The 56,278-nt window shown below is 65.9% G+C and carries 55 protein-coding genes and 4 tRNA genes (3 of these 59 running past the window's edge); 14 read left to right on the top strand and 45 right to left on the bottom strand.

Features of this window, described 5'->3' with window-relative positions:
• Window positions 1–6, bottom strand: the beginning of a protein-coding gene (pyrF, locus tag CZ674_RS06055) for an orotidine-5'-phosphate decarboxylase (protein ID WP_086991626.1). 807 nt of this gene lie to the left of the window's left edge; the window shows 6 of its 813 coding nt (coding positions 1–6); the start codon lies at window positions 4–6; its stop codon lies beyond the left edge, outside the window.
• On the bottom strand, window positions 1–3,286 hold the 5' portion of the coding sequence (carB, locus tag CZ674_RS06050) for a carbamoyl-phosphate synthase large subunit (protein ID WP_086991625.1). It extends 11 nt beyond the left edge of the window; 3,286 of the gene's 3,297 nt are visible here — the first part of the coding sequence; the start codon lies at window positions 3,284–3,286; its stop codon lies beyond the left edge, outside the window. The genes pyrF and carB overlap by 17 nt, the downstream gene beginning before the upstream one ends.
• The gene (gene carA / locus CZ674_RS06045) at window positions 3,279–4,412 is read right to left on the bottom strand and encodes a glutamine-hydrolyzing carbamoyl-phosphate synthase small subunit (RefSeq protein ID WP_234988459.1); all 1,134 of its coding nucleotides are present in this window, start codon (window positions 4,410–4,412) and stop codon (window positions 3,279–3,281) included. Before carA ends, carB begins: the two co-directional genes overlap by 8 nt.
• Entirely contained in the window at window positions 4,405–4,896 is a 492-nt protein-coding gene (locus tag CZ674_RS06040; RefSeq protein ID WP_086991623.1) for a PH-like domain-containing protein, read from the bottom strand. The genes carA and CZ674_RS06040 overlap by 8 nt, the downstream gene beginning before the upstream one ends.
• Window positions 4,889–6,172, bottom strand: coding sequence for a dihydroorotase (locus CZ674_RS06035; protein WP_086991622.1), 1,284 nt, complete (start codon window positions 6,170–6,172; stop codon window positions 4,889–4,891). Before CZ674_RS06035 ends, CZ674_RS06040 begins: the two co-directional genes overlap by 8 nt.
• A complete protein-coding gene (locus tag CZ674_RS06030) occupies window positions 6,169–7,122 on the bottom strand; it encodes an aspartate carbamoyltransferase catalytic subunit (protein ID WP_086991621.1) in 954 nt (317 codons plus the stop codon). Before CZ674_RS06030 ends, CZ674_RS06035 begins: the two co-directional genes overlap by 4 nt.
• Window positions 7,119–7,676 carry a bifunctional pyr operon transcriptional regulator/uracil phosphoribosyltransferase PyrR gene (gene pyrR, locus CZ674_RS06025; protein WP_086991620.1) on the bottom strand — a complete coding sequence of 186 codons (558 nt, stop codon included), beginning with the start codon at window positions 7,674–7,676 and terminating at the stop codon, window positions 7,119–7,121. Before pyrR ends, CZ674_RS06030 begins: the two co-directional genes overlap by 4 nt.
• 98 nt (window positions 7,677–7,774) lie before the next feature.
• The gene (locus CZ674_RS06020) at window positions 7,775–8,734 is read right to left on the bottom strand and encodes an ArsA family ATPase (RefSeq protein ID WP_086991619.1); all 960 of its coding nucleotides are present in this window, start codon (window positions 8,732–8,734) and stop codon (window positions 7,775–7,777) included.
• Window positions 8,725–8,973: a cory-CC-star protein gene (locus CZ674_RS06015; protein WP_086991618.1), complete on the bottom strand. Its 249-nt coding sequence runs from the start codon at window positions 8,971–8,973 to the stop codon at window positions 8,725–8,727. Before CZ674_RS06015 ends, CZ674_RS06020 begins: the two co-directional genes overlap by 10 nt.
• A 1-nt stretch (window position 8,974) precedes the next feature.
• On the bottom strand, window positions 8,975–10,702 hold the full coding sequence (locus tag CZ674_RS06010; protein ID WP_086991617.1) for a carbon starvation CstA family protein: 1,728 nt from the start codon (window positions 10,700–10,702) through the stop codon (window positions 8,975–8,977).
• A gap of 57 nt (window positions 10,703–10,759) precedes the next feature.
• Window positions 10,760–11,218, bottom strand: coding sequence for a transcription antitermination factor NusB (gene nusB, locus CZ674_RS06005; RefSeq protein WP_086991616.1), 459 nt, complete (start codon window positions 11,216–11,218; stop codon window positions 10,760–10,762).
• Window positions 11,218–11,781 carry an elongation factor P gene (gene efp, locus CZ674_RS06000; RefSeq protein WP_086991615.1) on the bottom strand — a complete coding sequence of 188 codons (564 nt, stop codon included), beginning with the start codon at window positions 11,779–11,781 and terminating at the stop codon, window positions 11,218–11,220. The genes nusB and efp overlap by 1 nt, the downstream gene beginning before the upstream one ends.
• Window positions 11,782–11,823: 42 nt before the next feature.
• A complete protein-coding gene (locus CZ674_RS05995) occupies window positions 11,824–12,249 on the bottom strand; it encodes a type II 3-dehydroquinate dehydratase (protein ID WP_086991614.1) in 426 nt (141 codons plus the stop codon).
• A 9-nt stretch (window positions 12,250–12,258) separates the two neighbouring features.
• Window positions 12,259–13,350, bottom strand: a complete 1,092-nt coding sequence (aroB, locus tag CZ674_RS05990; protein ID WP_086991613.1) for a 3-dehydroquinate synthase — start codon at window positions 13,348–13,350, stop codon at window positions 12,259–12,261.
• Window positions 13,343–13,927 carry a shikimate kinase gene (locus tag CZ674_RS05985; RefSeq protein ID WP_086991612.1) on the bottom strand — a complete coding sequence of 195 codons (585 nt, stop codon included), beginning with the start codon at window positions 13,925–13,927 and terminating at the stop codon, window positions 13,343–13,345. The genes aroB and CZ674_RS05985 overlap by 8 nt, the downstream gene beginning before the upstream one ends.
• The gene (gene aroC, locus CZ674_RS05980; protein WP_086991611.1) at window positions 13,924–15,120 is read right to left on the bottom strand and encodes a chorismate synthase; all 1,197 of its coding nucleotides are present in this window, start codon (window positions 15,118–15,120) and stop codon (window positions 13,924–13,926) included. The genes CZ674_RS05985 and aroC overlap by 4 nt, the downstream gene beginning before the upstream one ends.
• A gap of 36 nt (window positions 15,121–15,156) precedes the next feature.
• Window positions 15,157–15,948, bottom strand: coding sequence for a shikimate dehydrogenase family protein (locus CZ674_RS05975; protein ID WP_086991610.1), 792 nt, complete (start codon window positions 15,946–15,948; stop codon window positions 15,157–15,159).
• A complete protein-coding gene (gene mltG / locus CZ674_RS05970) occupies window positions 15,945–17,039 on the bottom strand; it encodes an endolytic transglycosylase MltG (protein WP_086991609.1) in 1,095 nt (364 codons plus the stop codon). Before mltG ends, CZ674_RS05975 begins: the two co-directional genes overlap by 4 nt.
• Before the next feature lie 17 nt (window positions 17,040–17,056).
• Complete coding sequence (ruvX, locus tag CZ674_RS05965) at window positions 17,057–17,533, bottom strand: Holliday junction resolvase RuvX (RefSeq protein WP_086991608.1); 477 nt, start codon at window positions 17,531–17,533, stop codon at window positions 17,057–17,059.
• On the bottom strand, window positions 17,533–20,199 hold the full coding sequence (alaS, locus tag CZ674_RS05960) for an alanine--tRNA ligase (RefSeq protein WP_086991607.1): 2,667 nt from the start codon (window positions 20,197–20,199) through the stop codon (window positions 17,533–17,535). Before alaS ends, ruvX begins: the two co-directional genes overlap by 1 nt.
• Before the next feature lie 47 nt (window positions 20,200–20,246).
• A complete protein-coding gene (locus CZ674_RS05955) occupies window positions 20,247–20,426 on the bottom strand; it encodes a hypothetical protein (protein ID WP_086991606.1) in 180 nt (59 codons plus the stop codon).
• Window positions 20,427–20,545: 119 nt separating this feature from the next.
• Window positions 20,546–21,175, bottom strand: a complete 630-nt coding sequence (rpsD, locus tag CZ674_RS05950) for a 30S ribosomal protein S4 (RefSeq protein ID WP_086991605.1) — start codon at window positions 21,173–21,175, stop codon at window positions 20,546–20,548.
• A gap of 122 nt (window positions 21,176–21,297) precedes the next feature.
• The gene (locus CZ674_RS05945) at window positions 21,298–22,617 is read right to left on the bottom strand and encodes a replication-associated recombination protein A (RefSeq protein ID WP_086991604.1); all 1,320 of its coding nucleotides are present in this window, start codon (window positions 22,615–22,617) and stop codon (window positions 21,298–21,300) included.
• An 84-nt stretch (window positions 22,618–22,701) separates the two neighbouring features.
• Between CZ674_RS05945 and CZ674_RS05940 the strand changes: the two genes are divergently transcribed.
• From CZ674_RS05940 to CZ674_RS05930, 3 genes are all read left to right on the top strand, one after another.
• Window positions 22,702–23,496 (top strand): peptidylprolyl isomerase, encoded by a 795-nt coding sequence (locus tag CZ674_RS05940; protein WP_086991603.1) that lies wholly within the window; start codon window positions 22,702–22,704, stop codon window positions 23,494–23,496.
• A gap of 47 nt (window positions 23,497–23,543) precedes the next feature.
• Entirely contained in the window at window positions 23,544–24,767 is a 1,224-nt protein-coding gene (locus CZ674_RS05935; RefSeq protein ID WP_086991602.1) for a DUF349 domain-containing protein, read from the top strand.
• Window positions 24,768–24,864: 97 nt separating this feature from the next.
• Entirely contained in the window at window positions 24,865–25,299 is a 435-nt protein-coding gene (locus tag CZ674_RS05930) for a hypothetical protein (protein ID WP_086991601.1), read from the top strand.
• Window positions 25,300–25,308: 9 nt separating this feature from the next.
• Here the strand turns inward: CZ674_RS05930 and CZ674_RS05925 are convergent, their stop codons facing one another.
• Genes CZ674_RS05925 through CZ674_RS05885 form a run of 9 tightly spaced genes read right to left on the bottom strand, consistent with a single transcriptional unit; the run spans window position 25,309 to window position 34,424 of the window.
• Entirely contained in the window at window positions 25,309–27,537 is a 2,229-nt protein-coding gene (locus CZ674_RS05925; RefSeq protein WP_327078616.1) for a RelA/SpoT family protein, read from the bottom strand.
• Window positions 27,538–27,580: 43 nt separating this feature from the next.
• Window positions 27,581–28,558: a protein translocase subunit SecF gene (secF, locus tag CZ674_RS05920; protein ID WP_086991599.1), complete on the bottom strand. Its 978-nt coding sequence runs from the start codon at window positions 28,556–28,558 to the stop codon at window positions 27,581–27,583.
• Between the two features lie 2 nt (window positions 28,559–28,560).
• The gene (gene secD / locus CZ674_RS05915) at window positions 28,561–30,369 is read right to left on the bottom strand and encodes a protein translocase subunit SecD (protein WP_086991598.1); all 1,809 of its coding nucleotides are present in this window, start codon (window positions 30,367–30,369) and stop codon (window positions 28,561–28,563) included.
• Window positions 30,370–30,372: 3 nt separating this feature from the next.
• Window positions 30,373–30,741: a preprotein translocase subunit YajC gene (locus CZ674_RS05910; protein ID WP_086991597.1), complete on the bottom strand. Its 369-nt coding sequence runs from the start codon at window positions 30,739–30,741 to the stop codon at window positions 30,373–30,375.
• Window positions 30,742–30,798: 57 nt separating this feature from the next.
• Window positions 30,799–31,818, bottom strand: coding sequence for a Holliday junction branch migration DNA helicase RuvB (ruvB, locus tag CZ674_RS05905; RefSeq protein WP_086991596.1), 1,020 nt, complete (start codon window positions 31,816–31,818; stop codon window positions 30,799–30,801).
• Window positions 31,815–32,393: a Holliday junction branch migration protein RuvA gene (ruvA, locus tag CZ674_RS05900; protein ID WP_086991595.1), complete on the bottom strand. Its 579-nt coding sequence runs from the start codon at window positions 32,391–32,393 to the stop codon at window positions 31,815–31,817. Before ruvA ends, ruvB begins: the two co-directional genes overlap by 4 nt.
• Before the next feature lie 56 nt (window positions 32,394–32,449).
• The gene (gene ruvC / locus CZ674_RS05895; RefSeq protein WP_086991594.1) at window positions 32,450–33,016 is read right to left on the bottom strand and encodes a crossover junction endodeoxyribonuclease RuvC; all 567 of its coding nucleotides are present in this window, start codon (window positions 33,014–33,016) and stop codon (window positions 32,450–32,452) included.
• 4 nt (window positions 33,017–33,020) lie between these two features.
• Window positions 33,021–33,785: a YebC/PmpR family DNA-binding transcriptional regulator gene (locus CZ674_RS05890; RefSeq protein ID WP_086991593.1), complete on the bottom strand. Its 765-nt coding sequence runs from the start codon at window positions 33,783–33,785 to the stop codon at window positions 33,021–33,023.
• 27 nt (window positions 33,786–33,812) lie between these two features.
• Window positions 33,813–34,424 carry a hypothetical protein gene (locus tag CZ674_RS05885; RefSeq protein ID WP_086991592.1) on the bottom strand — a complete coding sequence of 204 codons (612 nt, stop codon included), beginning with the start codon at window positions 34,422–34,424 and terminating at the stop codon, window positions 33,813–33,815.
• 51 nt (window positions 34,425–34,475) lie between these two features.
• Between CZ674_RS05885 and CZ674_RS05880 the strand changes: the two genes are divergently transcribed.
• Window positions 34,476–35,072, top strand: coding sequence for a hypothetical protein (locus CZ674_RS05880; protein WP_086991591.1), 597 nt, complete (start codon window positions 34,476–34,478; stop codon window positions 35,070–35,072).
• Here CZ674_RS05880 and CZ674_RS05875 read toward each other — a convergent pair.
• The 3 genes from CZ674_RS05875 to CZ674_RS05865 form a co-directional block, all read right to left on the bottom strand.
• Window positions 35,069–35,590 (bottom strand): HIT family protein, encoded by a 522-nt coding sequence (locus CZ674_RS05875; RefSeq protein WP_086991787.1) that lies wholly within the window; start codon window positions 35,588–35,590, stop codon window positions 35,069–35,071. The genes CZ674_RS05880 and CZ674_RS05875 overlap by 4 nt on opposite strands.
• An 89-nt stretch (window positions 35,591–35,679) precedes the next feature.
• Window positions 35,680–37,593 carry a threonine--tRNA ligase gene (gene thrS / locus CZ674_RS05870; protein ID WP_234988473.1) on the bottom strand — a complete coding sequence of 638 codons (1,914 nt, stop codon included), beginning with the start codon at window positions 37,591–37,593 and terminating at the stop codon, window positions 35,680–35,682.
• A gap of 41 nt (window positions 37,594–37,634) precedes the next feature.
• Window positions 37,635–38,033, bottom strand: coding sequence for a DUF2127 domain-containing protein (locus CZ674_RS05865; protein WP_086991589.1), 399 nt, complete (start codon window positions 38,031–38,033; stop codon window positions 37,635–37,637).
• A gap of 150 nt (window positions 38,034–38,183) precedes the next feature.
• On the opposite strand from CZ674_RS05865, the gene CZ674_RS05860 reads away from it, so the two are divergent.
• A complete protein-coding gene (locus tag CZ674_RS05860; RefSeq protein ID WP_086991588.1) occupies window positions 38,184–38,480 on the top strand; it encodes a hypothetical protein in 297 nt (98 codons plus the stop codon).
• Window positions 38,481–38,494: 14 nt separating this feature from the next.
• Here CZ674_RS05860 and CZ674_RS05855 read toward each other — a convergent pair whose 3' ends face one another.
• The 4 genes from CZ674_RS05855 to CZ674_RS05840 form a co-directional block, all read right to left on the bottom strand.
• Window positions 38,495–38,770, bottom strand: coding sequence for a hypothetical protein (locus tag CZ674_RS05855; RefSeq protein ID WP_086991587.1), 276 nt, complete (start codon window positions 38,768–38,770; stop codon window positions 38,495–38,497).
• A gap of 116 nt (window positions 38,771–38,886) precedes the next feature.
• Window positions 38,887–38,961 (bottom strand) — tRNA-Val (locus tag CZ674_RS05850).
• 32 nt (window positions 38,962–38,993) lie between these two features.
• Window positions 38,994–39,064 (bottom strand) — tRNA-Cys (locus tag CZ674_RS05845).
• Between the two features lie 57 nt (window positions 39,065–39,121).
• Window positions 39,122–39,193 (bottom strand) — tRNA-Gly (locus tag CZ674_RS05840).
• Between CZ674_RS05840 and CZ674_RS14155 the strand changes: the two genes are divergently transcribed.
• Both CZ674_RS14155 and CZ674_RS05835 read left to right on the top strand, forming a co-directional pair.
• The gene (locus tag CZ674_RS14155; protein WP_159456914.1) at window positions 39,165–39,341 is read left to right on the top strand and encodes a hypothetical protein; all 177 of its coding nucleotides are present in this window, start codon (window positions 39,165–39,167) and stop codon (window positions 39,339–39,341) included. The genes CZ674_RS05840 and CZ674_RS14155 overlap by 29 nt on opposite strands.
• Window positions 39,342–39,351: 10 nt before the next feature.
• Window positions 39,352–39,424 (top strand) — tRNA-Val (locus CZ674_RS05835).
• Between the two features lie 158 nt (window positions 39,425–39,582).
• Here CZ674_RS05835 and CZ674_RS05830 read toward each other — a convergent pair.
• Both CZ674_RS05830 and zapE read right to left on the bottom strand, forming a co-directional pair.
• Window positions 39,583–40,818 carry an ammonium transporter gene (locus CZ674_RS05830; protein ID WP_086991586.1) on the bottom strand — a complete coding sequence of 412 codons (1,236 nt, stop codon included), beginning with the start codon at window positions 40,816–40,818 and terminating at the stop codon, window positions 39,583–39,585.
• Between the two features lie 204 nt (window positions 40,819–41,022).
• Window positions 41,023–42,027 carry a cell division protein ZapE gene (gene zapE, locus CZ674_RS05825; RefSeq protein ID WP_086991585.1) on the bottom strand — a complete coding sequence of 335 codons (1,005 nt, stop codon included), beginning with the start codon at window positions 42,025–42,027 and terminating at the stop codon, window positions 41,023–41,025.
• Window positions 42,028–42,053: 26 nt separating this feature from the next.
• Here zapE and CZ674_RS05820 point away from each other — a divergent pair, with 26 nt between their 5' ends.
• Both CZ674_RS05820 and CZ674_RS05815 read left to right on the top strand, forming a co-directional pair.
• Window positions 42,054–42,992 carry a sulfurtransferase gene (locus CZ674_RS05820; protein WP_086991584.1) on the top strand — a complete coding sequence of 313 codons (939 nt, stop codon included), beginning with the start codon at window positions 42,054–42,056 and terminating at the stop codon, window positions 42,990–42,992.
• Window positions 42,989–43,411, top strand: coding sequence for a SufE family protein (locus tag CZ674_RS05815; RefSeq protein WP_086991583.1), 423 nt, complete (start codon window positions 42,989–42,991; stop codon window positions 43,409–43,411). Before CZ674_RS05820 ends, CZ674_RS05815 begins: the two co-directional genes overlap by 4 nt.
• 4 nt (window positions 43,412–43,415) lie before the next feature.
• Here the strand turns inward: CZ674_RS05815 and CZ674_RS05810 are convergent, their stop codons facing one another.
• Window positions 43,416–44,573: an alpha/beta hydrolase gene (locus tag CZ674_RS05810; RefSeq protein ID WP_234988457.1), complete on the bottom strand. Its 1,158-nt coding sequence runs from the start codon at window positions 44,571–44,573 to the stop codon at window positions 43,416–43,418.
• Between the two features lie 22 nt (window positions 44,574–44,595).
• On the opposite strand from CZ674_RS05810, the gene CZ674_RS05805 reads away from it, so the two are divergent.
• From CZ674_RS05805 to CZ674_RS05785, 5 genes are all read left to right on the top strand, one after another.
• Window positions 44,596–45,159 carry a DUF3000 domain-containing protein gene (locus tag CZ674_RS05805; RefSeq protein WP_234988456.1) on the top strand — a complete coding sequence of 188 codons (564 nt, stop codon included), beginning with the start codon at window positions 44,596–44,598 and terminating at the stop codon, window positions 45,157–45,159.
• Window positions 45,156–46,400, top strand: coding sequence for an HRDC domain-containing protein (locus tag CZ674_RS05800; protein WP_086991580.1), 1,245 nt, complete (start codon window positions 45,156–45,158; stop codon window positions 46,398–46,400). The genes CZ674_RS05805 and CZ674_RS05800 overlap by 4 nt, the downstream gene beginning before the upstream one ends.
• A gap of 71 nt (window positions 46,401–46,471) precedes the next feature.
• Window positions 46,472–47,671 carry a thiolase family protein gene (locus CZ674_RS05795; RefSeq protein ID WP_086991579.1) on the top strand — a complete coding sequence of 400 codons (1,200 nt, stop codon included), beginning with the start codon at window positions 46,472–46,474 and terminating at the stop codon, window positions 47,669–47,671.
• A gap of 38 nt (window positions 47,672–47,709) precedes the next feature.
• Window positions 47,710–49,812, top strand: coding sequence for a 3-hydroxyacyl-CoA dehydrogenase NAD-binding domain-containing protein (locus CZ674_RS05790; protein ID WP_086991786.1), 2,103 nt, complete (start codon window positions 47,710–47,712; stop codon window positions 49,810–49,812).
• The gene (locus CZ674_RS05785) at window positions 49,812–51,296 is read left to right on the top strand and encodes a DUF7059 domain-containing protein (protein WP_159456913.1); all 1,485 of its coding nucleotides are present in this window, start codon (window positions 49,812–49,814) and stop codon (window positions 51,294–51,296) included. Before CZ674_RS05790 ends, CZ674_RS05785 begins: the two co-directional genes overlap by 1 nt.
• Here the strand turns inward: CZ674_RS05785 and CZ674_RS05780 are convergent.
• The 3 genes in view from CZ674_RS05780 to CZ674_RS05770 are tightly spaced (at most 7 nt apart) and all read right to left on the bottom strand, a layout consistent with a single transcriptional unit that may run on beyond the window.
• Window positions 51,293–52,111, bottom strand: coding sequence for an ADP-dependent NAD(P)H-hydrate dehydratase (locus CZ674_RS05780; protein ID WP_234988455.1), 819 nt, complete (start codon window positions 52,109–52,111; stop codon window positions 51,293–51,295). The genes CZ674_RS05785 and CZ674_RS05780 overlap by 4 nt on opposite strands.
• 5 nt (window positions 52,112–52,116) lie before the next feature.
• Window positions 52,117–54,024 carry a 1-deoxy-D-xylulose-5-phosphate synthase gene (dxs, locus tag CZ674_RS05775; RefSeq protein ID WP_086991576.1) on the bottom strand — a complete coding sequence of 636 codons (1,908 nt, stop codon included), beginning with the start codon at window positions 54,022–54,024 and terminating at the stop codon, window positions 52,117–52,119.
• Window positions 54,025–54,031: 7 nt separating this feature from the next.
• Window positions 54,032–56,278: the 3' portion of an aconitate hydratase gene (locus tag CZ674_RS05770; RefSeq protein ID WP_086991575.1), read on the bottom strand. Its footprint extends 582 nt past the window's final position; the window shows 2,247 of its 2,829 coding nt (coding positions 583–2,829); the start codon falls outside the window, past its right edge; its stop codon occupies window positions 54,032–54,034.

Raw genomic sequence — 56,278 nt, 5'->3', positions numbered from 1 at the left:
CTGCACTGAGGGACTCGGATCGTGCAGTCGCGTACTCCTGCAGGCTCGTGACGGTGAACGGCTCGCGCGCCGCCTCGATCGCCATGACCGCTGCGCCCAGCTGCGAGATCGTCGTGAAGATCGGCTTGTCGGCACCTGCGGTCGCCGCGCGGATCTCGTAGCCGTCGTGCCGCGACTCGCCCGTTGACGGGGTGTTCACGACCAGATCGACCTCGCCGCGGTGGATCGCACCGACGATCGAATCCTCGAACCCTGCGACCGAGAGCTTCTCGACGACGTCGACCTCGATACCGTTCCTGCGCATGACCTGCGCCGTTCCTGAGGTGGCGAGGATGCGGAACCCGAGCTGCTGCAGGCGGTGCACGGGGATGACAGCAGAGCGCTTGTCGTCGTCCGCCAGCGAGATGAAGGCGGTTCCGCTGGTCGGAAGCCCGCCCGTGGTCGCCTCCTGGCTCTTCGCGAACGCCCTCGGCAGGTTGATGTCGATGCCCATGACCTCGCCGGTCGAGCGCATCTCGGGGCCGAGCAGGCTGTCGACCAGCTTGCCGTCGCGGGTGCGGAACCTGCGGAACGGCAGCACGGCCTCCTTGACTGCGACGGGCGAGTCGTCAGGCACGAATGTTCCGTCCAGCTCGGGCAGGACGCCATCGCGCTTCAGCTGCTCGATCGACCAGCCCGCCATGACCAGGGCGTTCGCCTTGGCGATGGGCATGCCCTGCGCCTTGGCGACGAACGGAATCGTGCGGCTGGCACGAGGGTTCGCCTCGATCACGTAGAGCACGTCGGCCGCGATCGCGAACTGCACGTTGATCGGCCCGACGACGCCGAGTCCGGCTGCGATGCGCTCGGTTGCCTCGCGGATGCGGCTGATCTGCGCGTCGCCGAGTCCGAACGGCGGAAGCGTGCAGCTCGAGTCGCCCGAGTGGATGCCTGCCTCCTCGATGTGCTCGAGGATGCCGCCCACGTAGAGCTCGGTGCCGTCGTAGATCGCGTCGACGTCGATCTCCACTGCGTCGTCAAGGAAGTGGTCGACGAGCACAGGACGATCGGGTCCGATGATGCCGAACTCCGCGATGCGGTCGAAGTAGTCGCGCAGCCCGTCGGTCGTGTAGACGATCTCCATGCCGCGTCCGCCGAGCACGAACGAAGGACGCACGAGCACCGGATAGACGATGGACTCGGCGATGCGAACCGCCTCCTCCTCGCTGGTCGCGGTGCCGTTCTTCGGCGCGAGGAGGCCGTTGTCGTCGAGGATGCGCTGGAAGAGTCCGCGCTCCTCGGCGAGGTCGATCGCGTCGGGGCTCGTGCCGATGATGGGCACGCCCGCCGCTTCGAGTCCGCGCGCCAGCGAGAGGGGCGTCTGGCCGCCGAGCTGCACGATGACGCCGACGAGCTCGCCCGAAGCGCTCTCGGCATGCACGATCTCGAGCACGTCTTCGAGCGTGAGCGGCTCGAAGTACAGGCGGTCGGAGGTGTCGTAGTCGGTCGAGACTGTCTCTGGGTTGCAGTTGACCATGATCGTCTCGATGCCCGCGTCGCGCAGTGCGAACGAAGCGTGCACGCACGAGTAGTCGAACTCGATGCCCTGGCCGATGCGGTTGGGACCCGAGCCGAGGATGATCACCTTGCGGCGGTCGGACGGCTCGACCTCGGTCTCGAAGTCGTAGCTCGAGTAGTGGTACGGCGTGTCGGCCGGGAACTCGCCTGCACAGGTGTCAACGGTCTTGAACACCGGGCGGATGCCCGCGTCCCAGCGCTGCTGGCGCACGGTGTTCTCGTTCGTGCCGCGCAGCTGCGCGATCTGCTCGTCTGAGAAGCCGTGCTCCTTCGCCTCAGCGAGCACGTCGGGCGTCAGCCGCTCAGACGAGCGGACGAACTCTGCGACCTCGTTGATGAGGGCGATCTGGTCGATGAACCAGGGATCCATGCCGGTGGCGTCGAACAGCTCCTCGTTCGTGGCTCCTGCGCGGAGCGCCTGCTGAATGGTGACGATGCGGCCGTCGGTGGGCGTGATGCTCTTCTCGATCAGCTCGGCCTTGTCGCCGGGCTCGCCGAGCCAGTGGAACGTCGACCCGCGCTTCTCGATCGAGCGCAGCGCCTTCTGCAGCGCCTGCGTGTAAGTGCGCCCGATGGCCATGGCCTCGCCGACAGACTTCATGGTGGTGGTGAGCGTCGCATCCGCCGCCGGGAACTTCTCGAACGTGAACCGCGGAACCTTCACGACCACGTAGTCGAGCGTCGGCTCGAAGGATGCAGGCGTCACCTTGGTGATGTCGTTCTGGATCTCGTCGAGTCGATAGCCGAGCGCGAGCTTCGCCGCGATCTTGGCGATCGGGAAGCCGGTGGCCTTCGAAGCGAGCGCGCTGGAGCGCGACACGCGCGGGTTCATCTCGATGACGATGACGCGGCCGGTTGCCGGGTCGATCGCGAACTGGATGTTGCAGCCGCCGGTGTCGACGCCGACGTCGCGGATGATGCGGATGCCGATGTCGCGCAGGTTCTGGAACTCGACATCCGTGAGCGTCAGGGCGGGTGCAACGGTGATCGAGTCTCCGGTGTGGACGCCGACAGGGTCGACGTTCTCGATGGAGCAGATCACCACGGTGTTGTCTGAGGTGTCGCGCATGAGCTCGAGCTCATACTCCTTCCAGCCGAGGATCGACTCCTCGAGCAGGACCTCGTTGGTGGGCGACGAGTAGATGCCGTCGAGCACCATGCGGCGCAGCTCTTCCTCGTCGTGGGCGAATCCCGAGCCGAGCCCGCCCATCGTGAACGAGGGGCGCACCACGATCGGGTAGCCGTACTCGCCGGCGAAGTCGAGCGCGTCTTCGACCTTGTGCGCCATCGCGCTTCGGGCAACATCGGCTCCGGCGTCGAGCACCAGATTCTTGAAGAGCTGGCGGTCCTCGCCGCGCTGGATGGCCTCGACGCGTGCGCCGATGAGCTCGACGCCGTGGCGCTCGAGGATGCCGGCCTCATCGAGGGCGATGGCTGCGTTGAGCGCAGTCTGGCCGCCGAGGGTGGGCAGGATCGCGTCGGGGCGCTCCTTGCGGATGATGGTCTCGATCACATCGGGCGTGATGGGCTCGATGTAGGTCGCATCCGCGAAGTCGGGATCGGTCATGATCGTGGCCGGGTTCGAGTTGACGAGGATGACGCGGACGCCCTCTTCGCGCAGCACGCGGCACGCCTGGGTTCCCGAGTAGTCGAACTCTGCGGCCTGGCCGATGACGATCGGCCCTGAGCCGATGACGAGGACTGACTTGATGTCGTCGCGCTTAGGCATTCGTGGTGCCCTTTCGAATGTTGATGGACTCGCGGAAACGGTCGAACAGGTGCATGGAGTCGTGGGGCCCAGCGGCCGACTCCGGGTGGAACTGCACGCTGAACGCGGGGATGTCGATGGCTTCGAGGCCTTCGACGACCTGATCGTTCAGCGAGTAGTGGCTGACCTTGACGCGGCCGAAGCCGGCCGGGCTGTCGACGACCTCGTCGATGGGCGCGTCGACCGCGAAGCCGTGGTTCTGGCTCGTGATCTCGACGCGACCGGTGGCGGTGTCGAGCACCGGCTGGTTGATGCCTCGGTGGCCGAAGGTCAGCTTGTAGGTGTCGAAGCCGAGCGCTCGGCCGAGCAGCTGGTTGCCGAAGCAGATGCCGAAGTAGGGAATGTCTGCGCGCAGGATCTGCTGCAGCAGCTCGATCTGGCCGGTGCTGGCAGCGGGGTCGCCCGGGCCGTTCGAGTAGAAGACGCCGTCGGGAGCAAGAGCACTCAGCTGCTCGAACGAGGTGTCCTGCGGAAGCACCGTGAGCTCGAAGCCGCGTTCGCGGAGGTACTGGATGGTCGATGACTTGATGCCCAGGTCGAGCACCGCCACGCTGCCGATGCGCTCGCCGATGGCGTCGTAGTGCTCGGGCTCGGTCACCGAGACAGCTTCTGACAGGCTGCGGCCGGCCATCTCGGGCGAGTTCAGCACCTGCGCCAGCATGTCGGCATCGGCCGTCAGCTCGTCGCCGGAGAACACGCCGGCTCGCATCGAGCCCTTGTCGCGAAGGTGCAGCGTGACCGCGCGCGTGTCGACGCGGGAGATGCCCACGATTCCCTCGCGCTCGAGCCTTGCCTCGAGTGTCTCCTCAGAGCGCCAGTTCGAGGTGAAGCGACTCGCCGCACGAACGACGTAGCCTTCTGCCCAGATGCGCTTCGACTCGTCGTCCTCTGCGTTCACGCCGGTGACGCCGATGTGCGGTGCGGTCTGCACGATGATCTGCCCTGCATACGAGGGGTCGGTCAGTGTCTCCTGGTAGCCGGTCATGCCGGTCGAGAACACTGCCTCGCCGAGTGCCCTGCCCCGCTTGCCGTATGCAGTGCCTCTGAAGACGGTGCCGTCTTCGAGGACGAGTGCTGCTTCAGTCAATGTGCTGCTCCTGTTCAGTCAGGCGCTGCATCGCGTGCAGCACCGTTTCGTCATCGCCGATGACGCGGATGTTCGTTGCAAGTTCGTAATCGCCGAGTCGCCAGGCGTACCGGAGGAGGCCTCCCGGCTCGACCGCGCGGTCGATGGTCCAGGTGGCACGCTCGACCGACAGCAGGTCGGTGCGGGGCGTGAACACTGCACGCTCGGGCGTCTCGAGCAGGATGCCCTGCTCGCCGACCAGCAGACGCGACTTCGTGCGAAGGCCGAGGCCGTGCACTGCGATGCGGTCGTACTCGTCGTCGGCCTTGGTCGTGGCGACGTAGAAGACCTCTGCCTCGACCTCTGCGCGGTAGTCGGCAGGAGGTGTCGCAGGGGCCGGGATGCCGTTCTGCGATCTGCGTCGGCTGCGCCAGCCCAGCCACGCGAGCAGCGCAAGCACCGCCACAAAGGCTGCGCAGATGACAGCGAACAGCGGTTCAGTCATGGATCACGAGTCCTTCTCTCACAGTTGCGCGGCCCTCGAAGAGCACGTGTTCGACGGTGCCGGGCAGCTCTACGCCGATGAATGGCGAGTTGGTGCTGCGGCCGGCGAGGTCGTCGGCGCTGAATGTACGCGAGGCCGAGGTGTCGACCAGCGTGATGTTGGCAGGGGCTCCGACCGTGAGCGGCTTGTCGTAGCCGAGGATGCCGCCGATGGCTGCCGGCGCCGAGCTCAGGATTCTGGCGATGTCGGCGACTTCGATGTGACCCGGCTCGACGAGCGAGCGCAGCACCACTGGCAGTGCCGACTCGAGCCCGACCATGCCGAAGGCCGCGTCGCCGAATGACGTGAGCTTCTGCTCAGGGGCGTGCGGTGCGTGGTCGGTCGCGACGATGTCGATCGTGCCGTCAGCAACTGCTTCTCGCAGTGCCTGCACGTCTTCGTCCCGTCGGAGGGGCGGGTTCACCTTGTAGACCGAGTCGTATCCCGAGATGAGCTCTTCTGTCAGCATCAGGTGGTGCGGCGTCACTTCGGCTGTGATCGCAATGCCGCGAGCCTTGGCCCAGCGCAGGACGTCGACGCTGCCCGCGGTTGACACGTGACAGATGTGCACTCGAGAGCCGGTCTGCTCTGCCAGCAGCGCGTCTCTGGCGATGATCGACTCTTCTGCGACAGCGGGCCAGCCTCCGAGTCCGAGCGTGCCGCTGAGTGCCGAATCGTTCATGACCGCGCCCTCCGTGAGGCGGGGCTCCTGTGCGTGCTGAGCGATGACGCCGCCGAAGGGCTTGACGTACTCGAGTGCACGGCGCATCAGCAGCGGGTCGAAGACGCACTTGCCGTCGTCGCTGAACACGCGCACTCGGGCGCGGCTCGCGGCCATCATGCCGATCTCGGCGAGCTCACGGCCGGCGAGGCCGACGGTGACGGCGCCGATGGGCTGCACGTGCACGAGGCCTGCTGCCCGACCTCGATCGGCGACCTGCTCGACGACCGCGACCGTGTCTGCGACCGGTGCTGTGTTTGCCATCGCGAACACTGCGGTGAACCCGCCCTTGGCAGCTGCGGACGAACCGGTGGCGATGGTCTCGGACTGCTCGCCTCCAGGCTCGCGCAGGTGCGTGTGAAGGTCGACGAGGCCGGGAAGGGCGATGAGGCCGTCTGCGTCGATGACAGTGTCGGCTCGTGCCACGCTGCCGACCTCGGCGATGATCCCGTCATCGATCAGGACGTCGGTGCGCTCTGCTCCCAGCAGCTGTGCGCCTCGGATGAGTGTGGTCATGCCTGGTCCTCCCCTGCTACGAGCGCGTAGAGCGCCGCCATGCGAACTGAGACACCGCTGGTGACCTGCTCGAGCACTGCCGACTGCATGGCTTCAGCCGCCTTGCTCGAGATCTCGAGCCCGCGGTTCAACGGTCCCGGGTGCATCAGGACTGTGCTCTCTGGCAGCGCCCTGTGTCGCGCATCCGTCAGAGACCAGCCCAGAATGTAGTCGCCGACCGACGGCACGAATGCGCCCTGCTGCCGTTCGAGCTGCACTCGCAGCATCATCACGGCATCGGGCTGCTGCGCGATGGCTGCGTCGAGGTCGGTGGTGACCTGGGTGTTCCAGGTCTCGACGCCGGTGGGCAGCAGCGTGGGAGGGGCGACGAGCGTGACTTCGGCTCCGAGCGCAGGCAGGAGGAGCGCATTCGAGCGCGCGACACGCGAGTGGGCGATGTCGCCGACGATCGCGATGCGTACGCCGTCGAGCCCCTTGCCGCGGGATGCGGTGCCGTGGATGCGGCGTCGCAGCGCGAACGCGTCGAGCAGGGCCTGCGTCGGATGCTCGTGGGCCCCGTCGCCGGCGTTCAGCACGCGAACCTGGGGGTGCGATGCCGCCAGCCAGTCGGCCGTCAGCGCAGCGGCTCCGGAGTCACCATGGCGGATCACGATGCCGTCGACCCCCATTGCGGCCAGGGTGAGCACCGTGTCGCGCAGGCTCTCGCCCTTTGAGACGCTCGAGCTCGAGCCCGACACGTTGATGACGTCGGCTGAGAGCCACTTGCCCGCGATTTCGAAGGACGAGCGGGTGCGCGTGGAGTTCTCGAAGAACGCGTTGACGACCGTTCTGCCGCGCAGCGCCGGCAGCTTCTTGAGCTGGTGCGACTGCACCTCGTGCATGTCTTCAGCAGAGTCGAGCAGGGCGATCGCCTCGTCGCGGCCGAGCGCGGCGGTGAGCAGGTGCTTCACGAGGCAGGTCCTTGCTCGATTGCCACGTGGTCTTCTCCGTCGGACTCGACCAGCCGAACGCTGATGCGCTCGTCGCGGGAGGACGGCAGGTTCTTTCCGACGAAGTCGGCGCGGATGGGCAGCTCTCGGTGGCCGCGATCGACCAGCACCGCAAGGCGCACAGCGGTCGGGCGCCCGAGATCGGCGAGGGCATCGAGTGCGGCCCTGACCGTGCGCCCTGAGAAGAGGACGTCGTCGACGAGCACGACGGTCTTGCCGTCGACGGTGCCTCCGGGAATCTCTGTCGGCTGGATCGCGCGTGTGGGCTTCGCCCGCAGGTCGTCGCGATGCATCGTGATGTCGAGGGCGCCGACCGGAATGTCGCGACCGGCGATCTCTGCGAGGAGTCGGCCGAGACGGCTGGCGAGAGGGACGCCTCTGCTGGGGATTCCCAGCAGGATCACGTCGTCGGCGCCGCGTTCGGATTCGAGGATCTCATGGGCGATTCGCTTGAGCATGCGCGTGAAATCGTCGGCATGCAGAACGATCTTCGCGTCGACGGATGCGTCTGTCACGAAGCCGCCTCCCTTCTTCGCCTCTCTGGACGAGCTTCAAGGTTGGGTGCTGCGTATTCGAGCTTACACCGGTGAAGCGGCGCTTCGCTCCCCTGTAGTCATCCGGTCAGCATCGATCCGATGCGTGCGATCTGCTCTGCGCCCGTGAGATCCTCCGCCATCAGCGGCAGCGACACCAGCGGAGTGCCGGGGGCTGCGGGCGGCTGATCTGCAAGCGCTGCCTCCTCAAGCGCGCTGCGAGCCTTGAGCAGCGCACCTGATTCGCTGGGCGCGCGGCGATTGACGACGACCCCGGCGAGATCGATGCCGAGCACGTCGAGCTCGGCGACCAGCTCAGCATGCTCGGCCAGCGGGAGCCGCTCGGCGACCGTGACGGCCACGAAGCCTGCAGACCCGTCAGTGATGTCGGTGTGCATCGCGGCGAACCGCTGCCGGCGTCGGTGCAGCATCTGTCGCAGCTCGGACTCCGGCTCATCGCGGTGCCGGCCCGTGACCAGTGATGACATCGCAGCCTGGTACCGCTCAGACTTGTCTCGATTCGCGAGCAGGCGCTCTGTCCAGCCTGTCAGCCGCTCCGGCAGCGAGAGCAGCCTGAGGGTGTGGCCGGTCGGCGCGGTGTCGAACACCACGGTGTCGAATTCCGTGCCGGTGAGCTCTGTCACCGAGGCGATGCGCTCCAGCATCGCTGACTCATGGCTGCCAGGGGCCTGCGCTGCGAGATCGAGATGCTCCCGAGCAGCCTTGTGCATGCGCTCTGGGAGCATGCGATCCATGGTGGCTCGCACAGCGGCGAGATGACGCTCGAGGGTCGCCTGTGGATCGAGCTCGACGCCGTGCAGCTCGCCGCCCTGAGGCTGTGCGAGCAGCACTGGCGAGTCGCCGACGCTGACCCGCCAGAGGTGCCCGAGGCTGTGCGCCGGATCGGTAGAGGCGACCAGCACGCGCCGGCCGCGAGCAGCCAGGGCATGCGCGATGCCCGAGCTGACCGTGGTCTTGCCGACGCCGCCTTTGCCGCCCACATACACCGTGCTCCTGGTTTCGAGCGACGTCAGCAGCATGCGACGTGATCCAGAGGCGAGCGCGGAATCCCCATGCGACGGTGCCACGCATGGAAGTCCTGATACAGGTACGGCATCAGCTCCATCGTGTAGTACGCCGCCGGATCGGGCACGCCGAGGGCCTCGCCCAAGACCACGAGCGTGAACAGATCGTCCTCGTCACGTCGGTCTCGGGCAAGGCTCTGGCGGTATGGTCCCGCGTACGCCTCCTCGAGCGTCTTCACCAGGCGTCGAAGCAAATCAGAGGTCTTCTCTGACTGCGACGAGTCGCTCGTCGGCGTCGGCCGGCTCCGGGTCGTCTCGGCCCGCCTTGCGCATCGCGATGAATGCCTCGACGGCCACCCAGATGCTGCTGACGATGATCACGACGTCCAGCACGAAGAGCAGCCAGTCGGGGTTCGCGGGATCGGCGAACGTGATCAGCTGTTCGAGCGCTGCCCAGAACGACATCACGAACACGAGCACGAGCGGCAGGAGCGCCGGCAGCGGGTTGCGTCGCTTGCGGATGAGCATGATCGCGATGATCGACAGCGTGAGCGATGCGAGCAGCTGGTTGGTCGTGCCGAACAGCGGCCAGATGCGCAGGCCGCCATCGCCGTCGAGCCCCTGCGAGAACGTCAGGCCGAGGCCGACCGCAACCACGATGAGCGTCGCCCAGACCTTGTTGATCTTGAACTTCGCGGCGTCACCGATCTCCTGCACCACGAATCGCAGCAGACGGATTCCGGTGTCCATGGTCGTCGCTGCGAACAGGACGGCCATGGTTGCGAGCACCGTGGCGCTCAAGGATGCGGGAAGTCCGATTCCGTTCTCCATCAGGGCGCCGCCGCCTTCGACGAAGGCATTCACGCCTCCGGCGCCGAAGTTCGCGTAGATCTCCTCCCAGCGGGCGACCGAGCCGATGCCACCTGCGACCGCGAGGATCGTGCCGAGCGAGAGGAGTCCTTCGCCGACAGCGCCGAAGTATCCGACGAACCGCGCATCCGTCTCCTTGTCGAGCTGCTTCGAGCTCGTTCCAGACGAGACCATGCCGTGGAATCCGCTGATGGCACCGCACGCGATCGTCACGAACAGCAGCGGCACCAGTGACGGCGTGCCGGCTGGCACATCGGTGTTCCACATGGGAGCGACCAGTTCGGGCTTCGATGCCGTGAACAGGGCTCCGATCAGCACAGCGCCGTAGAGCAGCGCGAGCCCGACGAAGAGCTGCACGCCGTTGATGTAGTCGCGCGGCTGCAGCAGGATCCAGACGGGAAGCAGCGACGCGATCGCGCCGTAGACAAACAGGGTGATGATCCAGAAGCTCGCCGGTCCGATGCCCAGGAAGTCGTCGGGAAGGATGACGGGAACCTGGTCTCCGAGCACGATGAGCGAGTACAGGGCAACGACGCCGACGACCGTGACAGGGACGAGCGGCCACTTCAGCTTGTACACGGCCACGCCGACGAGCAGCGCGACGCCGATGGCGCCCCACGTCGGGATGACGGAGGACGGCGTTCCGACGAGCAGGCCGGTGATGACGACCGCGAATGCTGCGATCACCATCAGCAGGAGCAGGAAGATCACGACGAGGAAGAGGGCTGCTCCGCGCTTGCCGATGTACCTGGCTGCGAGCGAGCCGATGCTGCGGCCCTTGTTGCGAGTCGATGCCCAGAGGGAGCCGAGGTCGTGCATGCCTGCGAAGAAGACGGTGCCGAACGTGACCCAGAGGAAGGCCGGAAGCCAACCCCAGATGATGGCGACTGCAGGCCCGACGATGGGAGCCGCACCCGCGACCGACGTGAAGTGGTGACCCCACAGGATGAACTTGTTCGTCGGCACGTAGTCGACGCCGTCTTCGAGTTCATGGGCGGGAGTCTTGAAGTCTTCATTGAGTTTGAAGACTCGTCGTGCAAGGAACTTTGAGTACAGGACGTAGCCGAGGATGAGGATCGCAAGGCCGACCAGCATGAGAACAAGGGAGCTCATGGGTGTTCTTCTCCTTTTTCGGAGCGCCGCGTCATTGCAGTGCTACGAAAAAAGATATCAGCGTTCGGCTAGCTCGTCGTCTACCGCGGCGTCGGTGTCGGGCTTGGACGCGATCTTCGAGAGGACGCCCTGCACGAACTTCGGCGAGCCTTCGGCCGAGAGCTCTTCTGCGATGTGGGCGGCCTCGCTGATGGCGACTGCTGCCGGCACGTCGTCCTTGTGCAGCAGCTCGAAGGTCGCGACCCGGAGGATGGCGAGGTCGGTGCGGCTCATCCGAGAGATGCGCCACTTGTCGCTCGCACCGTCGATGACGGCATCGAGCTCGTGGTCGTGGTCGGCGACCCCGATAACCAGCTCCTGCGCGAACGGATGCCACGGATGGTCGCGCCAGCCGGCTTCGCGGGCCGTCGCACCGAACAGCACGACAGGATCGTCATCGCGAACGAGTGCCGCATAGACGACCTCGACGGCATGCTTGCGCGCCTTGCGGCGCGAAGGGTACTTCTCGGCTGCCACTAGTCGTTCACGCGTCCGAGGTAATCGCCCGTGCGCGTGTCGACCTTGACCTTCGTGCCCTGGTCGACGAAGAGCGGAACCTGGATCTCAGCTCCGGTCTCGACCGTTGCGTTCTTTGTTCCGGCGTTCGAGCGGTCGCCCTGGAGGCCCGGCTCGGTGTACGTGATCTCGAGCACGACCGAAGGTGGCAGGTCGATCTGCAGCGCTTCGCCGTCGTGCATGGAGATGGTCGCGGTGCCGTTCTCGAGCAGGAACCTCGAAGCGTCTCCGACGACGTCGGCGCTGATCTGCAGCTGCTCGAAGGTGTCGTTGTCCATGAAGAAGAAGTCAGTGCCGTCGTTGTAGAGGTACTGGTAGTCACGACGGTCGACGGTCTCGAAGTCGATCTTGGTGCCCGCGTTGAATGTGCGGTCGACGACCTTCTGCGTGCGAAGGTTGCGCAGCTTGCTGCGCACGAAGGCCCCGCCCTTGCCGGGCTTCACGTGCTGGAACTCGATGACGCTCCAGAGCTGTCCGTCGATGGAGAGGACTGAGCCGTTCTTGATGTCGTTGGTCGTTGCCATGAGAATCCGTTCGATTTCTTTCAGGTGGGCCAGTGGATGATTCTACTCGCTGTCGCGCAGCAGCTCTGCCGCTATGCGGTAGCCCGCGATGCCGAAGCCGGCGATGACACCCGTGGCGACGCCCGAGATGACCGAAGTGTGCCGGAACGACTCGCGCGCATGCGGGTTGCTCAGGTGCAGCTCGATCAGCGGCGCCACGCCTTGCAGCATGGCGCACGCATCGCGGAGGCCATAGGAGTAGTGCGTGAACGCCGCGGGGTTGAGCACGACGGGAGTGCGCTCGTCGACCGCTGCGTGAATCCAGCGGATCAGCTCGGCCTCGTCGTCGGTCTGGCGGACCTCTGCCTCGACGCCCGCGACGCCATTGAGCAGCGTCTGGACGTCAGCGAGTGTGGCTGAGCCGTAGATCTCCGGCTCGCGAGAGCCGAGGCGGCCCAGGTTGGGGCCGTTCAGTACGAGGATGCGCATGGCAAGACCCTAGTCTTCTTCGCCGTCGGCGAGCGACTGGTAGGCGGTCAGCAGCATGGCCTGGTCGGGACCCTCGAGGATGCGCGGCTTGCCGATGCCGTCGAGCACGACGAAGCGCAGCATCGCGCCGCGTGCCTTCTTGTCGCGACGCATCGTCGCCATCAGCGTCTTCCAGCGGTTGATGGGGTACGTCATCGGCAGCTGCAGGCTCGACAGGATCGCTCGGTGGCGGTCGACGACAGCATCGTCGAGTCGGCCGGCGAGGCGCCCGAGCTCGGCCGCGAAGACCATGCCGATTGCGATCGCGGCGCCATGACGCCACTGGTACCGCTCACTGTGCTCGATGGCGTGACCGAGGGTGTGGCCGTAATTGAGGTGCTCGCGGCGGCCCTGCTCGCGCGTGTCTTCTGCGACGACCTCTGCCTTGACGGTGATCGCGCGGGCGATCGCCTCGCGGAACTGCTCGGTGCTCGGATCAGTTGTGGCCTCGAGGTCGGTCTCGAGCAGCTCGAGGATGCGCTCGTCTGCGATGAAGCCGCATTTGGCGACCTCAGCGAATCCCGTGAGGATCTCCTTTCGCGGAAGCGTGTCTGACAGCGCCAGGTCGACGATCACGCGCTTCGGCTGGTGGAACGAGCCGACCAGGTTCTTGCCCTGCTCGGTGTTGATTCCGGTCTTTCCGCCGACTGCCGCATCGACCATCCCGAGCACTGTCGTCGGCACCTGCACGACGCTGACTCCGCGCAGCCACGTCGCCGCCACGAACCCGGCCAGGTCGGTGACTGCGCCGCCGCCGAGGCCCAGCACGGCGTCGGTGCGGGTGAAGTCTGCCTGCCCCATGATCTGCCACAGGAACTGCGCCACCTCGATGCGCTTCGCGTCTTCGGCGTCTGGCACTTCGGCGAGGAACAGCTGCAGCTCGGGCGTCTCGATCTGACGCTTGAGCTCTTCGGCGACGGCCGTCAGGGAAGGCTGGTGCACGACGAGCACCTGCCGGGCGCCCTCGAGCGCCGCGTTCGCCTGGGCCACCAGGATCTCACGCCCGATGACCACCTCATAGGGCTCACTGGTGTTCACTGTGATGACGGTCTGCTCAGTCAATCCGGCTGCTCCTGTCTGCTGTGGGTTCTCCGTGGGCGACCCGGTGCTCGTGTTCGAGCACCCAGGCCGCGACTTCTTCTGCGATGTGTGCGATCGGTCGGCGCGAGGTGTCGGCTTCGACATGCGCCAGCTGGCGGTAGATCGGCTCTCGGTCGGCTGCGATGCGACGCCATGCGCTGACGCCTCCCTCTGCGAGGAGGGGCCGCCGGTCATTGTCGATTCTGGCAGCGACCGCTGACTCTGTCACGGTGACCAGCACGACTGTCGCGTCAGCGAGCAGTGCGCGAGTGGCCTCATTGAGCACCGCTCCTCCCCCGAGCGCCACGATGTGGCCCGGCAGCAGGCTCTTCGCCACCTGCTCGTGCTCGAGCTGGCGGAACACAGCCTCGCCCTGCTGCTCGAAGATGGCCGGGATCGGCCCGTGCTCCGCCGTGACCCGGCGGTCGGTGTCGACGAAGTCGCGCGAGAGGATCTTGGCGAGGCGCCGGCCGACGGAGCTCTTGCCCGCCGCCATCGGGCCGATGAGCGCCACGGGAGGCGGCAGCACAGCGGATGGGGTCGACGGGTCGGCTGTCATGCCTCGACGTTCTGCGTCACCAGGTGCTCGTCGATGCCGTCCAGGTACGCCTTCAGGTTGCGCTTGGTCTCGGTCACGGAGTCGCCTCCGAACTTCTCGAGCACTGCGTCGGCGAGCACGAGCGCCGTCATGGCCTCTGCGACGACGCCCGCAGCGGGAACCGCACTGATGTCGCTGCGCTGGTGGTGTGCGCCTGCTGCCTCGCCGGTCGCGACGTCAACCGTGCGAAGCGATCGGGGGACCGTCGAGATGGGCTTCATGGCCGCACGCACCCGCACGACCTGGCCGTTGGTCATGCCGCCTTCGATGCCGCCGGCGCGGTTCGTCTCGCGGACGATGGCGCTGTCTGACGCGAGGATCTCGTCGTGCGCGACGCTGCCGCGGCGGGTCGCCGTCTCGAAGCCGTCGCCGACTTCCACGCCCTTGATCGCCTGCACGCTCATGAGCGCGCCCGCCAGCCTGGCGTCGAGCCTGCGGTCCCAGTGCACGTAGCTGCCGAGCCCGGGAGGAAGCCCGTAGGCGAGCACCTCGACGACGCCGCCGAGCGTGTCTCCGTCGCCCTTCGCTGCTTCGACTTCGGCGAGCATGGCCGCGCTGCCGTCGGCGTCGAAGCTGCGCACCGGATCAGCATCGAGTGCCGCGACATCGGAAGGCGTGGGGATCGCGGCTCCGCGGGAGACTGATGCGCCGCCCATCGCGACGGTGTGCGAGACGAGGCGGATGCCGAGCTCGCTGAGGAACGACCTGGCCACGGCTCCGAGCGCCACTCGTGCGGCGGTCTCGCGGGCGGATGCGCGCTCGAGAACAGGACGCGCCTCGGCGAATCCGTACTTCTGCATGCCCGTCAGGTCGGCGTGGCCCGGGCGAGGACGCGTGAGCTTGGCAGCACGCGCGCCGGTCGGCTCGTGCTCTGGAGGCGCAGCGCCCATGACCTCCATCCACTTCGGCCACTCGGTGTTGCCGATGCGGATCGCAAGCGGTGAGCCGATCGTGACGCCGTGCACGACACCCGCGGAGAGGGTGAGCGCGTCCTTCTCGAACTTCATGCGTGCGCCGCGGCCCGCGCCGAGCTTGCGACGCTCGAGGTCTTCTTGAATCTGTTCGACCGTGAGCGGCACTCCGGCGGGGAGTCCCTCGAGGGTGGCAATGAGTTCAGGGCCGTGTGATTCCCCGGCAGTGATCCAACGAAGCATGCCTCCTATCTTCTCACTGATTCGAAGACAGGATTGCTACGCGAGACCGATCGACGCGCGCATCGCCTCGTAGACCCGTGCCTCGTTCGGCAGCTCGCGGTCGGGGGCGCCGCCGACGAAGATCTTCACCTGCGTCAGCGCCTGGGCTGCCAGCATCTCGAGACCGCTGATCACGCGGTCCTCGTGGTCGAAGTCGTAGCGCGATGCCCCGCGGGCGTAGTCGGCGTCGAGGATGGCTCCTGGGCGCACGAGCGTCGGCGTGACCGCGGCCGACGACGGCAGCGTCGAGACCACGGCGTCGGGGCGCTCGACCGGCGCATCGAGATCATCTATGAGCAGCTCTACGCCGAGCTCGTCTGCGATCGGCCGAAGCGACTCCCCCTTGGCGACGGTTCTCAGACGCACCTCGACAGCCGTGGCGCCCATCCGTGCAAGCGCGACGAGGGCGCTCGCCGCGGTCGATCCGCCACCGATCACCGCAGCGCGGCGCACCGTCGTGACCCTGCGGGTGCCGAACGCGCGCACGATGCCGTCGACGTCGGTGTTGAAGCCCCGCCTCGACTTGAGCAGCAGGGTGTTGACGGCTCCGGTGAGGCGCGCGTCGTCGTCGAGCTCGCGGGCGTACTGGTGCGCTTCTTCTTTGAGCGGGGCTGTGACCGACAGCCCGCGCCAGCGCGCGTCGAGCGACTGCACGTGGTCTGCGAACGAGCCCCGTTCGACCTGCTCGGCGGTGTACTCCCACCGCAGGCCGAGCACGCCGAACGCGGCCTTCTGCAAAAACGGAGACTTCGAGTGGGCGATCGGGCTTCCGACGACTCCGAGTCTCATGATCCCCAGCTGGGGTTCTCGGCCAGCCACTCCTGGAAGCGGGCGACGGCCTGCTCGTGCTCTTCGTAGGTCTCGGAGAACACTGTCTCGCCCGTCTCGGGATTGACCGTGACGAAGAAGAGCCAGTCGCCGTCTGCGGGGTTGATCGCAGCGTCGAGCGCGGTGTCTCCGGGGGCTCCGATCGGACCGACCGGCAGACCGTGGTGCGCGTAGGTGTTGTAGGGATTGCTCGTGTCGGCACGCTCTTCTGGCGTCGTCGTCACGACGTGCATGTGGCCCGTGCCGTACGCCACGGTCGCGTCGGACTGCAGCTTCATGTCGATCTCGAGCCGGTTGAAGAAGACCCGGGCCATCTGGTCGAAGTCCTCGGCGGTGCGGCCCTCGCGCTGCACGAGCGCGGCCATGGTGAGCACCTCCTGCGCCTCGTCGCCGGTGACGCCGCGATCTTCGAGAGCCTGGTGCATGCGATTGACGAGCGTCACGAGGATGCTCTCGGCAGAAGACTCGGTGGGGTCGAACTCGTAGGTGGCCGGGAACATCCAGCCCTCGAGCGAGATGGCCCACTCGGGCAGATGCTCTGCCTGCACCGACTCGGCCGCAGACTCGAACTCCTCGACGCTGAACCCGGTTGCAGCCGACAGCTCGTCGAACACCTGCGTGATCACCCAGCCCTCGGGAATCGTGATGCGCCAGAGCTGTGCCGCGCCGGGTGCGACGAGTGCGTCGATCGCAGCCTGTGCGCTCATCTGGGTCTTCAGCTCGTAGGTGCCGGGCTGGAAGGTGATGCTGGAGTCGGCGACGAGGATGTCGACCATGGCCTCCTGCGACGCGATGACATCGTTCTCGAACAGGATGCCCGCGATGTCGGTGCCGGTCGCGCCCTCTGGAATCGAAACGCTGATGGGATCTGCTCCTGTGCCCTCGTAGTCAGCCGGCGCTCGCATGTCTTCGAAGATCGGAGGCAGCACGACGGCGGCCCCGATGACGATGCCGACCACAGCCAGCAGCCCGATGACCAGCCCGATCAGGCCTCGGCGCTTGCGCTGCGGGGCCACGTATGTCGATCTCTTCGCTTCTTCGGTGCGTGCCATGGCTGCTCCTCAGTCGTTCAGGGGGTTGCGTCAGCTGCGGGTCGTTCGACGATGCTGCCGGGGACATTGCCGGATGCGCGCTCGGCGTCCAGCGCGTGCTGCAGGATCACGACCGCGGCGGCCTGGTCGATGACCGATCGCTGGTTGACGGCTTTGCGACCGCTTGCGCGCATGGCGCTCTGGGCCGAAACGGTGCTCAGCCGCTCGTCGACGAGGCGCACGTCGCGCTCCCCCGAGGCGAGCAGCGCTGCGAAGTCGCGCGCATCCTGCGTGCTCGGGGTGTCGTTGCCGCTCAACGAGATCGGCAGGCCGACCACGAGCTCGACCGTCTGGTGCTCTTCGGCCAGCTCGAGCACTCGTCGAACGGCTGCCTCGGTGTCGTTGCCGCGCTGCACGGTCTCGACCGGCATCGCGAGCATGCCGTCTGCATCGCTGCGTGCGACACCGACGCGAGCCTTGCCCACGTCGACGCCGAGTCGAGCTCCGCGTCGCACTAGGCGCGTGCCTCTCGCACGCTCGCGACGACGCTGGCAAGCGCATCCTTGACCTTCGAGGGGTCAGAGCCGCCGCCCTGAGCCATGTCGGGCTTGCCGCCGCCTCCGCCGCCGAGCACGCCCGCGGCGCCCTTCGCCAGCGGTCCGGCCTGCACTCCGATGTCGCGTGCCGCCTGGTTCGTTCCGACGACGACCATCGGCTTGTCGCCGATCGCGGCCGCGATGGCCACGACGGCAGCCGTCTCACCGAGAGCATTGCGCACCTGGGCGACCAGCGAGCGGAGGTCGTCGACCGAGCCGGCGCCTCCTGCGTCGAAGGATGCGACGGAGACGTCGCCGACGCGCTCCGCTGCCGATGCGATCTCAGGCACACGCTGCGTGAGCTTTGCCGCCTCGAACTCCTGCACTCGCTTCTGAGCGCGCTTGAGCTCTTCTGTCAGCTCCTGGATGCGCGGCACCAGCAGGTGCCGGGGCGTGTTCAGGTTCTCGGTCAGCTCGCTGACGAGCGCGCGCTCTGCGGCGAGCTGCCGGAAGGCGCTGGGGCCGACGAAGGCCTCGACGCGGCGCGCGGTGGCTGAGACGCTCGACTCGCCTGTGATCGAGATGAGCCCGATCTTCGACGACGAGTCGACGTGGATGCCGCCGCAGAGCTCGCGCGACCACGGGCCGCCGATGTCGACCATGCGCACGACATCGCCGTACTTCTCGCCGAACAGGGCCGTTGCGCCGAGCGCCTTCGCCTCGTCGGTAGGCATCGTGCGCGTGACGACGTCGAGGTCAGCGCTCACAGCCTGGTTCGCGACGTCCTCGAGCTCGGAGCGAGTCTCCTGCGAGAGGGCGCCCTGCCACGCGAAGTCCAGGCGCATATAGCCGGCCTTGTTGTACGAGCCCGACTGGCTGGCGTCGCTGCCGAGCAGCTGGTGCAGTGCTGCGTGCACGACGTGCGTGGCCGAGTGCGCCTGTGCGGCGCCGAAGCGGTACACCGGATCGACTTCGGTGCGGAGCGTCTCGCCCACGGCGATCTGCCCATCCGACACGCGAACGGTGTGGCTCACGAGTCCCTGGATCGGACGCTGCACGTCGAGCACTTCGGCGGATCCGGAGGGCCCGACGATCGTGCCGTGGTCGCTGTCCTGTCCGCCGGCCTCGGCGTAGAGGGCTGTCGCGGTCAGAATCAGCTCGACCTGCTGGCCAACAGAGGCAGACTGCACCTGCTGGCCGTCGGCGATGATGCCGATGACCTCTCCGTCGGCTTCGAGCTCGTCGTAGCCGAGGAACGTCGTTTCGCCGAGGGCGCGCATGCTCGAGTAGACCGACAGGTCTGCGAGCTGACCACGCTTGGCCTTGGCGTCTTCTCGGGCGCGCTGGCGCTGCTCCGACATGAGCGAGTCGAACGCGGTGCGGTCGACGCTGAGGCCGGACTCCTCTGCGATCTCGAGGGTGAGGTCGATCGGAAAGCCGTAGGTGTCATGCAGCAGGAAGGCGGTGTCGCCGCCGAGCTGCTTCGAGTCGCCCGAGCTCACCTTGGAGATCGCGACGTCGAGCACGGTCGAGCCCGACTCGAGCGTCTTCAGGAACGAGGCCTCTTCTGCAACCGCGGTGCGCTCGATCGTCTTGTAGCGCTCGCCGAGCTCGGGGTAGCTCGTCTGCATCGCGTCGCGGGAGGCGGCGAACAGCGGCTCGAAGGTCGGCTCGGCGACGCCCATGAGGCGCATCTGGCGGATCGCGCGGCGCATGAGGCGTCGCAGGATGTACCCGCGGCCCTCGTTGCCAGGGGCCACGCCGTCGCCGATGAGCATGAGCGACGAGCGGACGTGATCGGCGACGATTCGCATGCGCACGTCGTCTTCTGCGTTCGCGCCGTAGCGCCGGCCTGAGAGCTCTGCTGCGAGGTCGAGCACAGGACGAACCTGGTCGATCTCGTACATGTTCTGGACGCCCTGCTTGAGGAACGCGATGCGCTCGAGTCCCATGCCGGTGTCGATGTTCTTGTTCGGCAGCTCGCCGACGATCGTGAACTCGGTGTTCGAGCGCACGTCTTTGATCTCGTCCTGCATGAAGACGAGGTTCCAGATCTCGACGTATCGGTCGCTGCCTGTCGCAGGGCCGCCATCTGGGCCGTACTCGGGCCCGAGGTCGAAGAAGATCTCGGAGTCGGGGCCTGCGGGGCCGGGCTGGCCGGTCATCCAGTAGTTGTCTTCGAGTCCGAGACGCTGGATGCGGTCAGCTGGCAGCTCGGCAACCTCGCGCCAGAGGCGCTCTGCCTCGTCGTCGGTCTGGTAGACCGTCACCCAGAGGTCCTTCGGGTCGAAGCCGTAGAAGCCGTCTGACTCAGAGCCGGTCAGCAGCTCCCATGCGTACTGGATCGCCTCGCGCTTGAAGTAGTCGCCGAACGACCAGTTGCCCGCCATCTGAAAGAACGTGCCGTGCCTGGGGGTCTTGCCGACCTCTTCGATGTCGTTCGTGCGAATGCACTTCTGCACGCTGGTGGCGCGTGACCACGGCGCAGGCACTCGTCCCGACAGATAGGGAATGAACGGAACCATCCCGGCGATGGTGAACATGATCGCGGGGTCATCGCTCACGAGCGATGCTGAGGGCACCACCGTGTGGTCAGTGCGCTCGAAGTGCGCGAGGAAGCGACGCTGGATCTCTGCAGTCTGCAATGTGGTCCTCTGTTGAGAAGTCGGATGTGCGGCGGCAGCGGCTGCGATCAGCTGTCGCGGAGCTCGGTGTCGCGGGAGTTGTAGCCGTCTTTCACAGCCTGCGAGAAGTCGCCGAGACGGGCTTCGAAGTCTTCGATTGCCGACTTGCCCTCGGGTGTCAGCTGGATGAGGCGGTAGGCGGCCACGCCTGCGGCGACGCCGAGTGCGAGCAGGAAGATGTTCTTCACGGAAGGTGCTCCTCGTCAGTGATGGATTCAGTGCGCGACACCGTGAGCGCTGCGCAGATGTTCAGTCTAGCGATCGAGGGCCCCCGCAGAAGCGGAGGCCCTCGAACTCGCTGTGAGAACTAGCGTGCTGCGTAGTACTCGACGACGAGCTGCACGTCACAGGTGACGGGCACCTCGGCGCGCTTGGGGCGACGCACGAGGCGAGCCTGCAGCTTGTCGAGTTCGACCTCGAGGTACTTGGGCACGTCGGGCAGAACCTGAGCGTGTGCACCTGCTGCTGCGACCTGGAAGGGCTCCATGCCCTCTGAGCGCTCGTGCACGTGGATCAGCTGACCCTCCTTGACACGGAACGAGGGGCGGTCGACGCGCTGGCCGTTCACCATGATGTGGCGGTGCACGACGAGCTGGCGAGCCTGCGCCATCGTGCGGGCGAAGCCTGCGCGAAGGACGAGTGCGTCGAGACGCATCTCGAGCAGCTCGACCAGGTTCTCACCGGTCAGGCCGGGCTGACGACGAGCCTCGTTGAACTGGATGCGAAGCTGGGCCTCGCGGATGCCGTACTGGGCGCGAAGACGCTGCTTCTCGCGCAGACGGACGGCGTAGTCGCTGTCTGCCTTGCGCTTAGTGCGTCCGTGCTGGCCGGGGCCATAGGGGCGCTTCTCCATGTAACGGGCTGCCTTGGGGGTCAGCGCGACGCCGAGAGCGCGCGACAGGCGCACCTTGGCACGCGTGCGTGACTTGCTGGACATATAACTTCCTCTGCTGATTGCAGTCTGCCGCGTGAGCGGCTGGCCGAGAAGGCCAAAGGAGACATGATGGATTGCATGCGGGATCGCACACAGTCTCCCAGGCTACCAGAAGTCGGGCCGATTCAGCGCTGGTCTCCCCGGAGGATCGCACGGATCTTCGCGAGCCGTGCAGTGATCTCGCGTTCGTACCCGTTCTGGGTCGGCGTGTAGTACTCGGTTCCGACCAGCTCATCGGGCAGATGCTGCTGCGTGGGCACGCTGTGCGGGGCGTCGTGCGCGTGCCGGTAGCCCTTGCCGTGACCGAGCCGCTTCGCGCCGGCGTAGTGCGCATCGCGAAGGTGCAGCGGCACGGCGCCGATGCGGCCGGCTCGGACGTCGACCTGCGCCTGGCCGATCCCCTTGTATGAGCGATCGGACTTCGGTGCGGTGGCCAGATAGACCGTGGCCTCGGCCAGCGGGATGCGTCCCTCGGGCATGCCGATCAGCTGCACCGCGTCGGCTGCGGCGACTGCGATGACCAGGCCCTGGGGGTCCGCCATGCCGATGTCCTCGCTCGCCGACACGATCAGGCGCCGGGCGATGAAGCGAGGGTCTTCGCCCGCCTCGATCATGCGTGCCAGGTAGTGCAGCGCGGCATCCGGGTCGGAGCCGCGCACAGACTTGATGAACGCGCTGATCACGTCGTAGTGCTCGTCGCCCGCGCGGTCGTAGCGGAGCAGCGCGCGGTCGACGCTGCTGGCGACGATGTCGGCAGTCACACGGGGTTCGTCGTCGGATGCGGCCCTTGCGGCCTGTGCCGCAGCCTCCAGTGTCGTGAGCGCTCGGCGGGCGTCCCCCTGTGAGAGGCGCACGATCGCAGCTCGCGCGTCGTCGTCGAGCGCGACGGAGCCGTCGAAGCCCCGCTGATCGCTCAGCGCCCGCTCGAGGAGCGTGACCAGATCGTCGTCTTCCAGCGGTCGAAGCGTCAGCAGCAGCGAACGCGACAGGAGCGGGGTGATGATGCTGAACGACGGGTTCTCGGTCGTCGCCGCTATCAGCGTGACCCAGCCGTTCTCGACGCCCGGCAGCAGCGCATCCTGCTGCGCCTTCGTGAATCTGTGGATCTCGTCGAGGAAGAGCACGGTGCCGTTCGAGAAGAGGTCGCGCTGGTTCAGGGCCTCCTCCATCACCTGGCGAACGTCCTTCACGCCCGCGGTCACGGCGGAGAGCTCGACGAACCGTCGCTCTGACGACTGCGCGATGGCCTGGGCGAGCGTCGTCTTGCCTGTGCCGGGAGGGCCCCACAGTATGACGGACTGGCTCGACGAGGATGTGCCTCCGGCGAGGTTGCGGAGGGCGGAGCCCGGCGAGAGCAGATGACCCTGTCCCACGACCTCGTCCAGACTCGTCGGTCGCATCCGCACCGCGAGGGGTGCCGCGGGCGCAGACGACGAGAAGCTCATGTCATCCAGCCTAAGCGACGCAGAGTGGCGCATAATTGCTGCGGCGGCCGATAGGCTTGCCGGAATCGGAAGGAGCCCACTGCAGTGGCATCGTCAAAGGAACAGCGCCGTCGCGTGCGCGACTATCAGGCGCGTCAGACCGTGCACGAGCACAAGCGCTCCCGTCGCCGTCGCGACAACATCATCGCCGTGATCGCAGTCGTGGTCGCGGGCGGACTCGGCACCGCAGCCACGCTCGCCTACAACTCTCAGCACGACGCCGACGTCGATGCATCAGAGTCGCAGACGACGCAGCCCACCGAGACAGGCTCGACAGAGCCCACGGCAACCGATGGCACGCGCACCGACGCTGTGCCGGATCCGTCGTACGCCGAGGACCGCACCTGGACCGGCACCATGGTCGTGAACGGCGTCGAACTCGCTGTCGAGCTCGACGGCGCAGCGGCTCCGCAGGCAGTGTCTGCCGTAGTCAAGAGCGCGCAGGACGGCTACTACGACGGCAAGGTCTGCCACCGCATGACCACGTCACCGGGCTTCGAGCTGCTGCAGTGCGGCTCCAAGGGCGGCGACGGCATGGGCGAGCCCGCCTTCCAGTACGGTCCGATCGAGAATGCTCCCGAAGACGACGCATACGCGGCAGGCACGATCGCCATGGCTCGTCAGTCGGGCAATGCCAACTCCAACGGCTACCAGTTCTTCATCGTCTACGGCGACACCTCGATCCCCAGCGACGCTGCAGGCGGCTACACCGTCATCGGCCAAGTGACCGGCGGCCTCGACCAGCTCAAGGACGACGTCGTCTCGCTCGGAGTCGAAGGCGACGCTCCTGACGGAACCCCCGTTGAGCCAGTATCCATAGAGTCGTTCATCGTCGAGTGACCCACACGGGTAGGCTTGACTGCGTTCACAGCACACAAGGGAAGTCCATGACTGAGCACCCATTCGGCAGAGTTGACGAGAGCGGAACCGTTTTCGTCAAGATCGGCGAAGACTGGCACGAAGTAGGCCAGTACCCAGACGGAACCCATGAAGAGGCTCTTGCCCTCTTCGAGCGCAAGTTCGCAGACCTCGAGGGCCAGGTTCGCCTGCTCGAGCAGCGAGTGCGCTCGGGCGCCAACGCGTCAGACGTCACCAAGTCGGCCGCAGCGCTGAAGCAGCAGGCCGATGAAGGACGAGCAGTCGGCGACTTCGTCAGCCTCCGCGCTCGCATCGATGCAGTCGTCGGTCGCACTGACGAGCTCTCGCAGCAGCAGCGTGCAGAGCAGCAGGAGAAGCTTGACGCAGCCATCGCCGAGCGCGAGTCGATCGTGGTCGAGGCCGAGAAGATCGCGGCGCGTGACCTCAGCAATGTGCAGTGGAAGCAGGTCTCGGCAGAGATCGACGAGCTCTTCGCGAAATGGAAGGCACACCAGGCCGCAGGGCCCCGTCTGCCCAAGTCGCAGAATGATGCCTTCTGGAAGCGCTTCCGCGCGGCACGCAACACGCTTGAGAGCGCGAGGCGCGAGTTCTTCTCAAAGCTCGACGGTCAGCACCGCGAGGCCAAGCAGGAGAAGCAGCGGCTCATCGAGAGCGCCAACGCGCTTGCCCCCAAGGGTGCCGACGGCATCGGCGAGTACCGCCGCCTCCTCGACAGCTGGAAGGCAGCCGGTCGTGCCGGCCGCAAGGTCGACGACGCGCTCTGGGCCGAGTTCAAGGCCGCCGGTGATGTGCTCTACGGAGCCAAGGCCGAGCAGCAGGCAGTCGAAGACGCCGCCTACACCGAGAACCTCGTCGCGAAGCAAGCTCTGCTCGAAGAGGCACAGCCCATCCTCAAGATCACCGATCGGGTCGCCGCTCGCAACGCGCTTCGCGGCATCCAGAAGCAGTGGGATGAGGTCGGCCATGTCCCCCGTGCCAGCATCCGCGACATGGAAGACGGTCTGCGCCGCATCGAGACGCACGTGAAGCAGCTCGACGAGAAGCACTGGGACTCGACGAATCCAGAGCGCAAGGCTCGCTCAGAGGGCCTCGCAGGCCAGCTCGAGGAGTCGATCGAGAAGCTCGAGGCCGACATCGGTGCGGCAGGATCCGACGCGAAGAAGGTCAAGCAGCTTGAAGACGAGCTCGCTACGAAGCGTCAGTGGCTTGAGGTCGCGCGCAAAGCAGGCTGACGTCCTGTAGGCGCAGCCTGCTCCTCACAGGACAGGTTGTCCACAGGCAGATCGATCGGCTCGACACGGCGACTGTGCATGGCGCATAGTGCTTTCCATGAGCCTGTCCACTGCCGAACTGTCTGCCATGCGCCTTGACGGCGAAGTCGTCCCCCTCGGCGACACGTTCGTGCACGCCCTGTCGGTGACGACGCCGGAGTCACGCGTCCGATCGCTCATGCTCACGATTCCGCACACCCATGTGCTCGCAGGACATGCGGCTGCCTGGGTTCATGGCTGCGCTGCGCTGCCAAGAATGCTCGACGTGCTGGTGCGCGCGCATGTTCGCCCTGTGCGACGCACAGACCCGCGCCTGCGCATCCGTCGTGAAGACCTGCACATCGACGACGACACGATGTGGATCGGCGGGATGCGCGTGCTGACTCGCGAGAAGACTGCGGCCGCGCTCCTGGCAGGCAGCGCGTGTGACGCTGACGACGAGTGGGCGGCGAGGCTGCTCATGGCAGAGCGGTGTTCTGCTGACCGCCCGTGACGGCGCAGGCTAGCCCGGCGTGACTCGATAGACGTCGTAGACGCCTTCGATGCGGCGCACGGCGTTCAGCACACTGTCAAGGTGGGTGATGTCGCCGATCTCGAAGCTGAAGCGCGAGATCGCCAGACGGTCGTTGCCGGTCTGCACGCTCGCCGAGAGGATGTTCACGTGGTATTCGGTGAGTGACTTCGTGACGTCTGAGAGCAGGCCAGAGCGATCGAGTGCCTCGACCTGGATGTTGACGAGGAACAGGCCGCCGAGGTTGTCAGACCAGGCGACCTCGATCATGCGGTCCGGCTGGTCGAAGAGCGAGCCGACATTCGGGCACTGGCGCTGGTGCACGCTGACGCCCTGGCCGCGGGTGACGAAGCCCACGATGTCGTCGCCTGGCACGGGCGCACAGCACTTTGCGAGCTTGACGAGGATGTCGGGGGCGCCGCGCACGAGCACGCCGGAGTTCGAGCTCACTGGCTGGGTGTGCGTTGTGGGAGGGGTCTGGACGACGTCGGTGTCCTGCTCGTCGTCCACTCCGAGCGACGCAAGCACCTTCTCGAGCACCGACTGGCTCGACACGTGGCCCTCGCCGACGGCCGCGTAGAGGGCCGTAACGTCTTCGTAGCGCAGAGTCGCAGCGACTTCCTGCAGGCTCTCGCCTGTCATCAGCTTCTGCAGCGGCAGGTTGTGGCGGCGCATCGCCTTCGCGATGGCGTCGCGACCGACCTCGACGGCTTCATCACGACGCTCACGCGTGAACCACTGCCGGATCTTGTTGCGGGCTCGAGCGCTCTTGACGAAGTTCTGCCAGTCCTTGCTGGGGCCGGCGTCGGGGTTCTTCGACGTGTAGATCTCGATGACGTCGCCGGTGACCAGCTGTGTGTCGAGCGGCACGAGCCTGCCGTTGACCTTCGACCCCATCGTGCGGTGGCCCACCTCGGTGTGCACCGCATACGCGAAGTCGACAGGCGTCGCCTCAGCCGGCAGCCCAACGACCTTGCCCTTCGGCGTGTAGACGTAGAGCTCCTTCGCTCCGATCTCATAGCGCAGCGAGTCGAGGAACTCGCTCGGGTCGTCGGTCTCCTTCTGCCAGTCGTTGATGTGCGCGAGCCACGCCATGTCCTGGTTGCCGACATCGCTGTGCGTGCCCTGCTTGTACTTCCAGTGTGCTGCGACGCCGAGCTCAGCTCTGCGGTGCATGTCCTCGGTGCGGATCTGGATCTCGACGTGGCGGCCGCCCGGCCCGATGACGGTCGTGTGCAGCGACTGGTACAGGTTGTACTTGGGTGTTGCGATGTAGTCCTTCATGCGGCCCGGCATGGGACGCCATCGCGCATGCACAGCGCCGAGCACGGCGTAGCAGTCACGCACGGTGTTCACGATCACGCGGACGCCCACGAGGTCGTAGATGTCGCTGAACTCATGGCCTCGGGTTCGCATCTTCTGGTAGATCGAGTAGTACTGCTTCGGACGCCCGGCGACTCGGCCCTTGATCTTCGACTCGCGCAGGTCGTCGGTGAGCTGCTGCAGGACGATGTTCATGTAGTCGTCACGCTGCGGCGCCCGGGCTTCGACGAGGTTCTTGACTTCGACGTAGACCTTGGGCTGCAGCACGGCGAAGGAGAGGTCTTCGAGTTCGGTCTTGATGGTCTGGATGCCGAGGCGATGCGCCAGAGGAGCATAGATCTCGAGCGTCTCGCGGGCCTTGCGCTTGGCGCTCTCGCCGGTCACGAAGCCCCAGGTTCTGGCATTGTGCAGACGGTCGGCGAGCTTGATGACCAGCACACGGATGTCTTTCGACATCGCGACGATCATCTTGCGAACGGTCTCGGCCTGCGCAGACTCACCGTACTTGAGCTTGTCGAGCTTCGTGACGCCGTCGACGAGCATGGCGATCTCGTCGCCGAAGTCGTCACGACACTGGTCGAGGGTGTAGTCGGTGTCCTCCACCGTGTCATGGAGCAGGGCCGCTGCGATCGTCACGGCGCCGATGCCGAGATCCGCAAGGATCTGCGCGACCGCGACAGGGTGGCTGATGTACGGCTCGCCGCTCTTGCGAAACTGACCCTCGTGTGCGCGCTCAGCGAGGATGAAGGCTCTCTGGATGAGCCCCACATCCGCCTTCGGCTGGTGCTGTTTGACCGTCTTGATCAGGGCGTCGATGGCGCCTGCACGGCTCGAACGCGAGAACAGGAAGGGCAGGAGCGTGCGGAACCCACCGGTCGCATTCGACGTGTCGCTCACTGCACCTCCCTGTTGAAGCGTTGGATGCTCGCAGATGCGAGCGTCAGACCACCGCCCCGCGCTCCTGCTTGCGCTTGGATTCAGTGGCGATGGACTCGCCCTTTCGAAGCTGAGCATAGAACGGCGCTGCGATGAAGATTGTCGACCATGTTCCCACAAACATTCCGATGAGGAGCGCAAGCGCGATGTCGCGCAGCGTGCCTGCACCGAGGACGAATGCCCCGATGAACAGAATGGATGCGACGGGAAGCAGTGCGACGACGCTCGTGTTGATGGAGCGCATCAGGGTCTGGTTGACGGCCAGGTTGATGTTCTCGTCGTAGCTTCCGGAGCTGCCAGGGGCCGTGTTCTCACGGATCTTGTCGAAGACCACCACGGTGTCGTACAGCGAGTACGCCATGATCGTCAGGAATCCGATGAGCGCTGCCGGAGTCACCTCGAAGCCCACGATGCCGTAGACACCGGCGGTCACGACCATGTCGAACCCGAGCGCGACGAGCGCAGCGACTGACATCTTCCAGGTGCGGAAGTACAGCGCCATGACCAAGGCAGCGAGGGCGATGAAGATCAGCAGGGCGCGGAGGCCCTGGTTCGAGACGTCCTGGCCCCACGAGGGCCCGATGTGCGATGACGTGACGTCGCCGGACTCGACTCCGTACTCGCTCGCAATCTGGTCCTTGATCGCATTGGTCTGGTCGTCGTCTACGGACGAGCTCTCAATGCGCAGGCCGTCTTGACCGAGGTTGGAGACGATGTAGTCGTTCTCGTCGACGTGCTGCTCGAGGATCGCCTCTGCCGGCTCGATGTCGACAGGACCGCCGTCGGTCTGGATGCCGCTGACGCGGAATTCGCTGCCTCCGGTGAATTCGATGCCGAGCTGGAACCCGCCGCGAACGAGTGTGCCGACGATGCAGATCAGCATGATGACCGCTGCGATCGTGAACCACGTCTTGCGCTTGCCGACGAACGGATAGGACTTCTCGCCCGTGTAGAGCTTGTTTCCGAACTGTGTGATGCTCATTGTCAGTCCTCACGCTCCTGTGCAGAGACCTTCTTGCGTTCGGCTATTGTCTGCCTGCGCGTGGCTTCCTTGGCGCTCTTGGCCCGCTTGCCCGAGGCCTCCGGCTTGCGGAACTGGGCACGACCTCGGTAGACGGCACCGAGTGCGTCTGGGTTCAGGCCTGACCAGGGGTGGCCGCCGCCGAAGAACTTCGTGCGCGCCAGCATCTGCAGCACGGGATGCGTGAACAGTGCGACCACGACGAAGTCGATGACCGTTGTCACGCCCAGTGTGAAGGCGAACCCTCGCACATTTCCGACCGCGAGGAGATACAGCACTGCAGCCGCGAGGAAGTTGATCGCGTCTGAGGCCAGAATCGTTCGAACGGCACGCTGCCAGCCGGACTCAACAGCATTGATGAGCATCTTGCCGTCTCGCAGCTCGTCTCGAACGCGTTCGAAGTAGACGATGAAGGAGTCGGCAGTGATGCCGATCGCGACCATGAGTCCTGTGACCCCGGCAAGCGAGAGTCTGTACCCCTGGACGCTGGAGAGCAGCGTGATCACGAGATACGTCAGGCCGGCTGCGACAACCAGTGACGCCACCGTCACGAGGCCGAGCAGTCGGTACTGGAACAGCGAATAGATGACGACGAGGATCAGGCCGATGAGACCGGCGATGAGGCCGCCCATGAGCTGCGACTCACCGAGTCGAGGCGAGATGTTCTCTTCGGACTGCACCTGGAAGCCGATGGGCAGCGCACCGAACTTCAGCTGGTCTGCAAGAGCCTCTGCACCCTCCTGGGTGTAGCCACCTGTGATCCGCGCCTGTCCGTTGCTGATGACCACGTTTGACTGCGGTGCGATCAGCACAGTGTTGTCGAGCACGACCGCGAACTGGTTGCGCGGCTGCTCGAGAGAGGTGATGCGCTGGGTGACGGAGTGGAATGCCTCGGAGCCTTCGCCGTTGAACTCGAGGTTGACGGCCCACTCCCCTGTCGGAATGCCCTGCTGCGTGGGCACCTGACCGGCGTTCGCGTCGGCGATATCAGCGCCTTCGACCTCGACAGGACCGAGGATGTACTTGACCGTGTTGTCGGTGTCGCACGTGACGACAGCCTCGTCAGAGGGCATGGGCTTCGTGCGGTCGACCATGTCACAGGTGAATGCCGCGAACTCATTGGCGAGGTCTTCTGTCACCCATGCGGGGTCAGAGGGGTTCTCGGGCTCTGGCTGCTCGGCAGGCTCGCTGGGAGCGGGGTCGCTCTCAGTGGGCTCGTCAGTCGGTTCTTCGGTCTCAGTGGCGATCTCAGATCCGCCGCCTTCGCCGCTCTCAGCTGGCTCTGACTCGGCAGGGTCGCTCTGGGCAGGATCACTCACAGCAGGATCGGTCTCTGCAGGATCGCCGGTGGCGCTGGGGTCGACCGGCTGCTGTGCCGGACCGGCTGCAGCCATGACGAGCACGGAACGGAACTCCATCTTGGCGCTTGCCATGAGTCGCTCGCGAGTGGCCTGGTCAGGCGTGCCCGGAATCGAGACGACGATGTTCTGGCCGCCCTGCGTGGTGATCTCTGCTTCAGAGACTCCCGACGCGTTGACGCGCTGACGCATGATGCCGACTGCCTGCTGTAGCTGCTCTGACGAGACTGAGGTGCCCTCTTCGGTGAGCGGCGCCAGCATGATCTGGGTGCCGCCCTCGAGGTCGAGGGCGAGCTTGGGGTTCCAGCTGCCGTCTTCGGTCTGAACTGCATACAGGTTGAGGCCGGCGACCGCCGCAGCGATCACGAACAGCCAAATGAGCGCGCGTCCGACGCGCGTGCGATTCTTGGCCAACAGTTAGTCCTCTCGGCTGCTTTCAGCCGACGAGTCGGTCTCGGGGTCGATGCTGGAGTCGGTGTCTTCTTCGACGACCTGAGCCAGGATCTGACGGTGGACGACGAGCTCTACGCCGGGCGAGACCTCAATGCCTGCCTGCAGCTTCTCGTCGTCGATCCAGAGCAGTGTTCCGAAGATGCCGCTGGAGGTCATGATGCGCTTGCCCGGAACCATCTTGGTCTGGAGCTCAGCTGCCTGAGCCTTGCGCTTGCGGCTGCTGCGGACCATGAAGATGATGAGCACCACGAGCAGCAGCAGCATGATGATGGTGAGCGGATCAAACGTGAAGCCGCCGCCCTGCTGGTTAGTGGTCTCTGTGAGTAGGTGCATGAAGTCCGTGGCCTCCCGAAGTCTTGTGTACCCGGTTTCAGGCACAATACCTACCGATCATACGCCATCGAGTTGATCAGGCGAACCGTCGATTCCGGTGTGCCGGAGCCCCTCAGACGTGAGCATTCGTCCGCGCGGAGTGCGGGCGAGCAGGCCTTCGCGAACCAGATACGGCTCGACGACGCTTTCGATCGTCTCTGCCTCTTCGCCGACGCTGGCTGCGAGCGTGGTGAGCCCGACTGGCCCGCCCTTGAAGCTCTTGGCGATCGCCTCGAGCACGCTGCGGTCGAGTCGGTCGAGCCCGTAGGCGTCGACATCGTAGAGCTCAAGGGCCCCGTGGACGGCCTCGATGTCGGACGACCCCTCATGGACGAGCTTCCAGTCGCGCACGCGTCGCAGCAGCCTGTTGGCAATTCTCGGTGTTCCGCGGGAGCGCTTCGCGAGTTCGGCGGCAGCGGCACTCGTCAGCTGGATGTCGAGCATGCCAGCAGATCTCGTCACGACGCGAGTGAGGTCTTCTGCCGAATAGAACTCGAGGTGCGCGGTGAATCCGAATCGGTCGCGCAGCGGGGCAGGCAGCATGCCCGATCGCGTGGTGGCGGCGACGAGAGTGAACGGCGAGAGCTCGAGCGGCACAGAGGCGGCCCCTGCTCCCTTGCCGACCATGATGTCGATGCGGAAGTCTTCCATGGCGAGGTACAGCATCTCTTCTGCGCTCTTCGCCATGCGGTGGATCTCGTCGACGAACAGCACCTCGCCTGGCACGAGTGCGCTGAGCACCGCGGCGAGATCGCCTGCGTGCTGGATCGCCGGCCCTGAGGCCATGCGAACAGCACGTCCTGACTCGTTGCCGATGATCATCGCGAGTGTCGTCTTGCCCAGCCCGGGAGGACCAGCCAGGAGGATGTGATCCGGTGCGCGCTGCTGTAGCGCAGCGGCCTTGAGCAGCAGCTCGAGCTGGCCGCGCACTCGCGGCTGGCCGACGAACTCCGCGAGGGTCTCAGGACGCAGCGCGCCCTCGAAGGCGAGCTCTTCGACCGATGCCTCGGGCTGCAGCGGCGAGGCCTCGTCGGTCATCGGCGTGCCCCGAGCGACTGCAGGGCGGCGCGGAGCAGCGCAGAGCTGTCGCCGGCAAGCTCGGGCTGGTCTCTGACGAGCGTCTCGACGGTCTGCGTGGCCTTGGCCTCCTGCCACCCGAGGCCGACGAGAGCCTCGACCATGTCGGAGGAGCCGGATGCGGGGGCACTCGACTGGACGATCACCTTGCCGCTCAGCTGCACGATGATCAGGCGGGCAGTCTTGGGGCCGATGCCGGGCACTGGCTTGAACGCCGCCTCATCGCCGGCGGAGACTGCCTGTGCGAGCCCGTCGGTGCCGAGTGTGGCCAGCACCGCCATTGCGCTCTTGGGGCCGACGCCCGACACGGAGGTCAGCAGGCCGAAGGTGCCGAGGTCGCCCTCATCTGCGAAGCCGTAGAGCGACAGGTCGTCTTCTTTCACGACCAGCTTGGTGTGCAGAGCCATCGACGAGCCGACGCGGGCGGCAGCGGAGACCGCCGGTGCGACGGCAACTGAGAAGCCGACGCCCTGCACCGACAGCACGAGTGAAGTCGGGGCCACGCGAACCACGCTGCCCTCGAGGTAGGAGATCATGCTGACAGTCTAGAAAGCACCTGTGACACGCGATGGATCACGCTCGGCCAGCCGAACTATCGGCGGCGCTTCGCCTGTGCCTCGGCCGCTGCCCAGGCCTTCTGCGCGGGCGTCGGCTGAGAACCGGAATCGCGGCGCACCGCCCCCGTTCTGACGACAGCCCTGCCGTGCGTGATCGCAAGTGCCAGCGCATCCGCCGCGTCTGCGGGCTTCGGCGCTTCTGCCAGCCGCAGCAGCCGACGCACCATCTCGGCGACCTGCGCCTTCTCAGCGGCTCCGTAGCCGGTGACAGCGGCCTTCACCTCGGTCGGGGTGAGCATGACGATCGGAATGTCTCGTTCGGCCGCGGCGCGCAGCACGATGCCGGAGACCTGTGCGACGCCCATGACCGAGTGCAGGTTCTGCTGGGCGAACACGCGCTCGAGCGCGATGGCGTCGGGCGCATGCTCGTCGATCGCGGCCTCGACCTCGCGGCCGAGCTTCATGAGCCGATGCTCGATGCTCATCTCGGGTGCAGACCGCAGCACGGAGTAGTGCACGAGCCGCTGCGTCTGGCCGGTCGTGTCGACGACACCGATCCCGAGGCGAGTCAGCCCCGGGTCGATGCCGACAACGCGAGGCATTGCGCTAGTCGTCGTCTTCGTCGAGCTCTTCCTGCACCGATGCTGGGATGTCGTAGTTGGCGTAGACGTTCTGCACGTCGTCGCTGTCTTCGAGGGCATCGATGAGCTGGAAGATCTTGCGTGCGGTCGGTGCGTCGACCTCGACGCGCAGGTTGGGCACGAACTCGGGCTCTGCCGAGTCGTAGTCGATGCCGGCGTCCTGCAGGGCGGTGCGCACTGCTACGAGGTCTGTCGCCTCGCTGATGACTTCGAAGCCGCCGCCCTGGTCGGTGACCTCTTCTGCGCCGGCGTCGAGGACTGCGAGCAGGATGTCGTCTTCGGTCAGGTCATCGGTCTTGGTGATCGACACGACGCCCTTGCGGTTGAAGTTGTAGGCGACCGAGCCCGGGTCTGCCATGTTGCCGTTGTTGCGCGTCATCGCGATGCGCACCTCTGCGGCAGCGCGGTTGCGGTTGTCGGTGAGGCACTCGATCATGAGTGCGACGCCGCCGGGGGCGTATCCCTCGTACATGATCGCGTCATACTGCACGGACTCGCCTGTGAGGCCCGCGCCGCGCTTGATGGCACGGTCGATGTTGTCGTTCGGAACACTCGACTTCTTCGCCTTGGTGACCGCGTCTGCGAGCGTCGGGTTGCCTGCGAAGTCGGGCCCTCCCATCTTTGCTGCGACCTCGATGCCCTTGGTGAGCTTCGCGAAGGCCTTCGCGCGTTTCGAGTCGAGCGCCGCCTTCTTGTGCTTGGTGGTCGCCCACTTGGAGTGGCCTGACATGTGTCCTCCTTCAGACTGCGAACTCCGTCATTCTACGTGGCGTGCGCCGCGATGCCCGAACGAGCGCAGCTGGATGGCGGCGAGGGCGTCGCGCACGGCGTCGTCGTGATGCAGGGCGCGGGCCGGACGGGGATGGATGCGCAGCACGGCATCCGCAGGCGCCAGGGCGAGTGCGCGCTCGGCCAGCAGGTCAAGGCCGCCCTCCGATCTGGCGAGCTTTGCGGTCTCGAGGCTCTTCGCTGCGAACGACACCCGCCACGGCAGCCACGCGATGAGCACGCAGACGAGGGGCAGAATCGCGATCAGCGTCCATGCGAGCCCAGCGAAGTCGGTGACAGCCTGCTGCAGCTGCGCGCCGGCTTCGGTCAGCTGATCGGGAATGACGACGCTGCCTTCGAGAGTGTCACCGAGCGCCGGCCCGACGAACGGGATCTGCCGCACCTGATCCGCGAACCCGTGCAGCACATCCGTGATGTCTGCTCCCGCGTCGATGAGATCGGTGCCGTACTGCCGGTACTCGAGAATCTGTGAGCGCACGCGGCCGGCCGTGACGAACGCGATGATGGTCGCTGCGAGGGCAACGACATCGGCAATGATCTGCCTGATGAGCCTGGGACGCAGCAGGGAGTAGATTCGCATGCTGAGAGTCAACCAGGAATCGGCCGTCGGCCGCCGAGTAGGCTTGCATGCATGCGACGGGTTGCACAGGTCACCATAGACATCACTCCCGGACTGCCGTGGTGGTTCGGAATCGCGGTGATCGTCGTCACAGCCCTGGCGGTGATCGGCATTGTGCAGCTTGCGGCCGATGTGATCGCCCAGGCGCGAATCAAGAACGCACGTGAGCGCGAGGCCAGGTGGCGCGGGCCTCAGACGCTTGCGGCGATCTGTGCGGGTGTTGCTGCCGCGGTGCTCGTCGGCTTCAACGTGCAGCCGATCTGGTACATCTTCAACCCAGACCTGCAGCCGCCGACCGTCAATGCGCAGGAGGTGCGCGACGAGTTCGCAGACCAGGGAGCGGCTTCTCTCGAGCTTCGCGAGACGGATCCACCGAACTCGCTGGTCATGCTCGATGAGGACGCCTGGAACGAGGAGCGTCCACTGGAGCACCTGCTCGCGTGCGATGCCGGGCAGCACCCGCAGGCCGGCCACTACCCCGCCTACGACGACTTCAACTGGGATCTGCCGGTGCAGTACTCAGCCGACGGCGAGACGGTCGGCGCGATGCTCGAGCGAACCGTGGCCGACGGCGCCTGCATCTTCGAACTGGTGCCTGTCGACGCCTAGTCTTTCGGCCAGGCGGCCTGGAGCTCGGCGCGAATCTCTTCGATGAGCCTCGGGATCGCCTTCGTCTTCGCGATGATCGGGAAGAAGTTCGAGTCGAGGGCCCAGCGCGGAACGATGTGCTGGTGCAGGTGATCGGCGATGCCGGCTCCGGCGATGCGCCCCTGATTCATGCCGATGTTGAAGCCGTCGCACCGTGAGGTCTCGCCCAGCACGCGCATGGCAGTCTGCGTGAGCGCGCCGATCTCGGCAATCTCGTCGGCGTTGGCCTGGTCGTAGGTGCCGATGTGACGGTACGGGTTCACCATGATGTGACCCGTGTTGTACGGGTACAGGTTCATGATCACGTAGGCGTGCTCGCCGCGGTGCACGATGAGGCCGTCCTCGTCGGCCAGCGTCGGCGCGAGGCAGAACGGGCACGCGTCGGCGTCGGGCATCTGGCCCGACTTGATGTAGACCATCCGGTACGGCGTCCAGAGGCGCTGGAACTCGTCGGGCACTCCCCCGATCTCAGACGACATCCACGTGGGCGCTCCGGCCTCGCGGCTCGGGTCGTCGGGCGTCGGGTAGTCCTCGGGGTTCTGCGAGAGTCCGGATGGGTTGTCTGTCATCAGACGTGGGCCTTCGTCTCGATCGCCTCGACGATGCGCTCGATGGCCTCGTCGACGGGGATGCCGTTGTCTTGGCGGCCGTCGCGGTACCTGAACGAGACGCTGCCGGCCTCGACGTCGGTGGCACCGGCGATGATCTGGAACGGCACCTTCTGCATGGTGTGGTTGCGGATCTTCTTCTGCATGCGCTCGTCTGAATGGTCTACTTCGATGCGTACTCCGCGCATCCGCAGCTTCGCGGCGACGTCTTCGAGGTAGCCGGCGAAGTCCTGGGCGACGGGGATGCCGACCGCCTGCACGGGCGCGAGCCACACAGGGAAGGCGCCAGCGTAGTGCTCGAGCAGGATCGCGAAGAACCGCTCGATCGAGCCGAAAAGGGCGCGGTGGATCATGATCGGGCGCTGCTTCGAGCCGTCAGCGGCGGTGTACTCGAGGCCGAAGCGCTCGGGCAGGTTGAAGTCGAGCTGCACGGTCGAGAGCTGCCACGAGCGTCCGATGGCGTCGGTGATCTTGAGGTCGATCTTGGGGCCGTAGAAGGCTGCCTCGCCCTCCTCCTCGACGAACTCGAGACCGGAGGACTGCGCGACACGGCGCAGCGCATCCGTCGCCGTCGTCCAGACCCCTTCGTCGCCGATCCACTTCTCCTTCTCGTCGTCGCGCTTCGAGAGCTCGAGACGGAACTCGGTGAGGCCGAAGTCCTTCAGCAGGTCGATGACGAATCCGAGGACGTTGGTGACTTCCTCCTCGATCTGGTCGGGACGCACGAACAGGTGCGCGTCGTCCTGCGTGAAGCCGCGCACGCGCGTCAGGCCGTGGAGGGCGCCGGAGAACTCGTTGCGGTAGACGGTGCCGTTCTCAGCGAAGCGAAGCGGAAGCTCGCGGTAGCTGCGCGCGCGATCCTTGTAGATGAGGATGTGCATCGGGCAGTTCATGGGCTTGAGGTAGTACTCGGCGCCCCGTTTGGTGATGTTGCCCTCGTCGTCGCGCTCTTCGTCCATGAGGATCGGCGGCCAGATGCCCTCGCCGTAGGTCTGCAGGTGACCCGAGGTCTCGAACAGGTCGCTCTTGGTGATGTGGGGCGTGTAGACGTAGGTGTAGCCGCGCTCGATGTGACGCTTGCGCGCGTGCTGCTCCATCTCGCCGCGTGTGACTGCGCCCTTGGGGTGCCACAGCGACAGGCCGGAGCCGACCTCTTCGGGGAACGAGAACAGGTCGAGTTCGCGGCCGAGTTTGCGGTGGTCGCGCTTCGCGGCCTCTTCGAGCCGGGTGATGTAAGCGCGCAACTCGTCTTTCGTGGGCCAAGCGGTTCCGTAGATGCGCTGCAGCTGCGGGCGGTCGGTCTTGCCTCGCCAGTATGCGCCAGCGACACGCATGAGCGAGAAGCCGTTCGCGATCATACGCGTGTTCGGCAGGTGGGGACCCTGGCAGAGGTCCTTCCAGACGGTGTCACCGCTCTTCGGGTCGACGTTGTCATAGATCGTGAGCTCGCCGGCACCGACCTCGACCGAGGCGCCTTCGGCGGCCTTCTCAGCGTTGGGGCCCTTGAGCCCGATCAGCTCGAGCTTGTACGGCTCGTCAGCGAGCTCTTCGCGCGCCTGCTCTTCGGTCACCACGCGGCGCACGAAACGCTGCCCTGACTTGATGATGCGCTGCATCTCCTGCTGGAGGCCCTTGAAGTCTTCAGGCGAGAACTTCTCTTCGAGGTCGAAGTCGTAGTAGAAGCCGTCCTGAATGGGCGGGCCGATACCGAGACGAGCGTCAGGGTTGGTCTTCTGCACTGCCTGCGCGAGCACGTGCGCTGCGGAGTGGCGCAGAATGCTGAGGCCGTCGTCGGAGTCGATCGTGACCGGTTCAGGCGTCGTGCCTTCCGGAACCTCTCGGGCGAGGTCGAGCAGCTTGCCGTCGATGCGCATGGCAACAACGGCCCGGTCAGTGAAGAGATCGAATCCTGTGGTCACTCGTCCATCGTAGTCGCTCGGCGGAGGCTGTCATCCGGTCGTGAATACAGGGTCGGACGTATGCGCGAGTCGCCGAACCAGCCAGAGAGCAGCAGCACGAGGGCGGTGCCGGCGAAGAGGCCGTCGACGAGTCCCGGCGGCAGCATGAAGATCATCAGCATGAGCGTCAGCACGCAGTTGACGAGGGTCAGCCAGAGCCCCCAGAGGCGCCCGCGCCAGAGTGCGACTCCCCCGATGATGCGCAGCGATGCGAACACGCCGCTCATGGCCATCATCAGGTAGAGGTTCTCCTGCAGGTACGGCAGCGCGAAGATCTCGACCCGATCCGTGATCGCAGCCTGCGGCACTCGAAGGGCGAGGAGCACGATGAGGCCGATGGCGACAGAGCCCTCCATGAGTGCGCCTTGGGCGATCTGGAGGGAGGCGGCGACTCTCAGTCTGCGGGGGACTGCGCGGGCGGAATGCACCATCCCAGCCTAGACAGTCGCACGCGCCATGGACTCGGCAGTCCCGGGTCCGCAGAGTCGGGGCCGTAGAGTCGGGGCATGACCGCACACGCATTCGCCAAGCCGTCCGACGGCCGTCTCGCCGAGCTCTTCGACGAACACCTGCAGGCTGGCGACGAGATTCGCTACAGCGACGAGCGCCAGCTGGTCGTGTGGAGTCGCGGCAGAATCGGCGTGTGGGGATGGATCGGCCTTGTGGCGCTCGGGCTCGTGACTGCGTTCATCGTGCCCGCCATCATCCTGATCGTTCTGCTGGTGCAGCGACGGGGTCGGCTGACGACATACTCGCTCGGCAGAGACGGCAAGCTCAAGACGCACTCCCGCAGCACGCGGTGACGGACGTCGCCCGGCTACGCCTGAAATAGCTCCTGCGCTGCAAGCCAGTCGCGGAATTCCTGACCGGGCTGGAGAATCGGGTTCTCGCTCTCGGGTGATTCGTAGGCCGCGACAGTCCAGCCGCCCGCTTCGTAGAGCTCTCTGCCTTCCTCAACGGTGAGAGGCAGCGAGGCGCTGAGGAGCTTCTCCTGCAGTGCAGAGCTCAGGCTCTCAAAAGCGTGGCGATACTCCTGCTCGTAGTTCTTCGCCCAGTTGTTCCAGAAGCCGTTCCGTGTTCGATACTGACTCATGACTGCACGCTATTCCAGACGAAGTGCGAACTCCAGGTGCGAGGTGAATCGTAATCAGACTGTGCTCATCTGCGGTGCAGCATGAAGAAAGCCCCGGATGAGCCGGGGCTTTCTGTTGGTGCGCGATACTGGGATCGAACCAGTGACCTCTTCCGTGTCAGGGAAGCGCGCTACCGCTGCGCCAATCGCGCCCGTAAGGGCATCTTCAATTTTCGGTCAGACGAGGTGGAGACGGGATTCGAACCCGCGTAGACGGCTTTGCAGGCCGCTGCCTAACCACTCGGCCACCCCACCTTGGTGGCACCGCGGCCCCTCTTGGGGAAAGGCCGGGTGGCCATGAGATTACTCTCGAGCGGATGACGAGATTCGAACTCGCGACCCTCACCTTGGCAAGGTGATGCGCTACCACTGCGCCACATCCGCCGGGCTCATCACTGAGCACTTGGAATACATTAGCCCCTCCGGCACCGGTGTGCAAATCGACCTCTCGGTGATTCATGCGATCGGCGGAATGTCGGTACCTGACGCCTTTGCGCGTGTCATCAGCTTCGGAATTGTGTGGCATTATTGATAGGTCCCAAGGGCGATTGGCGCAGCTGGTAGCGCGCTTCCTTCACACGGAAGAGGTCGTGGGTTCGAGTCCCGCATCGCCCACAGAGAAGAGCCCCTGGAGATCCAGGGGCTCTTGCGTGTCTCTGCCGTTGTTGACGTGCCAGTTGCTGCGCGCACCAGTGCCGCTGTCCGCGGGCCTCTGAGTGGCAGCGAGGCGCGGACATCTGCAATCTGCGCCTCGCTGCCGTGCACTGACCCTGCTACGAGCCCGAGTTCTCCAGCGAGTAGTCATACGCGCGCTCGCCGTGCACCACTTGGTCTATGCCCGCCTGCTCCTCAGTGGAATCCAGTCTGAATCCGACCGTCTTCTGGATGACGAATCCGATCACCCAGGCGACAGCAAAGGCATACGCGACAACGCCGGCGGTCGAGACGAGCTGCAAGATGAGCTGGTTGAGTCCTCCCCCGTAGAAGAGTCCGGAGTCGACTGCCAAGAAGCCCAGATACACGGTTCCGATGAAGCCACCGACGAGGTGGATGCCGACCACGTCGAGCGAGTCATCGAACTTCCATCGGTACTTCAGCTCGATAGCCATCGCGCAGGCAGCGCCCGCCAGCAGGCCGAGCAGCAGGCTCGCCAGCGGCGTGAGATCGGCGCATGCGGGTGTGATGGCCACAAGTCCGGCCACGGCACCGGAGGCGGCTCCTACCGCTGTCGGCTTGCCGTCCTTGACCTTCTCGACGATGAGCCAGGCGCAGATCGCCGCAGCCGTGCATCCGATCGTGTTCACGGCGATGAGTCCGGCGCCAGCCATGTCGTTGGTCCACTCAGCGCCGACGTTGAAGCCGAACCAGCCGAACCAGAGCACAGCGGCGCCCAGCAGCACGAAGGGCACGTTGTGCGGTCGGTGCGAGCCCTTCGCGAATCCCACGCGTCGGCCGAGCACGAATGTCAATGCCAGAGCGGCTGCTCCCGCATTCATGTGCACAGCCAGGCCGCCCGCGTAGTCGATGACCTCTTCCTCGAAACCGAGCAGAGAGCCAAGCGATGCAACCCATCCGCCGCCCCAGACCCACGCAGCGATGGGAAAGTAGCCGATGGTCGCGAACGCGGCGACGAACAACATCCACGACCCGAACTTCGCGCGGTCGGCGATGGCACCTGAGATGAGGGCCACGGTGATGATCGCGAATGTCGACCCGTAGGCGACCCCCACGAGATCGGCGTTGGCCGTCGCGCCTGCTGCAGTCGCAGCAAGGCCGAGATCGTCCAGCGGGTTGCCTGCGAATGCGAACGGACTGTCAGCACTCGACATGCTGTAGCCGTAGAGGATCCAGAGCACGGCGACGAGGCCGATCGTGCCGAACGACATCATCATCATGCTGACGACGCTCTTGGCCCTGACGAGGCCTCCGTAGAAGAAGGCGAGGCCCGGCGTCATGAACAGCACGAGAGCTGTTGCAGTGATGCCGAACGCGAGGTTTCCTGATTCCATGAGTGACTCCTGACTCGGAAAGGGATGATCCGAGCACCCGCAGCCGCTGACCAGCTGTACGGAGCACTCTCGCGGGCGTCCCATTCAACTGGGCGCACCGCGATGTGTCGGTGCTACAAGCGTAGAGCGGACAACAAAATTGCAGAAGTCTGTCGCGGTTGCAGTTTCATAACGCTTAACGCGATGAAACTGCGTCGAGCGTGATCAGAACTGGCCGGCGGTGAGTGCGTTCAGGCGCGACACGGCACGAAGGTACTTCTTGCGGTAGCCGCCGCCGAGCATCTCGTCGCCGAAGACATCGTCGAGTGCGGTTCCGGATGCCCAGATGCGAATCTGTGCGTCGTACAGACGGTCGACGAGCGCAACGAAGCGCAGCGCCTCGTTCTCGTCGGCAAGCGGCCTCGCGTCACGGATGACTGCACCGTCGATGCCGCGCACCAGGTCGACATAGCGTGAGGGGTGTACGGTCGCGAGGTGCTTCACGATGCCGTCGAAGGTGTCCACCGAGATCGTGCCGGGCTCTTCTGCGATGACGCGCTCGATCTCTGCGTCATCGGCGACCACTGCATGTCCGTCGATGTCGCGCTGGCGGTAGTCGTGGCCGTCGATGCGCATGATGTCGAACGTGTCGGAGATCGCCTGGATTTCGCGCAGGAAGTCCTTGGCCGCGAAGCGCCCCTCGCCGAGTGCGTTCGGTGGCGTGTTCGATGTGGCGGCGATCTTCGTGCCGGATGCGACCAGCTCGCCCAGCAGCCGCGTCATCACCATGGTGTCGCCCGGATCATCGAGTTCGAACTCGTCGATGGCAACCAGTGACGCACCGCTCAGGGCCTGCACTGCCTCGCGGTAGCCGAGGGCTCCGACCAGCGCGGTGTATTCGATGAAGGTGCCGAAGTGGCGACGACCGCTGACCGCCTTCCAGAGCGAGGCGAGCAGGTGCGTCTTGCCGACGCCGAATCCGCCGTCGAGATAGATGCCCGCCTTCACCTTGGGCGTGCGGCGAAAGAGCTTGCGGCCGCGGCCCTCCCACGCGTCGACTGTGGCACGCATGGTGTCGACAGCCGCCTGCTGTGAAGGGAACTCAGGGTCGGTTCGATACGAGTCGAAAGTCGCCGTCTTGAACTGCCGTGGCGGAACGAGCTGCTTGACGAGCTCTGAAGCCGGGGTGCGCGGATCGCGCTCGGCAATGGACGTGCGGGGATCAGTCATAGAGTGCTTCTCGCGATGCTGGAACAATGGCAACCGAGTCTCGGTTGGCTCTATCGAGAATAGCGAGTCTGAAGGAGAACAGCGTGTCAGAAGAGAAGTTCGCAGAATATGCCAGTCCCGACCGCCTGGTGAGCACCGCCTGGGTTGCCGATCACATCGGCGATCCCGATGTCGTCATCGTCGAGTCTGACGAAGACGTGCTGCTCTACGAGACCGGGCACATCCCATCCGCAGTGAAGGTCGACTGGCACACCGAGCTGAACGACCCTGTGATGCGCGACTACCTCTCTGCAGAAGACTTTTCGGCGCTGCTGAGCAAGAAGGGCATCGACGAGACCAAGACGATCGTCTTCTACGGCGACAAGTCGAACTGGTGGGCCGCGTACGCGCTGTGGGTGTTCGCGCTCTACGGCTACGACAACACGAAGCTCATGGACGGGGGCCGCGACAAGTGGACCGCCGAAGGCCGCGAGCTGACTCGTGAGGTCGCCGCGCGCCCCGCTACACAGCCGCAGGTCGCCGAGCGTGACGACACGACACTCCGCGCGTTCCGCGACGATGTGCTCGCCAACCTCGGCAAGCCGCTCGTCGACGTGCGCAGCCCCGAAGAGTACAGCGGTGAGCGCACGACAGCGCCCGCATACCCAGAAGAGGGCGCCCTGCGTGCTGGCCACATTCCCACCGCCACGAGTGTGCCGTGGGGCAAGGCAGCCAACGAGGACGGCACCTTCAAGTCGCGTGCCGAGCTCGAGACGATCTACGCGGATACGGGTGTCACCCAGGGCGAGGACGTCATCGCGTACTGCCGCATCGGGGAGCGCTCGAGCCACACCTGGTTCGTGCTCAAGCACCTGCTCGGTCACGACAATGTGCGCAACTACGACGGCTCCTGGACGGAGTGGGGCTCGCTCGTGGGTGTTCCGATCACCGTCGGAACCGAGCCCGGAACGGCCCCCGCTCGATGAGCATGCCGAAGGAGCTCGCGGCGATCGTCGACGACTTCACCGCGATTCCGGAGTCCGAGCGGCTGAACCTGCTGCTCGAGTTCTCTGAGAATCTGCCGGAGCTGCCGACACGGCTCGCCGAGCACCCCGAACTGCTCGAGCCCGTGGTCGAGTGCCAGTCGCCGATCTCGATCATCGTCGAGGTCGAAGACGGTGCGGCGAGCATCTTCGCGTCGGCTCCCCCGGAGGCGCCCACGACTCGTGGCTTTGCGTCGATTCTCATCCACGGTCTGAGCGGAGAGCCTGCCCAGACTGTGCTCGAGGTGCCGATCGACTTTCCGCAGTCACTGGGGCTCAGCCGAATCGTCTCGCCGCTGCGGCTGCGCGGCATGACGGGCATGCTCGGACGCATCCAGCGTCAGACGCGTGAGCAGGTCTGAGGCCTCAGCCCGAAGTGCCGAACCCGTTGTCGGCGATCCAGCTCGACAGCTGCTCGCGGTAGCGCTCTTCGTCCCAGTTCCAGAGTTTCGTGTGCCGTGCGCCGGTCCACTCGTGATACCTCACGATGTCGGGCCGCGCCGCAGCGAACTCTCTTGAGGCATCGGGAGGCACGAAGCCGTCATCGGCAGAGTGCAGCAGCAGGATGGGCAGCGAGTACGCGCCCGCGTGGCGCACGGAGTCGAGGTCGCTGAAGCTGAGCTTCTGGCCGCCGGCGAGCTGTGCCACGGGCGACTCGAGCATGCGCGTGGCGGTGTGCACGAGGGCCGCAGGCAGCCCCGCCGCGTTCGTCTGCTCGCGCAGCGTCGGCTCCCAGCCGACCACCGGCGAGTCGAGCGCGAGGCCGATGATGTGACGGCGGAAGCGCGAGCGGCGGACGAGCTGCAGCGAGATGGCTCCGCCCATCGACCAGCCCATGACCACGACGCGCTTCGCTCCGCGCGCGAGAGCGAACTCAATCGCCGAGTCGACGTCTCGCCACTCGTCGAGACCGAGACGATAGCGACCGTCACCGCTTCGCGGGGCCTCGCCGTCGTTTCGATACGAGATGCACATGACCGGCATGCCGGCGTCTGCATAGGGCTGCACCGCGCGAACTGTCTCGCGGCGGGTGACGCCTCGCCCGTGCACCTGGATGCACCAGGTGTCGTTGTTCTGGGTGCCGAAGATCCAGGCGGGAGCAGGACCGAGCTCGGTCTCGACCACGGCGTGCTCGAACGGATAGTCGAGGTCGCGCGGACGGTAGAGGAAGTATCCCGAGAACCGTGCTGTCTTGCGCCCCATGATGCGCAGACGGGCTCTGCTGGAGAGCCGGCGCGTGACGGTCGACGCGGTGCTGTCGACGATCTCGCCGATGCGCACGAGACGGTCGCCGACCCACAGCGCGTATCGGCCGGGCAGCTCGGTGTCGAGCGTTCGATTGAGGGTCACGGTCTTCTCGTCGAGCGAGAGAATCTTGACGTCGTCGCGCTTGCGCTTCGGGGGCGTCACCAGCAGGTGGGCGAGCACTGCCGATAGCACCGTGGTGCCGACTGCAGCCAGAGACACTGCTCCTGCAAGGGCGGTGAGTCCGCCGCGTGCGGCGCGCCTTGCTCGTGACTGCACGTCGCCACCTTACCCTCTTCACGTGGACAACAGCCAGGACAGTTCTGCCGAGGCTCCTCAGCGCTTTCTGCAGGCGGTCGAGGACCTCCGCCAGACCGACCTGCGCGACGAGCTGCACATCCGTGAGATCGCTCCCCCGAACGGGATCGCACCCTACGCCTTCGCCGTCGCTGCCGACATAGGCGAGCCTCCCGAGGGCCGCGACTCCGAGCTCGGCACGGGCCGCTTCATCATGATGCACGACCCAGAAGAGCCCGAGGCGTGGGGCGGCGCATTCCGCGTCGTCAGCTTCACGCAGGCGCGCCAGGATCCCGAGATCGCCGCCGACCCGTTCCTCGCGGCGGTCACCTGGTCATGGCTCGTCGACGCCCTCGCCGGCCGAGGCGCGTCCTACCACTCCCCTTCGGGCACCGCCACGAAAGTCATCTCGCACGGCTTCGGCGAGCTCGAGCAGCACGGCGAAGGCGCCCAGATCGAGCTTCGCGCCTCATGGTCGCCCTCTGACGATGCGCTCGGCGCTCACCTCGCTGCCTGGTCAGACCTCCTCTGCGCCCTGGCGGGTGTCTCCGACGAGGGCAGGTCATGACCGAAGATCTCCCGCTCGCGACCGCGGCCGGCCCACTCGACCTCATCGACTCGCAGCGCGGACTCGAGCAGGCCGCGGCTGAGCTCGCGGCAGGCCACGACGCAGTGGCTGTCGACGTCGAACGGGCGAACGGCTTTCGCTACAGCTCGCGGGCCTATCTGGTGCAGCTGTTCAGGCGAGGTGCTGGCACATTCCTGATCGACCCCGTCAGCATCGACTCCTTCGAGCCGCTGCAGCAGGCCATCGGCGATGTCGAATGGGTGCTGCACGCTGCCAGCCAAGATCTTCCCTCACTGCGAGAGCTCGGGCTCGAGCCCGCGAGACTGTTTGACACCGAGCTCGGATCACGGCTCGCCGGCTTCGAGAGGGTCGGCCTCCAGGCCGTCGTCGAGCGCACTGTCGGGCTGCACCTGAAGAAGGAGCACTCGAACAGCGACTGGTCGAAGCGACCGCTTCCAGAGGCGTGGCTCGAGTACGCGGCCCTTGATGTCGAGCTGCTCGTCGACGCCCGCGAAGGCGTGGCGAGCTCCCTCAGCGAGCAGGGCAAGCTCTCGTTCGCGCAGCAGGAGTTCGACTACGAGCTGCGGCGGCAGCCCAAGCCGACTCCCGCCGAGCCCTGGCGACGCCTCAACGGCATCAACCGCATCAAGAGCCGGCGACAGCTGGCGATCGCCCGCGAGTTCTGGCTGTCGCGCGATGCGTATGCACAGGAGATCGACTCGGCTCCCGGAAAGCTGGTTCCGGATGCGGCGCTCACGGCGGTCGCGCTGGCCGAGCCGAAGTCCAAGGGCAGGCTTGCATCGCTCAAGGAGTTCCACGGCCGCGCGTCACGGTCGCAGATCGACCGGTGGTGGGCGGCTGTCGAAGCCGGACTGCAGTCGGAGCAGCTGCCGCAGCTCAGGCTCAAGCACGATGGCCCGCCTCCCCCGCGATTCTGGGAGCAGAAGCGCCCGGCTGCCGCAGCAAGGCTCAAGGCTGCGCGCGCAACAGTGCTCGAGCTGGCTGAGGAGTGGCAGATGCCACAGGAGAACCTGCTGACTCCCGACGCCCTTCGCCGCACCATCTGGGATGCGCCGGACGGATCGGCGATCGACGTCGCCGCCGAGCTCGCGGCCCGAGATGCGAGAAGCTGGCAGATCGAGATCACCGCCGATTCGATTGCCGAAACCATCGCAGTTGCCGACGCCGAAGTTGTGGGTTCCGTGCAATCGTCAGACGACTCAGCCGAGCCGAAGTCGTAGTAACGGCAAAACAGGTGCGGCAATGCTGAACGCTTCCTAGACTCGGGGTGTAACCCATCCACTCAGGAGGCATTGTGGCCATTGATGACGTCGTCTTCGTAGACGGCGTCCGCACACCATTCGGTCGTGCGGGCGAAAAGGGAATCTACTGGAAGACTCGCGCTGACGACCTCGCGGTCAAGGCGCTGCAGGGGCTGCTCGAACGCAACCCGCAGCTCCCCCAGGATCAGATCGACGAAGTCGCTGTCGCGGCCACGACGCAGACCGGTGACCAGGGTCTGACGCTCGGCCGCACGGTCGGCATCCTCGCCGGGCTTCCGATCACCACGCCGGGCTACGCGATCGAGCGCATGTGCGCCGGCGCGATGACTGCCGTGACGACTGTTGCCGGCGGCGTGGCGATGGGCGCATACGACTTCGCCATTGCAGGCGGCGTCGAGCACATGGGCCATCACCCCATGGGTGAGGGCTCCGACCCGAACCCGCGCTTCCTCGCGGAGCGCATGGTCGACGGCGACGCCCTCATCATGGGCAAGACGGCAGAGAAGCTGCATGACCGCTTCCCGCAGCTGACCAAGGAGCGTTCAGACACGTTCGCCCTCCGGTCGCAGCAGAAGTACGCCGAGGCCCTGACTCGCGGCGACATCCAGGCTGACCTCATCCCGGTCTCTGCGTACTCCGACGAAGGCTGGCGTCTGGCGACAGCCGACGAGGCACCTCGCCCCGAGACCACCCTCGAGGGTCTTGCAGGCCTCAAGACGCCCTTCCGTCCCCACGGTCGCGTCACGGCCGGCAACGCCTCTGGCCTCAACGACGGTGCGACCATGTCGATCATCGCCAGCGGCAAGGCAGCCAAGCAGCACGGACTCAAGCCGCGCATGCGCATGGTCTCGTTCGCCTTCGCAGGCGTCGAGCCGGATGTCATGGGCATCGGCCCGATCCCGAGCACCGAGAAGGCGCTCAGGAAGGCTGGCCTCAGCATCGACGACATCGGCCTGTTCGAGCTGAACGAGGCATTCGCAGTGCAGGTGCTCTCGTTCACCGACCACTTTGGCATCAGCGACGACGACCCCCGCGTCAACCCCTGGGGCGGCGCCATCGCGACCGGTCACCCGCTCGCATCCAGCGGAGTCCGCCTCATGCTGCAGCTCGCGCGTCAGTTCGAGCAGCGTCCCGACGTCCGCTACGGCGTGACTGCAATGTGCGTCGGCCTCGGCCAGGGCGGCAGCGTCATCTGGGAGAACCCGAACTTCAAAGGAAAGAGGAAGTAGCCGTGGGCATCCGTGAAGAGTTCGCCGACCTGGCGAACATGAAGACCGACGAGGTCATCACCCACTCGTACGTGACCGACGCCACGATGCCCTCCGGCAAGACGATCGCGCTCATCACACTCGACAACAACCGCGATCACAAGCGTCCGAACACACTCGGACCGCTCACTCTGATCGAGTTCGGCGAGGCGCTCGAGGCACAGCGCAAGCGTGCAGCGGCGAAAGAGATCGACGGCATCGCCGTCACCGGCAAGCCGTTCTTCCTGGCGGCAGGCGCAGACCTCTCGCAGGTGCAGGACCTCCCGAACCGTGCGACCGCAGCGCTGCTGCCGAAGCTCGGCCACCGGGTGTACTCGCTGATGCACGACGCCGGTGTTCCGACGTTCGTGTTCATCAACGGCCTCACCCTCGGCGGCGGCCTCGAGATCGCTCTGAACGCGAACTACCGCACGGTCAATGAAGGCGCGCCTCGCGCAATCGGCCTGCCCGAGGTCAGCCTCGGGCTGGTTCCCGGATGGGGCGGGGCGACGCTGCTGCCGAACCTCATCGGCATCGAGAACGCCCTCAAGGTCATCATCGAGAACCCGCTCAAGCAGCGCATGCTCGACGCCAAGCAGGTGCACGAGCTCGGCATCGCCGACGCGATCTTCCCGTCGGCGACGTTCCTCGAGCGCTCCTTCCTCTGGGCAGACTCGGTGCTGACCGGCAAGACCAAGGTCGAGCGCAAGAAGATCGGCCTCGTCGAGAAGGCGAAGTGGGATGTGGCAGTCGGCATCGCCCGCAAGAGCCTCGAGTCGAAGCTCGGCACTGTGCCCCTGGCTCCGTACCGCGCACTCGACATCATCAAGGAGGTCAAGAAGGGCGACATCGCTGCCGGATTCGCGATGGAGGACGAAGCGCTTGCCGACCTCATCGTCTCTGACCAGTTCCACGCTTCGATCTACGCCTTCAACCTCGTGCAGAAGCGCGCCAAGCGTCCGGCCGGAGCCCCTGACAAGGAGCTCGCAAAGCCCGTTCGCAAGGTCGGCATCGTCGGCGCAGGCCTCATGGCCAGCCAGTTCGCGCTGCTGTTCCTTCGTCGCCTGCAGGTGCCGGTCGTCATCACCGACCTTGACCAGGGTCGCGTCGACAAGGCGATCGAGGGCATCCACGGCGAGATCGACAAGCTGCAGGGCAAGGGCCGGGTTGACGCCGACACCGCCAACCGCCTCAAGGGCCTGCTCAGCGGCACGGTCGACAAGAGCGACTTCGCTGACTGCGACTGGGTGATCGAGGCGGTGTTCGAAGAGCTCACGCTCAAGCAGGACATCTTCGCCGAGATCGAGGAGCACGTCAGCGACGAGGCGGTCCTCGCGACCAACACGTCGTCGCTGTCGGTCGAGCAGATCGGCGCGAAGCTCAAGCACCCCGAGCGCGTCGTCGGATTCCACTTCTTCAACCCCGTTGCTGTCATGCCGCTCGTGGAGGTCGTCAAGACCCCCCACACGGATGACGCAACGCTGTCGACCGCCATGGTCACGGCGAAGAACCTGAAGAAGAACGCAGTCATCACTCGCGACACGCCTGGCTTTGTCGTCAACCGAGTGCTGGCCAAGCTGCTCGGAACCGCGATGCACGCAGTCGAGCAGGGAACACCCTTCGAAGATGTTGTCGAGGCTGCCCGCCCGCTCGGTCTTCCGATGGACCCGTTCGTGCTGCTCGACCTCGTCGGGCTCCGCGTCGGTGCACACGTGCTCGACACGCACCACGCAGCGTTCCCCGAGCGCTTCCACGCGTCAGAGGCGCTCACGGCGCTTGCCGAGGAGAACGTGCTCATCGAGAAGGATTCGAAGGGCGAGCCCAAGGGCATCGACAAGCAGGCTCTGAAGATCGTCAAGAAGTTCGTTCCGAAGGATGCGACCCCCTACACGGTCGACGACCTCCGCATCGAGTTCGAAGACGGCCTTGCAGACGAGATCAAGCGCATGCTCGACGACAATGTCGTCGCTGCTGCTGAAGACATCGACCTCTGCATGATCCTGGGAGCCGCATGGCCGTTCCACGCAGGAGGTGCGACGCCGTACCTCGACCGCGTCGGCGCATCCGAGCGTGTCTTCGGCGCCACGTTCCACGACCCGCGCATCGAGGGTCCGAAGGACTGATGTCGAAGGCGCACGACGCTGCCGCCCTCTCGCGTTGCCTGGCTGATGCCGGGTACACGCGGGAGGGCGTCTCCGCGTTTCTGGGGCCGATTGCGTGGGACGCTCTGGCCCGCGTATCACCCGCACCTGCCAAAGCGATCTGCGAACGCGAGCAGGCGCATCCGCTCAGTGCTCTCGTGCGCGCATTCTGGCTCGGTCAGCCTGTCGAGGCCGACGCACTCGCCGCTGCCCTGACCCATGCAGGAGCCACAGCAGCCGAGAGCCTTGGCCTGGTGGCGACCGATGGCGAGCGTGCGACGCCGCTGGTGACGCTTCGAAGCGTCTCGGTCTCGACCGGTGCCCGAGAGCACGAGTTTCTCGTCGCCAGCGACCGCGATGAGCTCTGCGGCGTCTCTCCCCTGCCGAATCACCACGTGCTCGGGGTCGGAGGGTCGACGCGCACCCTGATCTCGCTGCTGCCCGACTCTGCATCGCGAGCGTTGGATCTCGGATGCGGATGCGGCATCGTCGCGCTGCAGCTGTCCCAGCTGGCTGACGAGGTCATCGCAACCGACATCTCTGAGCGGGCCCTCTGGTTCACAGGTCTGAGCGCAGCGCTGAATGGCATCGAGAGCATCGAGACCCGCCTTGGCTCGCTGTTCGATCCTGTGGCAGATGAGCGATTCGACCTCATCGCCTCGAACCCGCCCTTCGTCATCACGCCGCGGTCAGAAGAGGCGGCAGCATACGAGTATCGCGATGCCGGCCGCACCGGAGACGCACTCATGCTCGAGGTCGTCGAAGGCCTCAGCAGACACCTGACCCCAGGCGGACAAGCACGGATGCTCGGCAACTGGGAGGGCGACGTCGCACGCATGCAGAGCGCGGCGGTGGGCCTCAGCGGCTTCGTCATCGAGCGAGAGCGGCTCGACCCGGCCCGCTATGCCGAGCTGTGGATTCGCGATGGCGGCACACCGGTCACATCGTCCGAAGGCGAGAGCATGCTTTGGGCTTGGCTCGCCGACTTCGCCTCGCGCGGCACAGCGAGCATCGGGCTCGGCTGGGTGGTGCTGCAGGAAGGGAACGGGCCGATCGAGACAGAGGCTCTGGCACATGCAGTCGACCCCCGGTGGCTGAGCGAGCACTTCACCGCGGCTCTTGCCGCGCAGGCCGCGCTGACCAGAATCAACGACGACAGCCTGGCCGAGCTGCACCTCGTCGTCAGCTCGGACGTCGTCGAGAGTCGACACGCAAGGCCTGGTGCAGCCGGCCCGAATGTGATCGAGCTGCGCCAGGGCGGTGCGCTGCAGCGCACGCTGACCGCTGACACGGCGCTCTCTGCGTTCGTGGGGGTCTGCGACGGCGAACTGGCGGTCGGACAGATCATCCATGCCCTCGCGGCGCTGCTCGAAGTCGATGCTGAGGCGCTGCTGGCTCAGCTGCTCCCGCAGATCAGGTCAGCGATCGTGTCGGGATTCCTGCACGTCGAAGAGCCCACGGCTTAGGGCCCGTTCAGCTCAGCGGTCGCATAGGCAACGGACTCGGCGATCTCAAGGGCTGCCAGCGGCCGGTCCCCGAGTCGGGCTGCGGCTCGTGAGTGGAGCGACACTCCGGCTGCCGCAAGCTCTGCCAGCTGCTCTCTGGTGGCCAGATCGGGCGCATGCTGTGCCACGAGGCCGCCGAGGATTCCGGCGAGGACATCGCCGCTGCCTGCGGTGGCGAGGCGGTTTGTCTCTGCGGCGACGGATGTGACTGCTCCCGAAGGGGTCGCGATGTGCGTCGTCGCACCCTTCAGCACGACAACGGCTCCTGTGTTCTCGGCAGCGAAAGCCGCGTGCTCTGCTGGACTCGCCACGACATCGGCGCGCTCTGACTCGCGCCCGAGCCATCCCAGCATGCGTGCGAGCTCGCCTGCGTGCGGAGTGACGAGGCAGAGCCCCCGAACGCGCATCGCGAAGCCGAGAGCGCCCGCGTCGAGCACGACCGGCGCACCCGAGTCGGCGATGCCCACCAGAGTGTCGCGCAGCATCTCGTCTTCAGCAGGATCGTCGAGCCCGGACCCCAGGAGGTATGCATCGGCTCGGCCGAGGTCTTCTGGCGTCGACACGATGGTCTCGGGTCTGCGGCCGAGCACGAGGTCCTGGACGCGCAGCGGCGCACCGAGCCTCACGAGGCCGACTCCTGTGCGCCATGCGCCTTCGACCGCGAGTGTCGCAGCCCCGGGGTACTGCAGCGAGCCCGTGACGGCAGCGAGCACTCCCCTGCTGTACTTGTCGTCGCCAGCGTCAGGGCCTGCCAGCCACCGTGATGTCGAAGACAACGGCGTCAGCCCTCGGCTGCGGGACGTGCCATCGGGAGCCTGGTGCCCTGCAGCTGCGCGACGATGCCGGCGGCCACAGTCTCTGCGTCGAGCCCGACCTGCTGCAGGATCTCTTCGCGCTCGGCGTGGTCGAGGAACGAGTCGGGCAGGCCGAGTTCGTCGACCGGGGTGTCGACGCCGGCTGCTCGAAGATCCTGACGGACTCGTGTGCCGATGCCGCCGACACGCACTCCGTCTTCGATCGTGATGACGATGCGGCTGCTTCGTGCAGTGTCGATGATCGACGAGGCGACAGGCACGACCCAGCGCGGGTCGACAACGGTGACGCTGATCTGCTGGCCCTCGAGGATGTCAGCGACATCGAGTGCGAGACCAGCCATTGCGCCGATGCCGACGATCAGCACGTCGCTTGCGGGCTGCTCGCGAAGCACATCCACACCGTCGTCGCTGCGTCGCTGCGCCTCGATCGGCTCCGGTGTCGTGCCCTTCGGGTATCGCACCACAGTCGGTGCGTCTTCTATGGCAACCGACTCGCGCAGCAGCTCTTTTAGCTGCTCGCCGTCGCGGGGTGCCGCGATGCGGATGCCCGGCACGAACTGCAGCAGTGCGAGATCCCACATGCCGTGGTGGCTGGGGCCGTCTGGGCCCGTCACGCCGGCGCGGTCGAGCACGAAGGTGACGCCGGCCTTGTGCAGGGCGACATCCATGACGACCTGGTCGAATGCGCGGTTCATGAACGTCGAGTAGATGGCGACGACGGGGTGCAGGCCGCCGAAGGCGAGGCCAGCGGCAGTCGTGACTGCGTGCTGCTCGGCGATGCCGACGTCGTAGACCCGACCAGGATGCTTCTGCTGCATCTTGAAGAGCCCGGTCGGCCTGAGCATGGCCGCTGTGATGGCGACGACGTCGTCGCGTTCGTCAGCGATGCTGACCAGCTCATCGGCAAACGTGCCAGTCCATGACGGGCGGATGGATTCGCCAGAAGTGCTGCGGCCGGTCGAAGGGTCGATGCGTCCGACAGCATGGAACTTGTCGGCCTCGTCTTCCATGGCCGGGCGGTAGCCCTTGCCCTTCTGCGTGATCGCGTGAACGATCACGGGGGCGCCGAAGTCGCGAGCCTGCTTGAGCGCCTCTTCGAGACTCTCGATGTCGTGGCCGTCGATCGGGCCGAGGTACTTGATGTCGAGGTTCGAGTAGAGCTCGTCGGTGCCGCTGAATCGCGAGAGGAACCCATGGGTTCCGCCGCGCACGCCTCGGTAGAGCGAGCGCCCGGGCTTGCCCAGGAGATCGAAGAAGCGCTCTGACTTGCCCTTGAGTGACGTGTAGACCTGCTGGGTTCGAACGCCGTTGAGGAATCGAGCGATGCCGCCCATCGTGGGCGCGTAGGAGCGGCCGTTGTCGTTCACGACGATGACCAGACGACGTCTATTGTCATCGGAGATGTTGTTGAGGGCCTCCCACGTCATGCCGCCGGTGAGCGAGCCGTCGCCCACCATCGCCACGACGTGACGGTCATTCTGGCCCGTCGCATCGAAGGCCCGTGAGATGCCGTCGGCCCACGAGAGCGAGCTCGACGCATGCGACGACTCGACCACGTCGTGCACCGACTCCGAGCGCTGCGGGTAGCCCGCGAGGCCTCCAGCAGACCGCAGCCGACTGAAGTCCTGGCGCCCCGTGAGCAGCTTGTGCACGTACGACTGGTGCCCCGTGTCGAAGATGATCGGGTCACGAGGCGACTCGAAGACCCGGTGCAGCGCGAGCGTCAGCTCGACCACACCGAGGTTCGGGCCCAGGTGTCCTCCCGACAGCGAGACCTCGCGGATCAGGAACTGTCGTATTTCGCTGGCAAGCCCCACGAGCTCGGCCGCTGTGAGGCGGTCGAGATCGCGGGGCTCGTTGATGGATTCCAGCATTGCGTGGCTAGACCAGCGACCTCAGCACGTACTGCAGGATGCCGCCGTTGCGGTAGTAGTCAGCCTCACCGGGTGTGTCGATGCGAACGACAGCGTCGAACTCGATCGGCTCTCGGCCGGCAGCGGAGTGCTCGGTCGGCGTCGCGGTGACCTTGACGGTCTTCGGCGTGACACCCTCGTTGAGCTGCTCGATGCCCGTGATGGTGACTGCCTCAGTGCCGTCGAGTCCGAGCGACGACCACGACTGGCCTTCGGGGAACTGCAGCGGGACGACGCCCATGCCGATCAGGTTGGAGCGATGGATGCGCTCGAACGACTCGGTGATGACCGCACGGACTCCGAGGAGGTTCGTGCCCTTCGCAGCCCAGTCGCGGCTCGAGCCCGAGCCGTACTCCTTGCCGCCGAACACGACGAGCGGCGTGCCCTGCTCGCGGTAGTTCTCGGCGGCGTCGAAGATGAACGACTGGTCGCCCTCTGCTGTCGTGAAGTCACGCGTGTACCCGCCCTCGACGCCGTCGAGGAGCTGGTTCTTCAGACGGATGTTCGCGAAGGTTCCGCGAATCATGATCTCGTGGTTGCCGCGACGTGATCCGTAGGAGTTGAAGTCCTTGCGGTTGACGCCGTGCTCGTTGAGGTAGCGGCCAGCGGGGCTGTCAGCCTTGATGGCGCCTGCGGGCGAGATGTGGTCAGTCGTGACCGAGTCGCCCAGGGCAGCCAGCACGCGTGCGCCGTGGATGTCTTCGACAGGCTCGGGCTCGGTGCCCATGCCCTCGAAGTACGGAGGCTTGCGCACGTACGTCGACTCGTCGTTCCACTCGAACACTGCACCGGTCGGCGTCTCGAGGTTCTTCCAGCGGTCGTCGCCCTCGAACACGCTTGCGTACTGCTCGTCGAACATCGAGGAGTCGATGGACGAGTCGATCGTTGCCTGCACCTCTTCAGCTGAAGGCCAGATGTCCTTCAGGAAGACGTCGGCGCCATCGGGGCCCTGGCCGAGCGGCTGGGTCTCGAAGTCGAAGTCCATCGTTCCGGCGAGCGCGTATGCGATGACCAGCGGCGGCGAAGCCAGGTAGTTCATCTTGACGTCGGGGTTGATGCGGCCCTCGAAGTTGCGGTTTCCGGAGAGGACCGCGGTGACTGCGAGGTCGTTGTCGTTGATGGCAGCCGAGATCTCGTCGGTCAGAGGACCCGAGTTGCCGATGCAGGTCGTGCAGCCGTAGCCGACGAGGTAGAAGCCGAGGGCTTCGAGGCTGCCCCAGAGGCCAGCCTTCTCGTAGTAGTCGGTGACGACCTTCGAACCGGGAGCCATGGTCGTCTTGACCCAGGGCTTGGAGTTGAGGCCCAGGTCTGCCGCCTTCTTGGCGATCAGGCCGGCAGCCAGCATGACCGACGGGTTCGACGTGTTGGTGCACGAGGTGATGGCCGCGATCGTGACCGCGCCGTTGTCGAGCACGAACTTCTCGCCGTCAGCCGAAGTGACTTCGACGGGCTTCGAGAGGTGATCGGGCAGACCGGCCGTGACGCCGCTGTTGATGTGCACCTCGCGGGTGTCGTCGTCTTCGTCGCCGGGAACCGCTCCCGGGTCCGAGGCCGGGAACGAGTGCTTTGACGCCAGGTCGGCCATCTCGTTGCTCGTGCTAGGCGACGCGTAGTTCACGATGTCGCTCGAGAACTGCTCCTTGGCACGCGTCAGCTCGATGCGGTCCTGCGGGCGCTTGGGGCCTGCGATCGAGGGCACGACTGTCGAGAGGTCGAGCTCGAGGTACTCCGAGAAACGGGGCTCGACCGACGAGTCGTGCCAGAGCTTCTGCTCCTTCGAATAGGTCTCGACGAGTGCGATCTGCTCTTCGCTGCGACCCGTGAGGCGCATGTAGTCGAGCGTCACGTCGTCGATCGGGAAGATGGCAGCGGTCGAGCCGAACTCGGGCGACATGTTGCCGATCGTGGCGCGGTTTGCGAGCGGCACCGAGGCGACGCCCTCACCGTAGAACTCGACGAACTTGCCGACCACGCCGTGCTGGCGCAGCATGTCGGTGATCGTGAGGACGACGTCGGTCGCGGTCACGCCCGTGGGGATCTCGCCCGTCAGCTTGAAGCCGACGACGCGCGGGATGAGCATCGAGACCGGCTGGCCGAGCATGGCGGCCTCTGCCTCGATGCCGCCGACGCCCCATCCGAGAACACCGAGTCCGTTGACCATGGTGGTGTGCGAGTCGGTGCCGACGCAGGTGTCGGGGTATGCCGACAGCACGCC

This window comes from Agrococcus casei LMG 22410 (assembly GCF_900163565.1).
In the GTDB taxonomy this organism is placed as follows: domain Bacteria; phylum Actinomycetota; class Actinomycetes; order Actinomycetales; family Microbacteriaceae; genus Agrococcus; species Agrococcus casei.
This window is presented reverse-complemented; position numbering and strand designations above follow the sequence as displayed.

Bases quoted from the DNA above. Each gene is read 5' to 3' on its own strand.
- CZ674_RS06040 (WP_086991623.1), bottom strand. From the start codon at position 4,896: ATGACTGAACCGCTGTTCGCTGTCATCTGCGCAGCCTTTGTGGCGGTG.
- CZ674_RS06035 (WP_086991622.1), bottom strand. From the start codon at position 6,172: ATGACCACACTCATCCGAGGCGCACAGCTGCTGGGAGCAGAGCGCACC.
- CZ674_RS06020 (WP_086991619.1), bottom strand. From the start codon at position 8,734: ATGCTGCTGACGTCGCTCGAAACCAGGAGCACGGTGTATGTGGGCGGC.
- CZ674_RS06010 (WP_086991617.1), bottom strand. From the start codon at position 10,702: ATGAGCTCCCTTGTTCTCATGCTGGTCGGCCTTGCGATCCTCATCCTC.
- efp (WP_086991615.1), bottom strand. From the start codon at position 11,781: ATGGCAACGACCAACGACATCAAGAACGGCTCAGTCCTCTCCATCGAC.
- CZ674_RS05995 (WP_086991614.1), bottom strand. From the start codon at position 12,249: ATGCGCATCCTCGTACTGAACGGCCCCAACCTGGGCCGCCTCGGCTCT.
- CZ674_RS05985 (WP_086991612.1), bottom strand. From the start codon at position 13,927: ATGACAGCCGACCCGTCGACCCCATCCGCTGTGCTGCCGCCTCCCGTG.
- aroC (WP_086991611.1), bottom strand. From the start codon at position 15,120: ATGCTTCGTTGGATCACTGCCGGGGAATCACACGGCCCTGAACTCATT.
- CZ674_RS05975 (WP_086991610.1), bottom strand. From the start codon at position 15,948: ATGAGACTCGGAGTCGTCGGAAGCCCGATCGCCCACTCGAAGTCTCCG.
- mltG (WP_086991609.1), bottom strand. From the start codon at position 17,039: ATGGCACGCACCGAAGAAGCGAAGAGATCGACATACGTGGCCCCGCAG.
- rpsD (WP_086991605.1), bottom strand. From the start codon at position 21,175: ATGTCCAGCAAGTCACGCACGCGTGCCAAGGTGCGCCTGTCGCGCGCT.
- CZ674_RS05945 (WP_086991604.1), bottom strand. From the start codon at position 22,617: ATGAGCTTCTCGTCGTCTGCGCCCGCGGCACCCCTCGCGGTGCGGATG.
- CZ674_RS05935 (WP_086991602.1), top strand. From the start codon at position 23,544: ATGACTGAGCACCCATTCGGCAGAGTTGACGAGAGCGGAACCGTTTTC.
- CZ674_RS05930 (WP_086991601.1), top strand. From the start codon at position 24,865: ATGAGCCTGTCCACTGCCGAACTGTCTGCCATGCGCCTTGACGGCGAA.
- secF (WP_086991599.1), bottom strand. From the start codon at position 28,558: ATGAGCATCACACAGTTCGGAAACAAGCTCTACACGGGCGAGAAGTCC.
- CZ674_RS05910 (WP_086991597.1), bottom strand. From the start codon at position 30,741: ATGCACCTACTCACAGAGACCACTAACCAGCAGGGCGGCGGCTTCACG.
- ruvB (WP_086991596.1), bottom strand. From the start codon at position 31,818: ATGACCGACGAGGCCTCGCCGCTGCAGCCCGAGGCATCGGTCGAAGAG.
- ruvA (WP_086991595.1), bottom strand. From the start codon at position 32,393: ATGATCTCCTACCTCGAGGGCAGCGTGGTTCGCGTGGCCCCGACTTCA.
- ruvC (WP_086991594.1), bottom strand. From the start codon at position 33,016: ATGCCTCGCGTTGTCGGCATCGACCCGGGGCTGACTCGCCTCGGGATC.
- CZ674_RS05890 (WP_086991593.1), bottom strand. From the start codon at position 33,785: ATGTCAGGCCACTCCAAGTGGGCGACCACCAAGCACAAGAAGGCGGCG.
- CZ674_RS05885 (WP_086991592.1), bottom strand. From the start codon at position 34,424: ATGCGAATCTACTCCCTGCTGCGTCCCAGGCTCATCAGGCAGATCATT.
- CZ674_RS05880 (WP_086991591.1), top strand. From the start codon at position 34,476: ATGCGACGGGTTGCACAGGTCACCATAGACATCACTCCCGGACTGCCG.
- CZ674_RS05875 (WP_086991787.1), bottom strand. From the start codon at position 35,590: ATGTCGTCTGAGATCGGGGGAGTGCCCGACGAGTTCCAGCGCCTCTGG.
- thrS (WP_234988473.1), bottom strand. From the start codon at position 37,593: ATGCGCATCGACGGCAAGCTGCTCGACCTCGCCCGAGAGGTTCCGGAA.
- CZ674_RS05865 (WP_086991589.1), bottom strand. From the start codon at position 38,033: ATGGAGGGCTCTGTCGCCATCGGCCTCATCGTGCTCCTCGCCCTTCGA.
- CZ674_RS05860 (WP_086991588.1), top strand. From the start codon at position 38,184: ATGACCGCACACGCATTCGCCAAGCCGTCCGACGGCCGTCTCGCCGAG.
- CZ674_RS05855 (WP_086991587.1), bottom strand. From the start codon at position 38,770: ATGAGTCAGTATCGAACACGGAACGGCTTCTGGAACAACTGGGCGAAG.
- CZ674_RS05830 (WP_086991586.1), bottom strand. From the start codon at position 40,818: ATGGAATCAGGAAACCTCGCGTTCGGCATCACTGCAACAGCTCTCGTG.
- zapE (WP_086991585.1), bottom strand. From the start codon at position 42,027: ATGACTGATCCCCGCACGTCCATTGCCGAGCGCGATCCGCGCACCCCG.
- CZ674_RS05820 (WP_086991584.1), top strand. From the start codon at position 42,054: ATGGCAACCGAGTCTCGGTTGGCTCTATCGAGAATAGCGAGTCTGAAG.
- CZ674_RS05815 (WP_086991583.1), top strand. From the start codon at position 42,989: ATGAGCATGCCGAAGGAGCTCGCGGCGATCGTCGACGACTTCACCGCG.
- CZ674_RS05800 (WP_086991580.1), top strand. From the start codon at position 45,156: ATGACCGAAGATCTCCCGCTCGCGACCGCGGCCGGCCCACTCGACCTC.
- CZ674_RS05790 (WP_086991786.1), top strand. From the start codon at position 47,710: ATGAAGACCGACGAGGTCATCACCCACTCGTACGTGACCGACGCCACG.
- CZ674_RS05785 (WP_159456913.1), top strand. From the start codon at position 49,812: ATGTCGAAGGCGCACGACGCTGCCGCCCTCTCGCGTTGCCTGGCTGAT.
- dxs (WP_086991576.1), bottom strand. From the start codon at position 54,024: ATGCTGGAATCCATCAACGAGCCCCGCGATCTCGACCGCCTCACAGCG.